Source organism: Clostridium sp. CTA-17, from assembly GCF_054767895.1.
Genome location: NZ_BAAABF010000013.1, coordinates 1 through 47989 on the forward strand (window position 1 = coordinate 1; position 47989 = coordinate 47989).

The 47989-nt window shown below is 29.1% G+C and carries 50 protein-coding genes and 1 rRNA gene; 34 read left to right on the forward strand and 17 right to left on the reverse strand.

Annotated elements, in window-relative coordinates; all coding sequences use genetic code 11:
* The 8 genes from ACYUCG_RS14240 to dnaA all read right to left on the reverse strand — a co-directional run.
* Positions 1-59 (reverse strand): 16S ribosomal RNA (locus ACYUCG_RS14240); the annotation flags it as partial.
* Positions 60-606: 547 nt separating this feature from the next.
* The gene (gyrA, locus tag ACYUCG_RS14245; RefSeq protein ID WP_283703740.1) at positions 607-3126 is read right to left on the reverse strand and encodes a DNA gyrase subunit A; all 2520 of its coding nucleotides are present in this window, start codon (positions 3124-3126) and stop codon (positions 607-609) included.
* Positions 3127-3147: 21 nt separating this feature from the next.
* Positions 3148-5064 (reverse strand): DNA topoisomerase (ATP-hydrolyzing) subunit B, encoded by a 1917-nt coding sequence (gene gyrB / locus ACYUCG_RS14250; RefSeq protein ID WP_081092182.1) that lies wholly within the window; start codon positions 5062-5064, stop codon positions 3148-3150.
* A gap of 235 nt (positions 5065-5299) precedes the next feature.
* Positions 5300-5560, reverse strand: a complete 261-nt coding sequence (gene remB, locus ACYUCG_RS14255) for an extracellular matrix regulator RemB (protein ID WP_003451015.1) — start codon at positions 5558-5560, stop codon at positions 5300-5302.
* A gap of 13 nt (positions 5561-5573) precedes the next feature.
* On the reverse strand, positions 5574-6668 hold the full coding sequence (recF, locus tag ACYUCG_RS14260; RefSeq protein ID WP_460268786.1) for a DNA replication/repair protein RecF: 1095 nt from the start codon (positions 6666-6668) through the stop codon (positions 5574-5576).
* A gap of 55 nt (positions 6669-6723) precedes the next feature.
* On the reverse strand, positions 6724-6930 hold the full coding sequence (gene yaaA / locus ACYUCG_RS14265) for a S4 domain-containing protein YaaA (RefSeq protein ID WP_003470354.1): 207 nt from the start codon (positions 6928-6930) through the stop codon (positions 6724-6726).
* A gap of 126 nt (positions 6931-7056) precedes the next feature.
* Complete coding sequence (dnaN, locus tag ACYUCG_RS14270) at positions 7057-8157, reverse strand: DNA polymerase III subunit beta (RefSeq protein ID WP_460268787.1); 1101 nt, start codon at positions 8155-8157, stop codon at positions 7057-7059.
* A 294-nt stretch (positions 8158-8451) separates the two neighbouring features.
* Positions 8452-9825, reverse strand: coding sequence for a chromosomal replication initiator protein DnaA (dnaA, locus tag ACYUCG_RS14275; protein ID WP_060796116.1), 1374 nt, complete (start codon positions 9823-9825; stop codon positions 8452-8454).
* Between the two features lie 1023 nt (positions 9826-10848).
* Here dnaA and rpmH point away from each other — a divergent pair.
* The 11 genes from rpmH to ACYUCG_RS14330 all read left to right on the forward strand — a co-directional run bounded on the left by rpmH (position 10849) and on the right by ACYUCG_RS14330 (position 19971).
* Positions 10849-10983 (forward strand): 50S ribosomal protein L34, encoded by a 135-nt coding sequence (gene rpmH / locus ACYUCG_RS14280; RefSeq protein WP_003451019.1) that lies wholly within the window; start codon positions 10849-10851, stop codon positions 10981-10983.
* 60 nt (positions 10984-11043) lie between these two features.
* Positions 11044-11421 (forward strand): ribonuclease P protein component, encoded by a 378-nt coding sequence (gene rnpA / locus ACYUCG_RS14285; protein WP_003450986.1) that lies wholly within the window; start codon positions 11044-11046, stop codon positions 11419-11421.
* On the forward strand, positions 11393-11602 hold the full coding sequence (gene yidD, locus ACYUCG_RS14290; protein ID WP_003451050.1) for a membrane protein insertion efficiency factor YidD: 210 nt from the start codon (positions 11393-11395) through the stop codon (positions 11600-11602). The genes rnpA and yidD overlap by 29 nt, the downstream gene beginning before the upstream one ends.
* A 33-nt stretch (positions 11603-11635) precedes the next feature.
* On the forward strand, positions 11636-12352 hold the full coding sequence (locus tag ACYUCG_RS14295) for a membrane protein insertase YidC (protein ID WP_003460013.1): 717 nt from the start codon (positions 11636-11638) through the stop codon (positions 12350-12352).
* Positions 12353-12393: 41 nt separating this feature from the next.
* The gene (jag, locus tag ACYUCG_RS14300) at positions 12394-13017 is read left to right on the forward strand and encodes an RNA-binding cell elongation regulator Jag/EloR (protein ID WP_003459972.1); all 624 of its coding nucleotides are present in this window, start codon (positions 12394-12396) and stop codon (positions 13015-13017) included.
* Between the two features lie 341 nt (positions 13018-13358).
* Positions 13359-14735, forward strand: coding sequence for a tRNA uridine-5-carboxymethylaminomethyl(34) synthesis GTPase MnmE (mnmE, locus tag ACYUCG_RS14305; protein ID WP_060796119.1), 1377 nt, complete (start codon positions 13359-13361; stop codon positions 14733-14735).
* A gap of 14 nt (positions 14736-14749) precedes the next feature.
* Positions 14750-16642 carry a tRNA uridine-5-carboxymethylaminomethyl(34) synthesis enzyme MnmG gene (mnmG, locus tag ACYUCG_RS14310; RefSeq protein WP_164806835.1) on the forward strand — a complete coding sequence of 631 codons (1893 nt, stop codon included), beginning with the start codon at positions 14750-14752 and terminating at the stop codon, positions 16640-16642.
* Between the two features lie 176 nt (positions 16643-16818).
* On the forward strand, positions 16819-17538 hold the full coding sequence (gene rsmG, locus ACYUCG_RS14315) for a 16S rRNA (guanine(527)-N(7))-methyltransferase RsmG (protein WP_164806836.1): 720 nt from the start codon (positions 16819-16821) through the stop codon (positions 17536-17538).
* Between the two features lie 249 nt (positions 17539-17787).
* Entirely contained in the window at positions 17788-18561 is a 774-nt protein-coding gene (locus ACYUCG_RS14320) for a ParA family protein (RefSeq protein ID WP_060796121.1), read from the forward strand.
* Entirely contained in the window at positions 18562-19425 is an 864-nt protein-coding gene (locus ACYUCG_RS14325) for a ParB/RepB/Spo0J family partition protein (RefSeq protein ID WP_060796122.1), read from the forward strand.
* A gap of 48 nt (positions 19426-19473) precedes the next feature.
* Complete coding sequence (locus ACYUCG_RS14330) at positions 19474-19971, forward strand: DUF4446 family protein (RefSeq protein ID WP_060796123.1); 498 nt, start codon at positions 19474-19476, stop codon at positions 19969-19971.
* Positions 19972-20123: 152 nt separating this feature from the next.
* On the opposite strand, the gene yyaC is transcribed toward ACYUCG_RS14330, so the two are convergent.
* From yyaC to ACYUCG_RS14350, 4 genes are read right to left on the reverse strand one after another with little or no spacing between them, the layout of a single operon-like run.
* Complete coding sequence (gene yyaC, locus ACYUCG_RS14335; RefSeq protein ID WP_139934250.1) at positions 20124-20714, reverse strand: spore protease YyaC; 591 nt, start codon at positions 20712-20714, stop codon at positions 20124-20126.
* A 49-nt stretch (positions 20715-20763) separates the two neighbouring features.
* Positions 20764-21828 (reverse strand): sporulation integral membrane protein YtvI, encoded by a 1065-nt coding sequence (gene ytvI, locus ACYUCG_RS14340; RefSeq protein ID WP_139934249.1) that lies wholly within the window; start codon positions 21826-21828, stop codon positions 20764-20766.
* Positions 21829-21839: 11 nt separating this feature from the next.
* Complete coding sequence (locus ACYUCG_RS14345; protein WP_060796126.1) at positions 21840-23000, reverse strand: aminotransferase class V-fold PLP-dependent enzyme; 1161 nt, start codon at positions 22998-23000, stop codon at positions 21840-21842.
* A gap of 11 nt (positions 23001-23011) precedes the next feature.
* Complete coding sequence (locus ACYUCG_RS14350) at positions 23012-23659, reverse strand: LysE family translocator (RefSeq protein WP_060796127.1); 648 nt, start codon at positions 23657-23659, stop codon at positions 23012-23014.
* A 157-nt stretch (positions 23660-23816) separates the two neighbouring features.
* Between ACYUCG_RS14350 and ACYUCG_RS14355 the strand changes: the two genes are divergently transcribed.
* The 19 genes from ACYUCG_RS14355 (at position 23817) to ACYUCG_RS14445 (ending at position 39311) form a co-directional block, all read left to right on the forward strand.
* Entirely contained in the window at positions 23817-24050 is a 234-nt protein-coding gene (locus ACYUCG_RS14355) for a DUF3343 domain-containing protein (protein WP_003460020.1), read from the forward strand.
* Between the two features lie 32 nt (positions 24051-24082).
* Positions 24083-24943, forward strand: coding sequence for a mechanosensitive ion channel family protein (locus ACYUCG_RS14360; protein ID WP_060796128.1), 861 nt, complete (start codon positions 24083-24085; stop codon positions 24941-24943).
* A gap of 36 nt (positions 24944-24979) precedes the next feature.
* On the forward strand, positions 24980-25192 hold the full coding sequence (locus ACYUCG_RS14365; protein ID WP_060796129.1) for a DUF951 domain-containing protein: 213 nt from the start codon (positions 24980-24982) through the stop codon (positions 25190-25192).
* Positions 25193-25335: 143 nt separating this feature from the next.
* Complete coding sequence (gene rpsF / locus ACYUCG_RS14370) at positions 25336-25623, forward strand: 30S ribosomal protein S6 (RefSeq protein WP_003479405.1); 288 nt, start codon at positions 25336-25338, stop codon at positions 25621-25623.
* A 13-nt stretch (positions 25624-25636) separates the two neighbouring features.
* Positions 25637-26089 (forward strand): single-stranded DNA-binding protein, encoded by a 453-nt coding sequence (locus ACYUCG_RS14375; protein WP_003451037.1) that lies wholly within the window; start codon positions 25637-25639, stop codon positions 26087-26089.
* A 30-nt stretch (positions 26090-26119) separates the two neighbouring features.
* Positions 26120-26362 (forward strand): 30S ribosomal protein S18, encoded by a 243-nt coding sequence (gene rpsR / locus ACYUCG_RS14380; RefSeq protein ID WP_003451020.1) that lies wholly within the window; start codon positions 26120-26122, stop codon positions 26360-26362.
* Positions 26363-26643: 281 nt separating this feature from the next.
* Entirely contained in the window at positions 26644-26961 is a 318-nt protein-coding gene (locus tag ACYUCG_RS14385; RefSeq protein WP_003450993.1) for a MazG-like family protein, read from the forward strand.
* Positions 26962-26978: 17 nt separating this feature from the next.
* Positions 26979-27974 carry a YybS family protein gene (locus ACYUCG_RS14390; RefSeq protein WP_460268788.1) on the forward strand — a complete coding sequence of 332 codons (996 nt, stop codon included), beginning with the start codon at positions 26979-26981 and terminating at the stop codon, positions 27972-27974.
* A gap of 32 nt (positions 27975-28006) precedes the next feature.
* Positions 28007-29965 carry a DHH family phosphoesterase gene (locus ACYUCG_RS14395; RefSeq protein WP_415319659.1) on the forward strand — a complete coding sequence of 653 codons (1959 nt, stop codon included), beginning with the start codon at positions 28007-28009 and terminating at the stop codon, positions 29963-29965.
* Between the two features lies 1 nt (position 29966).
* Positions 29967-30413, forward strand: a complete 447-nt coding sequence (gene rplI / locus ACYUCG_RS14400; protein WP_003451030.1) for a 50S ribosomal protein L9 — start codon at positions 29967-29969, stop codon at positions 30411-30413.
* 15 nt (positions 30414-30428) lie between these two features.
* A complete protein-coding gene (gene lonC, locus ACYUCG_RS14405) occupies positions 30429-32327 on the forward strand; it encodes a Lon family ATP-dependent protease (RefSeq protein ID WP_003459992.1) in 1899 nt (632 codons plus the stop codon).
* 408 nt (positions 32328-32735) lie between these two features.
* Entirely contained in the window at positions 32736-34070 is a 1335-nt protein-coding gene (locus ACYUCG_RS14410) for a replicative DNA helicase (protein WP_003451036.1), read from the forward strand.
* A 177-nt stretch (positions 34071-34247) separates the two neighbouring features.
* Positions 34248-35048 carry a pyrroline-5-carboxylate reductase gene (gene proC, locus ACYUCG_RS14415; protein WP_460268789.1) on the forward strand — a complete coding sequence of 267 codons (801 nt, stop codon included), beginning with the start codon at positions 34248-34250 and terminating at the stop codon, positions 35046-35048.
* 409 nt (positions 35049-35457) lie between these two features.
* Entirely contained in the window at positions 35458-35946 is a 489-nt protein-coding gene (locus tag ACYUCG_RS14420) for a PTS sugar transporter subunit IIB (RefSeq protein ID WP_060794603.1), read from the forward strand.
* 46 nt (positions 35947-35992) lie between these two features.
* Positions 35993-36784 carry a PTS mannose/fructose/sorbose/N-acetylgalactosamine transporter subunit IIC gene (locus ACYUCG_RS14425; protein ID WP_139934244.1) on the forward strand — a complete coding sequence of 264 codons (792 nt, stop codon included), beginning with the start codon at positions 35993-35995 and terminating at the stop codon, positions 36782-36784.
* A complete protein-coding gene (locus ACYUCG_RS14430; RefSeq protein ID WP_060794601.1) occupies positions 36784-37590 on the forward strand; it encodes a PTS system mannose/fructose/sorbose family transporter subunit IID in 807 nt (268 codons plus the stop codon). Before ACYUCG_RS14425 ends, ACYUCG_RS14430 begins: the two co-directional genes overlap by 1 nt.
* A 173-nt stretch (positions 37591-37763) precedes the next feature.
* On the forward strand, positions 37764-38168 hold the full coding sequence (locus tag ACYUCG_RS14435) for a PTS sugar transporter subunit IIA (RefSeq protein WP_460268790.1): 405 nt from the start codon (positions 37764-37766) through the stop codon (positions 38166-38168).
* Between the two features lie 16 nt (positions 38169-38184).
* A complete protein-coding gene (locus tag ACYUCG_RS14440) occupies positions 38185-38448 on the forward strand; it encodes a preprotein translocase subunit YajC (protein ID WP_060794599.1) in 264 nt (87 codons plus the stop codon).
* A gap of 137 nt (positions 38449-38585) precedes the next feature.
* On the forward strand, positions 38586-39311 hold the full coding sequence (locus tag ACYUCG_RS14445) for a GntR family transcriptional regulator (protein ID WP_060794598.1): 726 nt from the start codon (positions 38586-38588) through the stop codon (positions 39309-39311).
* A gap of 53 nt (positions 39312-39364) precedes the next feature.
* Here ACYUCG_RS14445 and ACYUCG_RS14450 read toward each other — a convergent pair whose 3' ends face one another.
* The 5 genes from ACYUCG_RS14450 to sdaAB form a co-directional block, all read right to left on the reverse strand.
* Positions 39365-40705 carry a class II D-tagatose-bisphosphate aldolase non-catalytic subunit gene (locus ACYUCG_RS14450; protein ID WP_460268791.1) on the reverse strand — a complete coding sequence of 447 codons (1341 nt, stop codon included), beginning with the start codon at positions 40703-40705 and terminating at the stop codon, positions 39365-39367.
* Positions 40706-40731: 26 nt separating this feature from the next.
* Positions 40732-41589, reverse strand: coding sequence for a tagatose bisphosphate family class II aldolase (locus tag ACYUCG_RS14455; protein WP_460268792.1), 858 nt, complete (start codon positions 41587-41589; stop codon positions 40732-40734).
* A 165-nt stretch (positions 41590-41754) separates the two neighbouring features.
* Positions 41755-42927 carry an SIS domain-containing protein gene (locus tag ACYUCG_RS14460; protein WP_139934239.1) on the reverse strand — a complete coding sequence of 391 codons (1173 nt, stop codon included), beginning with the start codon at positions 42925-42927 and terminating at the stop codon, positions 41755-41757.
* Between the two features lie 233 nt (positions 42928-43160).
* Positions 43161-44042, reverse strand: a complete 882-nt coding sequence (gene sdaAA / locus ACYUCG_RS14465; protein ID WP_060794594.1) for an L-serine ammonia-lyase, iron-sulfur-dependent, subunit alpha — start codon at positions 44040-44042, stop codon at positions 43161-43163.
* The gene (gene sdaAB, locus ACYUCG_RS14470) at positions 44043-44723 is read right to left on the reverse strand and encodes an L-serine ammonia-lyase, iron-sulfur-dependent subunit beta (RefSeq protein WP_060794593.1); all 681 of its coding nucleotides are present in this window, start codon (positions 44721-44723) and stop codon (positions 44043-44045) included. It abuts the gene before it with no gap.
* Between the two features lie 484 nt (positions 44724-45207).
* Between sdaAB and ACYUCG_RS14475 the strand changes: the two genes are divergently transcribed.
* The 4 genes from ACYUCG_RS14475 to ACYUCG_RS14490 form a co-directional block, all read left to right on the forward strand.
* Complete coding sequence (locus tag ACYUCG_RS14475) at positions 45208-46494, forward strand: adenylosuccinate synthase (protein WP_003450991.1); 1287 nt, start codon at positions 45208-45210, stop codon at positions 46492-46494.
* A 127-nt stretch (positions 46495-46621) separates the two neighbouring features.
* On the forward strand, positions 46622-47101 hold the full coding sequence (locus tag ACYUCG_RS14480; RefSeq protein WP_139934237.1) for an NUDIX hydrolase: 480 nt from the start codon (positions 46622-46624) through the stop codon (positions 47099-47101).
* 109 nt (positions 47102-47210) lie between these two features.
* Positions 47211-47402 (forward strand): DUF1858 domain-containing protein, encoded by a 192-nt coding sequence (locus ACYUCG_RS14485; RefSeq protein ID WP_003451010.1) that lies wholly within the window; start codon positions 47211-47213, stop codon positions 47400-47402.
* A 312-nt stretch (positions 47403-47714) separates the two neighbouring features.
* Positions 47715-47989 (forward strand): rubredoxin-like domain-containing protein (locus ACYUCG_RS14490; RefSeq protein ID WP_460268793.1); only part of this gene is annotated, 275 nt, incomplete at its 3' end.

Genomic DNA, 47989 nt, shown 5'->3' on the forward strand with positions numbered 1-47989 from the left:
TGCATGTGTTAAGCACGCCGCCAGCGTTCATCCTGAGCCAGGATCAAACTCTCAATTTAAAAGTTTAATCTATACTCATATTACTTATAAAAGAATTGCTGGTTTATGTTAATATCTTCTGTTTAATTTTCAAAGACCATTTCTTCGTCACCCTTAAGCGACCTCTTTAGTTTAACACCACTTTCGAACTTTGTCAACATTTTTCTTCAAAAAACTTTTTTAACTTATTTGCTAAGTTTTGTTTTTTGTTTTGTTGCTGTTCGTCAGCGACAAGTAATATCTTATCACATAAGGTTATATAATCATTTATTTTACACTCCATATTATAAAATTATATTATATTTTCTCTTAATTTCTTTATTTTTCTCTAAAATTTAATTATTGATACACTTGGTAAAGTTTATATTGTATTTATACTATTTCTTCTATATCCATAAGCGTTTTTAGGTATTTTAATATAATAATTTGCCTAATAAAACTCTTTTTAATCTAATTCAGTTTTATTTGTATTTTATTATTTAACTAAAAAAATATGAATTTTAATAGAAAAATTTAAGAAATAAAAAAACTCTGATGCTAAAAGCACCAGAGTTTCATTAAAAATTATTAGTTTTCTTCATCCTTAACTTCAGTAGCTACTTCTTCTACAATTATATTTGTATCTTCTGATTCATCTAATAAAGTTATTTCTTCTTCCTCTTCATTAGTATCTCCAGAGATTTTAGCAATAGTTACAACAGCTTCATCTTCTAGAGTCCTCATAAGTTTAACTCCCATTGCAGATCTACTTGTAACTGAAATATCACTTACATTTATTCTTATAGCTACCCCTTGGTTATTTATAAGCATAAGCTCATCATCTTCTTTACATACAGTAGCACCAACTACTTTACCAGTCTTATCAGATACTTTATATGTTATAAGACCTATTCCACCTCTATTTTGAACTTTATATTCATCTAGGTTAGTTCTCTTACCATAACCATTTTCACTGACAACTAGTAATTTTTCGTCTTCTACAGCTATATCCATACAAACAGCAACGTCGCCTTCTCTTAAGCTTATAGCTTTAACTCCAGATGCAGTTCTACCCATAGGTCTAACATCTGTTTCATTAAATCTTATAGCATTACCGTCTTGAGTTACAAATATAATATCTGCGTCTCCGTATGTTATTTTAGCTCTTAGAAGCTCGTCACCTTCTCTAAGGTTTAATGCTATTAATCCATTCTTTCTTATATTCTTGAAGTCTTTTAATGGTGTTTTCTTAACTATTCCTAGTTTAGTTCCCATAAATAAGTATCCATCTTCTTGAACATCCTTAAATGAAAGAACAGTTTGTATTTTTTCATCTGCTTCTAATGGTAATATATTTACAAGATTTGTTCCCTTAGCAGTTCTTCCTGCGTCTGGTACTTCATAAGCTTTTATCTTATAAACCTTACCCTTAGTTGTAAAGAATAATAAGTTTGAGTGTGTTGATGTTACAAGTACATTTTCAACAAAGTCATCTTCTTTTGTTGTCATTGCTTGTATTCCCTTACCACCTCTCTTTTGAGCTGAGTAAACATCTGAAGATATTCTCTTAATATATCCAGTGTGAGTAAGAGTTATTACAACATCCTCTTCTTGTATTAAGTCTTCTATATCTATTTCATTTTCTTGTTTTTCTATTTGTGTTCTTCTTTCATCTGAGTACTTAGCTTTTATTTCTAGAAGCTCTTCTTTTATAACCTCTAATAATCTTTCCTCACTAGCTAAGATTGCATTTAAGTAATCTATTAACTTCATAAGCTCATTATACTCATTTTCAATCTTATCTCTTTCAAGACCAGTAAGTCTTCTAAGTCTCATTTCTAAGATTGCAGCAGCTTGCTTTTCACTTAAACTAAATCTTTCAATAAGTGTATTTTTAGCTATTTCTGAAGTCTTAGAACTTCTTATGATATTTATAACCTCATCAATATTATCAAGGGCTATTATTAATCCTTCTAATATGTGAGCTCTCTCTTTAGCTTTATTAAGCTCAAATTGAGTTCTTCTAGTTATAACATCCTTTTGGAAGTTTATATAGTGAACTAAAACTTGTTTTAAGTTTAATATTTGTGGTTGATTATCAACTAAAGCAAGCATTATAACTCCAAATGTGTCTTGCATTTTTGTATGTTTATATAAAAGATTTAATGTAACATTTGGATTTGCATCTCTCTTAAGTTCTATAACTATTCTCATACCTTCTCTATCAGATTCATCTCTTAAATCTGATATTCCAGTAATCTTTTTGTCCTTAACAAGATCTGCAATATATTCTATAAGCTTAGCTTTATTAACTTGGTATGGAAGTTCAGTTACTATTATTTTATGTCTTCCATTTTCCTCTTCAATTTCAGCTTTAGCTCTTACTACTATTCTACCTTTTCCAGTTTCATAAGCAGCTCTTATTCCTGATTTACCCATTATTATTCCTGCTGTAGGGAAATCTGGTCCTTTAATGTATGTCATTAACTCTAAGCTTGTTAATTCTGGATTGTCTATAAGAGCTATTGTTCCATCAATTACCTCACCTAAGTTATGTGGCGGTATATTAGTAGCCATACCAACAGCTATACCTGATGAACCATTAACTAAAAGGTTAGGATATCTTGAAGGTAATACAACTGGTTCTTTTTCCTCACCATCAAAGTTTGGAGTAAAATCAACTGTATTTTTATTAATATCTCTAAGCATTTCAGAAGCTATTTTATTCATTTTAGCTTCTGTATATCTCATTGCCGCTGCTGAGTCTCCATCAACAGACCCAAAGTTACCATGTCCGTCAACAAGCATATATCTTAAAGAGAAATCCTGTGCCATTCTAACTAATGCATCATAAACTGATGAATCACCATGTGGGTGGTATTTACCTAAAACTTCCCCAACTATTCTGGCACATTTTCTATATCCTCTTTCAGGATATAGTCCTAATTCTTGCATTGAATATAAAATTCTTCTGTGAACTGGTTTTAAACCATCTCTAACATCTGGTAATGCTCTACCAACAATAACGCTCATAGCATAATCTATGTAGCACTTTTTCATTTCTTTATTTATATCTATGGGTATTACTTTTCCCTCATTTAAGCTCATGTACTTCACCTCATATTAGTACTATATATCTAAATTGCTAACATTTTTAGCATTCTTCTGAATAAATTCTCTTCTTGGCTCTACCTTATCGCCCATAAGAATTGTAAATATCTCATCAGCTACCATAGCATCCTCAATGTCTGCTCTTAATAATATTCTTGATTCTGGATCCATAGTAGTTTCCCAAAGTTGTCCTGCGTTCATTTCTCCAAGACCTTTGTATCTTTGAACATTTACACTACTATCCTTTCCACCAAACTCTTCTATTATTTCATCTGCAGCAGCATCTGAGTATGCATATCTCTCTTGTTTTCCTTTAGAAATTTTATATAGTGGTGGTTGCGCTATATAAACGTGTCCTTGCTCAACTAAGTCTCTCATATATCTATAGAAGAATGTTAATAATAGAGTTCTTATGTGAGCACCATCAACGTCAGCATCAGTCATGATTATTATTCTATTATATCTTATTTTTTCTATATCAAATTCAGGTCCTATACCAGCTCCAATTGCAGTTACCATTGATCTTATAGTATCTGAACCTAAGATTTTATCTAATCTTTGCTTTTCTACGTTCATTATTTTACCTCTTAAAGGTAATATAGCTTGGAATTTTCTATCTCTTCCTTGCTTTGCAGATCCACCAGCTGAGTCTCCCTCAACTATGTAAATTTCACATTCCTTTGGATCTTTTGATGAACAATCAGCAAGCTTACCTGGCAATGAACTTCTTTCAAGCACTGATTTTCTTGTAAGTTCTCTAGCTCTTCTTGCAGCTTCTCTAGCTCTTGATGCTAATAAAGCTTTTTCTATTATAATTTTACCAACTTCAGGATTTTCTTCTAAGAAAGTAGAAATTCCTTCTCCTGAAATTGAATCAACAGCACTTCTAGCTTCACTATTTCCTAATTTAGTTTTAGTTTGACCTTCAAATTGAGGTTCAGATATTTTAACAGAAACAACAGCAGTTAAACCTTCTCTTATGTCATCTCCTGATAAATTCTTATCTGATTCCTTTAAGTGACCAAATCTTCTACCATAATCATTCATTACTCTTGTTAAAGCAGTTTTAAATCCTGCTAGATGAGTACCACCTTCAACAGTGTCTATATTGTTAGCAAAAGTAAATATATTTTCATTGAAACCATCATGGTATTGTAAAGAAACTTCTACAGAAATTCCATCTTTAAGACCTTCTACATAAATTGGTTCCTCATGTAAAACTTCTTTATTTCTGTTTAAATAGCTTACAAAAGATTTTATACCACCTTCATAGTGATATACTTCTTCTTTAACTTCATCTTCTCTTTCATCAATAAGAGTTATGTTTATTCCCTTATTTAAGAAAGCTAACTCTCTAAGTCTTTGTGATAAAATTTCAAAATCATATTCAGTTTCTTCGAATATTTCATGGTCAGGCTTAAAGTGAACTTTAGTTCCACTACCTTCAGCTTCTCCTACTTTTTCTAAACCTGTAAGCACAGCTCCTCTTTTATAAGACTGTTTCCAAACATATCCATCTCTTGTTACAATTACTTCACATAATTCTGAAAGAGCATTAACTACAGATGCACCAACACCATGTAATCCACCAGATACTTTGTATCCGCCTCCTCCGAATTTACCTCCAGCATGTAGAACTGTCATTATAACTTCTACAGTTGGTTTTCCCATCTTTGGATGGATTCCTACTGGCATACCTCTTCCATCATCAACTACAGTAATTGAATTATCCTTGTGTATGTATACTTTTATATTTTTACAGTATCCTGCTAACGCTTCATCAATACTGTTATCAACAATTTCGTAAACTAAATGATGAAGACCTCTCGAACTAGTACTACCAATGTACATTCCTGGTCTTTTTCTTACAGCTTCTAGTCCTTCTAAGACCTGAATCTGACTTGCATCATAATTTTGATTGTTTTGCTCCAACATATAACTCCTCCTATATAGCAGCAATTTACCTTTTATAGGGTCTTCCGTGAATAATCTCAAACAACTTAGTCGAAATTCCTTCAATCCTAACACTTAATGTAAACATTATTTAAGGCTATTAATTTAAAGGCTATGGGTTAACCCTTCCCAAAATAAATGTGGCAATCCTATTTTTATAAAATCTTTTAAAAATAAATCTTTAGTAATAACCTCAAATTTATCTTAATTCAAAAATTTAAGGATTATAATTAATATCTGTACGCTTTGTTAATGTAGATGATGAAATAGGCGAAAGATATACCTTACTCATTTTATCTATCTCAGCTATAACAAAAGATTTTGGCTTTTCATCTGTAATTCTTTCAACAAAGCCATCCTCTTCAGCCATTCTTAAGAATTGTATAGTATCTGAACTATACATAGCAGTTTGTATATCGAATATTCCTATAACATCTTTAACTGGAACTACTACATTCTCTCCTAAGTGTAAAAACACAAATACTCCTCCTTTAACATTGAATACGTCCATTTATAACTCTAAATACTTTTGAGTTTTCATCTAAATAACTGGTTAGATCTTCTATTCCCGTACATGTTATTACTGTTTGTATATTTTTTATTGATGTTAAAACATATCTTTTTCTATTAAAGTCTAATTCTGACAATACATCATCTAATAATAACACAGGATATTCACCTGTTATTTCTTTTATTATTTTTAAAGATGCAAATTTTATTGTTAATACACTAGTTCTTTGCTGACCTTGTGAACCATAAATCTTTGCATCTATATTATTTAAATATATATTAAAATCATCTCTATGTGGACCTATAGACGTAGCTCTTTTATCTATATCCTTTTTTCTATTTTGTTCTAATAGTTTTATCATAGAATCTTTAATATTATCTAAATCTTTTACAGTGGAAATATATTTAAATTCAATTTCTTCTTTTCCTGAAGTTATCTCTTTATGAATTTCTTTAGAATATTTGTTTAACTGTTCTATATATTTTAATCTAGTCTTTATAATATTCTCTCCATATTGAGCCAATTGTATATCATATATGTCTAATATGTCTAACATTTCCTCATTTATATTTTTATTCTTTAGAACTAAATTTCTTTCATGTAAGACTTTATTATATTGAACTAAATTATGATAATACCTTTTATTTAATTGGCTAAGTTCCATATCAATAAATCTTCTTCTTATTCCAGGAGATTCTTTTACTATTTTTAAATCTTCTGGAGAGAACATAACTACGTTAAATGTTCCAATTAATTCTCCAATTTTGCTTATCTTTATTGAATTTATGCTAATAGCTTTTTTTCCGTCTTTTAAAATATTCACATCTATGATTTTGTCTAATCTATCCTTATGAACATCTAACCTTATAAAAGCTCTGTCCTTATTCCACTCTATTAGCTCCTTGTCTCTATTAGTTCTGTGTGACTTAGCAAATCCACAATAATATATAGCTTCTATTACATTGGTTTTACCTTGCGCATTATCACCTATAAAGACATTTACATTAGGACAAAGCTTAATTGATAAATTTTCATAATTTCTATAATTAATTAATTGCAAACTTTTTATATACATAAAAACACCTATATTTAATTATACCATATTCTTATGTTCTTTAGGCTATGTATCTTTAAATTAACTTATAAATTTCCCCATTGAACTCTACAGTATCATCAACTCTTAATTTTTTTCCTCTTTGAGTACATACTTCACCATTTACTAAAACTTCTCCGTCCATTATGAACATTTTAGCTTCTGATCCTAAGCTAACTGCTCCACACCATTTTAAAAATGAATCTAACTTTATAAACTCTGTATTAATTTTTACTTCTTGCATAATTATACACACAATGTATATTTAAAAATTACATTGTTTCTCCTTTCAAAAAAATAAAATAAAAAAATAGTCTATGGTGAGTTTAGTAATACTAAACTCACCATAGTTATAGAAATCTAATTTAAATTATCTTGCTATTCTAACAGGTAGAACTAAATACTCACATAAATCATTGTTCTTATTTCTTATAATACATGGAGATATGCTACTTGTCATTCTTAATTCTATTTTGTCCTCTTCCATATTTTTTAAAACATCTAATAAATATTTTGAGTTAAATGCAATTTGAATTTCATCCCCTTGCAATTTAATAGTAACCTCTTCTCTAACTTTTCCTAATTGAGAATTAGATGTAATTACTATATTTTCATCAGTTATATCAAACTTAACTAAGTTACTATTTCCTTCCTTAGCCATAAGAGATGCTCTTTCAATACCGTTTTGAAGAGTTTGTTTATCAACTTCAATTTGTAATTTATGTTCTTTTGGTAATAAAGCATCATATTTTATGAATTCACCTTCTAGTAATCTAGAAATAACTTTTGTATCTCCCATATTAAATAATATGTGATTTGGAGTAAATGTTATGTTGACTATTTCCTCTGAATCTTCTAATATCTTAGCTACTTCATTAAGTGTCTTTCCTGGTATAACAGCATTAATTGTATTGTTAGTATCTATATTCTCTGTTCTTATCGCTAATCTATATCCATCTAAAGCTACTAAATTTAATTTAGAGTCCTTAATCTCAAATAATATACCTTGAAGAATAGGTCTAGTTTCATCTTGAGCTATGGCAAAAGAAGTTCCTTTTATCATGTTTTTAAGAATTCCTTGGTTTATTGAGAATATCATGTTCTCATTTATTTTAGGTAAGCTTGGGAAATCTTCTGCATTCATATGTAATAAATCAAATACAGACTTTTGACAAGTTATTCTTATAGCTTCTTCTGATACTGTTTCTATTTTAATTTTATCGTTAGGTAACTTTCTTATTATCTCTCCAAATATTTTAGCATCAACAACTAACTTTCCTGGTTCAGTAACATCAACTTCAAATTTAGTTTCTATACTAACATCCTTATCTGATCCTATTATAGTTACTATGTTCTCAGAAGCTTCTATGTATAAACCTTCTAAGATAGGCATTGTTGATTTTCCTGTTATAGCTTTTTGAGCTATAGCTATAGATTCTTGTAATTTATTTTTGTCGCATGTAAATATCAAAATAAAAACCCTCCTTTTAGGACTTATTCACATAAGTTATACACAGTGTGAATTTTTGCATAATAGATATAATAATAGATAATAAATATAATAATAATAGTAATAGTACCTGTGGATTTGTGGATAAACCTTGGATACCTTTGTATTCCAAGACTTACAGAGATTTTTTGCTTGTGGATAACCTGTAGATTACTGTGAACAATTATCCACAATAAAATAACAGGTAAAAAATAATAAACATAATAATTCACAGGTTATCCACAGATAATATACAGTTATTATGTACTTTGTTAATTACTTTTGAGTAAGTTTTTTAGTGATGTCATTAATCATGCTTTGTAGACCTTCATCAGTCTTTAAATTTTCAGAAATTTTTTCATAAGCATGAATTACTGTAGTATGGTCTCTTCCACCAAATTCTTCGCCTATTTTAGGTAAAGACATATCTGTAAGTTTTCTACTTAAATACATAGCAATTTGACGAGGATAAGCTATATTTCTAGTTCTTCTTTGAGATTTTAAATCCTCTATTCTTAAATTATAATAATTTGCTACGGATTCTTGAATAGTTTTTACTGTAACTGGAGCACTTTCTTTGTTAGATATTATATCTTTAAGTGCTTCTGAAGCTAAATCAACACTTACATCTCTATTAGTTAAGGAAGAATAAGCTATTATTCTTATAAGTGCGCCTTCTAATTCTCTTATATTTGATTTGATTTTAGTAGCTATATATACCATAACTTCATTTGGTACATTTAAGCCTTCAACATCAGCTTTTTTCTTTAGTATTGCCATTCTAGTTTCGAAATCAGGTGGTTGAATATCTGCTATTAAACCCCATTCAAATCTAGATCTTAACCTATCTTCTAATGTAGGAATTTCTTTAGGTGGTCTATCTGATGATAGTATAATTTGTTTATTCTCTTCATGTAGAGCATTAAAGGTATGGAAGAACTCTTCTTGAGTACGTTCTTTACCTGCTATGAATTGAATATCATCTATTAATAAAACATCGACTTTTCTATATTTATTTCTAAACTCTTCATTCTTATCATCTTTAATAGCATTAATAAGTTCATTAGTGAATTTTTCAGATGATACATAAACTACTTTTGCTTTAGGATTTTCTTGAAGAATATAATGTCCTATTGCATGCATTAAGTGCGTTTTCCCAAGTCCCACTCCTCCATATATAAATAATGGATTATAAGCTTTAGCAGGTGATTCAGCAACTGCTAAAGATGCTGCATGAGCAAAGCGGTTACTATTGCCTATGACAAAGGATTGGAATGTATATTTAGGATTTAATGTAGCTGACATTTCATCACTTACAACTATAGATCCATCGACATCATTTGTATTCTCTTTTTTTTCTTCTTTCTGCTTTTCCTCATTTTCTTTTTCTTCTTCTAAATCAGCCTCAAGATAGAATTCTATTTTAAACTTTCTAGATGTAACTATCTTTAGAGCCTGAATTAATAAGTCTTTATATCTTGTATCTAGAATCCCTTTAGTGAATTCATTAGGAACAGAAAGTTTTAAGATATTATCTGAAATTGATATAGGAGTACAGCTTTTAATCCAAGTGTTAAAGCTGATTTCAGATATTTCTCCTTTTATTATGTTCAATGCTTGTTCCCAGAGATTATTTAGTTGGGCATCCATCTTCTATCCTCCAATCATAAAATGATTTTAACTTTTAGTTATGCACATATAATTAACATATTAGATTATTACTTTAAATTGTGTGAATAAATTTATTAACAGGCTGTTGATAATGTGGATAAATTTTATTATAAAAAAATTATCAACAAGAAATATAAACAGTTCTTGTTGAAAGTTTAGAATATATAAAACCGTTGAAATAAAAGGATTATAAAGACTATAAATAAAAAATAATAAGAATAATATACAAGTTATCAACAGGATTATTCACAAGTGTGGATAAGTTGTTATATTGAATAAAGTTATTCACAATGCATTAATATGATAACATAAAGATATAGTTGTATTCAATAAGTTATCCACAAAAATAACAGCTGTTGATAACTTATTTTGTGTAAAACTTATTTAGATTTAGAATTAATCGAAAAGATTAAAATTTAAGGGGAAATATTAAGGAAAATATATTTTGAAATTTGAATTTTTAATACAATAAAACTTAAGATAATCAATACTTAAATATAATAAGGATAAATTAGGCTATAAAAACAGGGAGATATAATATAAATGTAAAAAGTTAATAACATATTGTTATTTATATGTGGATAACTTTATAACTATAGTTATAAAGTTAAGTTTAGTTATGATAAATAAATTAATCAAAAGAGTTATTTATATAGTTTTAAAATTTAAATAAGCTTTCTTAAGTTTAATGTATTGCTATTAATAAGTAGATGAGTAATTTAATAAATTGTGGATAAAATAATAGATAGTTTTAGTGGAATATAGTTTATATATTTTTTAGAGTTATTAATGTAGGACTTAATTTAATGTGTAAACAATTATTATTTATATATTTAAAAAAGGAAAATAAGGTAGATGTAACAAATCTTTAAGTGAGTTATTTTCTTGACAGAGGGCGACTTGAAAGATATAATTAAACAGTAAAACCTAAATTAGCGAATAAGTAAAAAAGCTTTTAGCTTTTTACTAGAATAAAATATTGGTTGAAGGGGGTGTATTTAAATGTTCATGACATATCAACCTAAAAAAAGACAAAGAAGCAAAGAGCATGGTTTCAGAAAGAGAATGAAAACTAAATCTGGAAGAAATGTTTTAAAGAGAAGAAGACAAAAAGGTAGAAAAAGATTAACAGCATAAGGGCCGCATTTTGTGGCCTTTTTCTGCACTAAAAAGCAGAAAAAAGGAGAGCAAATTTAAATGTTACTAAGTTTAAGAAAGAACAATGAGTTTAGAACAGTTTATAGAAGAGGAAAATCTTATGCTAATGACCTACTGGTTCTTTATGTTTATCCTAACAGAAAAAATGTTACAAAGGATGGAGAACGTTTCAACAAGGTAGGGGTTTCAGTTAGCAAGAAGGTTGGAAAAAGCGTAGTTAGAAGTAGAGTTAAAAGACTTATACTTGAAAATTACAGACTTAATTCTAGTGAACTTAAAGAAGGCTATGACTTTGTGTTTATTGCTAGAGTTGCTATAAACGGTAAGGATTTTAAGCAAGTAGGGAAAGCCATGAATAATTTAATAAAAAAGGCAGGTCTACGTGATAATGAAAAAATTGTTCATAGTAATGATTAAATTCTATAGAAAATATATTTCACCTTTAAAGAGACCTTGTTGCAGATTTTATCCAACCTGTTCTCAATATGCACTAGAAGCAATACAAAAGTATGGTGCTTTTAAAGGGGGATTTATGAGTATAGGAAGAATATTAAGGTGTAATCCATTCTGTAAGGGTGGATATGATCCTGTAAAATAAATATATACGGTTTAAATATAGGAGGGTAATGTATTGCAGTCAATTTTAAAGCCGATAACTAATTTATTCACAATGATATTTCAAGCTATCCACGGCTTTGTTGCCTCACTAGATATTTTTGGTGTAGGTGCTGGATACGTAATAACTATTTTCTTATTAACTTTATTAGTAAGATTAATATTATTACCGCTAAATATAAAGCAAACTAGATCTCAACAAAAGATGCAAGAAATACAGCCAGAAATAGCTAAACTTCAGAAGAAATATAAAAATAATCCTGAAAAAGCTCAACAAGAAATGATGAAGCTTTATAAGGAGAATAATGTAAACCCAATGAGTGGTTGTTTACCTTTATTAATCCAAATGCCAATATTATTTGCATTATACTATGTATTCACTGGATTAACTGAGTTACAAGGTGTATCATTCTTATGGTTAGGAGATTTATGGGCTCCAGATAGAACATTCATATTACCAATTTTATCAGCTGCAACAACATATTTATCATCTTTATTAATGACAAAGTTTACTCAGTCACAAGCTGGGGGAGCACCTGGTGGAATGAATATGAATACTATGAATATAGTAATGGCTGGTATGATGGGTGTAATGTCAATACAATTCCCATCAATGCTTGTATTATACTGGGTAATAGGTAACCTAATTCAAATGGTTCAAACATACTTCATAGTTGTTTTACCTAGCAGAAAGAGAGCTAAGGAAAAAGAACAATATAAAGATATTAAGTAATAAGAATTTATTTTGCTTTTCTAAGGTGGTGAAACAAGGGTATGAATACAATTGAGATTACTGGAAAGACTGTTGAAGAAGCTTTAAAAAGCGCATTGGAACAGTTGAACACTACAGAAGATAAAGTAGAGGTTACTGTTATAGAAGAAGGAAGTAAAGGCTTCTTTAATTTAATTGGTGCAAAGCCTGCTAAAATTTCAGTTAAGGTGAAAAGAGATAGAATCTTAGAGGCTAAAAAGTTTTTAAGGGATATTCTTGATAACATGAATATAGAAGCTGAAATTAATATTGAAGAAAGTAAAGACCTAGTAAATATAAATCTTACTGGACCTAAGATGGGAGCCATCATAGGATACAGGGGGGAAACTTTAGACTCACTTCAATATTTAACTAGTTTAGTTATTAATAAGGCTAAAGAAGACAAGTACAAAAGAGTGGTTTTAGACACTGAGAATTATAGACAGAAAAGAGAAGAAACTCTTAAAAGATTAGCTAATAAAATAGCTTATAAGGTGAGAAAGTCAGGTAAGATATTAAAACTTGAACCTATGAATCCTTATGAAAGAAGAGTTATTCATTCAGAGTTACAGAATAATGATTTTGTTAGAACTTTTAGTGAAGGTGAAGAACCTTACAGAAGAGTTGTAGTAGAATTAAAGAAATAAAAAGGAAAGCTTAAAGCTTTCCTTTTTTTATCCACAATAAACTGTAGATAAATTGTGGATAACTTGTTAGTAACTATAGAAAAGTAGTCATACCAAAGGCTACAATTGTTGATAAATTTAAAAAATAAGGTGAAAATATTATATTTTCACCTTATTTTTTTATCAAGTATATGATTTAATTAATTGGATAGTATTTTTAAGTAAGTAATCTATTAAACAATTTAGTAAAATCATATTTTTTTGCCATAAATAATATGATTTAAAATTTTGACTTATTCTATTTTGTTGGGTAAAATCAATATTAGTTCAAATTTGAGAATATCATTATAAAGGAGGAGCTTATGAAAGAATTCGATACTATTGCTGCTATAGCTACAGCATTAGGAGAAGGTGGAATAGCTATAATTAGAGTATCAGGAAATAAAGCTCTTGAGATTGTAAATAAAATATTCAGAGGAATAAACGGAAAAGATTTATTAGATATAAAACCATATACTATGAGATATGGTCATATGATAGATGAAAATAATGAGATTATAGATGAAGTTATAGTTAGTTTTATGAAAGGTCCTAGAAGCTTTACAGCTGAGGATACCGTAGAAATAAACTGTCATGGTGGTATTGTAGCTACTAATAAAGTTCTACAAAATGTAATAAAAGCTGGTGCAAGACTTGCTGAGCCAGGTGAATTTACAAAAAGAGCTTTTTTAAATGGAAGAATAGATTTAAGCCAAGCAGAAGCGGTTATGGACATAATAACTGCTAAGACTGAACTTTCAATGAAATCAGCTATGACTCAAAGTCAAGGAAGACTTTCTACTGAGATAAACAATCTTAGAAAAGAGGCTTTAGATATATTAGCTCTAATTGAATATGCTGTTGACTTTACAGAGGATGACGAAGAACCAGATGAAACTATACCAGTTAAGGTAAAAGAGGATGTTATAACTCTTAGAGGTAAAGTAAATAATTTAATTGATACTGCTGATGAAGGTAAACTTATTAGAGATGGTTTAAGCATGGTTATAGTAGGAAAACCTAACGTAGGAAAATCATCACTTTTAAATGCTCTATTAAATGAAAAGAGAGCTATTGTAACTGACATAGCAGGAACAACAAGGGACGTAATAGAAGAATATATAAATTTAGATGGAATACCTGTTAGACTAGTAGATACAGCAGGAATCAGAGAAACTGAAGATGTTGTAGAGAAAATAGGTGTAGAAAAATCTAAAGAAAAAATCAATGAAGCTGATTTAGTTATACTAATGTTAGATACAAGTAGAGAACTAGATGAGGAAGACAAGGAAATCATTGATTACATTAAAGATAGAAAATACATAGTACTTTTAAATAAAGTTGATTTAGATAGAAAGTTATCCTCAGAAATTGTGGATAACTTAGAAAATAAAATAGAACTATCTGCAAAAACTGGTTTTGGTATAGATGCTTTAAAATCAAAGATAAAAGATTTATTCTTTAATGGATCAATTGATGCTGAGAGCGTAATGGTAACTAATACTAGACATAAAGAGGCTTTATACAGAGCTTCTGAAAACTTAGATGGTGCATTAAATGGACTTAATAACAATGAGTTTTTAGATTTAGTATCAATTTATGTTACATCTGCTTTAAGAGCCTTAGGGGAAATCACTGGAGCAGAGTTAGAGGAAGATTTAGTAAACAAAATATTTGCAGAATTTTGTTGTGGAAAATAGGAGAATGATGAAATATGAGATATAATGCAGGAAGTTATGATATAGTTGTTATAGGTGCTGGTCATGCAGGGTGTGAGGCAGGATTAGCGGCAGCTAGAATGGGATGTAAAACTTTAGTTTGTACATTAACATTAGATTCCGTTGCTATGATGCCATGTAACCCTAATATAGGTGGAACTGCTAAGGGACATCTAGTTAGAGAAATAGATGCTTTAGGTGGAGAAATGGGAGTAAATATAGACCATACATTTATCCAATCTAAAATGTTAAATACATCAAAAGGACCTGCTGTACACTCTCTAAGAGCACAAGCTGATAAAAAGAAATACCAAGAAAGAATGAAAAAGGTTTTAGAAACACAAGAAAATCTTCATTTAAGACAATTAGAAGTAGTTTCTGTAGAAGTTGAAGATGGAAAAGTTAAAGGTGTTTTAACTAAAAATGGTGCATTTTTTGAGTGTAAAGCTGTTATAATGACAAGTGGAACATACTTACAAAGTAGAATAATAATCGGAGATGTTAGTTATAGCCAAGGTCCAAATGGACTTAGCAATGCTAATGAACTTTCAAAATCATTAATAGATTTAGGAATTGACCTTAGAAGATTTAAAACTGGTACTCCAGCTAGAATCAATAAGAGAAGTGTTGATTTCTCAAAAATGATAGAACAACCAGGGGATGAGGAAATAATACCATTCTCATTTATAAGTGAAAATATAGATAGAGACCAAGTTTCATGTTGGTTAACATATACTAACGAGGAAACTCATAAGGTAATTCAAGAAAATATACATAGATCACCAATGTATAATGGAAGCATAAAAGGGGTTGGGCCAAGATATTGTCCATCTATAGAAGACAAGGTAATGAGATTCCAAGATAAAGATAGACATCAAATCTTCATAGAACCAGAAGGCGATGATACAGAAGAAATGTATGTTGGAGGAATGTCATCATCTCTTCCAGAAGATGTTCAAGTTCAAATGATAAAAACAGTTCCAGGTCTTGAAAATGCTGAGATTATGAGAACTGCATATGCAATAGAATATGATTGTATAGATCCAACACAATTAAAGGCTTCACTAGAATTTAAAAATATTGATGGATTCTTTAGTGCTGGACAAATTAATGGTAGCTCAGGATATGAAGAAGCTGGGGCTCAAGGAATAGTAGCTGGTATAAATGCGGCATTAAAAGTTCAAGGAAAAGATCCTATGATACTTACAAGATCAGATGGATATGTAGGAGTTTTAATTGATGATTTAATTACTAAAGGTACTAATGAGCCATATAGAATGATGACATCAAGAGCTGAATATAGATTGTTATTAAGACAAGATAATGCTGATTTTAGATTAACTGAAATTGGACATAATGTTGGATTAGTTACAGAAGAAAGATGGAATAAGTTTCAGGAAAGAAAGAAAAACTTAGAGCGTGAGCTTGAGAGACTTAAGGAACTTCAAATAACTAATAAAACAGAAAATAATGAGAAAATAGTTGAATTAGGATCAACAGAGCTTAAAAAGCCAATAAGAATGTATGAACTTATAAAAAGACCAGAGTTAGACTACTTCTCATTAGCATGTTTAGATCCTGAAAGACCTGATTTACCAAAGGATATTGGAGATCAAATAAACATAATTGCTAGATATGAAGGATATATTCAAACTCAATTAGAACAAGTAGCTCAATTTAAAAAGTTTGAGAAAAAAGTTCTTCCAGAGGATTTAGATTATAATGACGTAAATAGTTTAAGAATAGAAGCTATCCAAAAGCTAAATAAAATTAGACCTTTAAATATAGGTCAAGCTTCAAGAATATCAGGGGTATCCCCAGCAGATATATCAGTTCTGCTAATATTCTTAGAACATTACAGAAAAACTGGAAAAAATACTGATAACTAAAAGTTATTCAGAAGTTTTCAACAGCACCTGTGGATAAGTCTTGTGTAAAACTTAAAAAAGGTGCTGTTTTACCACTTTCAAAAAGTTATCCACATGTGGATAACTTTAGTTTTTTAGTAGAAAATAAAATTATTAAAATAAATTATTTATACTCTTAAAGTTTTGGAGGATTAAGAATGCAATATTTTGATTTAATGAAAAAAGCTTGTGATAGTGTCGGTATGGAATTTAATGAAGACAAATATCAAAAATTTATGCTTTACAAAGATTTATTAAAGGAATGGAATGAAAAAATAAATTTAACTGCAATAACAGAGGATGAAGAGATAGTAAAGAAACATTTTATAGATTGTATAAAAGCTTTTAAAGCAGATGAGTTTAAAAAGGCTAAGACAGTAATAGACGTTGGAACAGGTGCAGGGTTCCCAGGATTACCTATAGCTATTATGAAAGAAGATGTAGAAGTTACCCTATTAGATTCATTAAATAAGAGAATAAATTTTTTAAATGAAGTTGTAAATAAACTAGGATTAAAAAATGTTGAGACTATACATTCTAGAGCAGAAGATGGTGCAAGAAAAAAAGAGTTAAGAGAGAGTTTTGATATTGCTACGTCAAGAGCTGTTGCTAATATGTGTGTGCTAAGTGAATTTTGTATTCCATATGTAAAGGTAAATGGGAATTTTATAGCTTTAAAAGGACCAAATATAACTGAAGAGTTAAATGATTCAAAGAATGCTATTGGTACTTTAGGTGGTAAGCTTAAAGGAATAACTGAGGTTGAAATTGAGGGAACAGACTTAAATCATAACTTAGTAATAGTAGATAAAATAAAAAGTACGCCAAAAACTTTCCCAAGAAAAGCAGGTAATGTAACTAAGAAACCATTAAAATAAATATAATTTAAAAATATTTTTAGTTTAAGAAAGATTATAATTGAAAGTTATAAAAACTTTTAAAAAAGAATAAATATATTAGATCATAAAAAAATAGGAATGTTTCACGTGAAACATTCCTATTTTTTCATTTTTTAATCAGAAATAACCAATAGTATCTTTTATTATGTAATGTAAAAATATATAATAAAATAGATGTGTTAGAAGGGAGGTGGATGTTCAAGAATAAGATATTCTTGGATAAGTTTAATGAAAACAATTTGTGTTTTTAATCAAAAAGGTGGCGTTGGAAAAACAACAACAAATATAAATATATGTTCGTACCTAGCAATGCAGGGGTTTAAGGTTTTAGCTATAGATATAGATCCTCAAGGAAATACTACAAGTGGATTAGGTATAGATAAAAGAAAATTAGACAAGTCTATATATGATTTATTAACTGCTGGTGAAGATATAGAAACAATAATGATGAAGAGTGAATTAGTTGAAAATCTTTATGTAGTGCCAGCAACAATGGAATTAGCAGGTGCTGAGGTAGAAATAATAGATAGAAAAGATAGAGAACATATACTTATAAATGAAATAAGTAAAATTAAAGATAAATTTGATTACATATTTATTGACTGTCCTCCATCTTTAGGAGTTCTAACTATTAATGCTTTAGTTGCAGCTCATAGTGTTTTAATACCTATACAAGCAGAATATTATGCTTTAGAAGGGGTAGGACAATTAATAAATACAATAAATTTAGTTAAAAAATCTTTAAATAAGGATCTTGATATTGAAGGTGTAGTAATGACTATGTATGATTCAAGAACTAATTTAAGTACAGAGGTTTATAAAGAAGTAAAAGAGTACTTTAAAGATAGATTATATGAAACTACTATTCCTAGAAATGTTAGACTAGCTGAAGCTCCAAGTTTTGGATTACCAATATGTTTATATGATGAAAAATGTAGGGGAGCTAAATCTTATGAAAAATTAACTGAGGAATTCCTAAAAAGACAGGGAGTGAATATATAGATGGCTAAAAAATTTGGGTTAGGAAAAGGGTTAGGAGCCTTAATACCAGAAGATAATAATATTAAGGAAGAAAAAGACGAAAAAGGTGGAATAATAAACATTGAGCTTAAAGAAATAAAAGCTAATAAAAAACAACCTAGAAAGTTTTTTGATAATAATAAATTAAATGAACTAGCTGAATCTGTAAAAGAACATGGTATAATTCAACCTTTAATATTGAAGAAAGAAGAAAAAGGATATTCAATAATTGCAGGGGAAAGAAGATATAGAGCTGCTAAAATAGCAGAATTAACAGAAGTACCTGCTTTAATAATGGATATTTCAGATGAAAAACTTCTACAAGTATCTTTAATAGAAAACATTCAAAGAGAAGACTTAAATCCTATAGAAGAAGGATTAGCATATGAAAGATTGTTAAAAGAATTTGCTTTAACTCAAGAAGAGCTTTCAAAGACAATGGGAAAATCAAGAACTGCAATAACAAATACAATGAGATTATTAAAGTTAGATGATAGAGTTAAAGAGTATGTAATAGAAGGAGTTATTTCAGAAGGTCATGGAAGAGCTATTCTACCTTTAGAAAATGATGCACAATATGAAATAGCTCAAAAAATAATTGATAATTCTCTTTCAGTTAGAGAAACTGAAAAATTAGTTAAAAAGATATTAAATGATGTTGTTGAAGAAAAAACATCAGAAAGAAGAAAACCACTTAATCCATATTATAAAGATGTTAGAGATAGACTTCAGGACCACTTTGGAACTAAAGTTAATTTAAATGCTAATAAGAATAAAGGTAAGATAGAAATAGAATACTATTCAGAAGAAGATTTACAGAGAATACTAGACATTATAAATATTTAAAATGTTTCACGTGAAACATTTTAAAAATACGAAGGGATGATAAATTACATGGAGAATGTACTAAATATACTTACACAATATTCAACTTATATAACAATAGGATTAATAGTATTAGTTTTAATACAATTTATACTATTAATAGTAGCTTTCAGAAGTTTAAGCAAGGTAGAAAATAAATTTAGAAAAATTATGAGAGGAGTTAATAATAAAAATTTAGAAGAACTTATTAACTCTTACTTAGATAAAGTTGAAGAGGTAAAAAAAGATTCTGAAGAAACGCTAGAAACAAATAAAATGTTAAAAGCTCAAGTTGAAAAATGTACTCAAAAAGTATCTGTTATAAGATATAAAGCTTTCGAAGACGTTGGAAGTGATTTAAGTTTTTCAGTTGCTTTATTAGACGGAGAAAATAATGGAGTTATTTTAACTGGAATATATGGTAGAGATTATAGTACAACATATGCAAAGCCAATAGATAAAGGAATATCTAGATATGATTTATCAGAAGAAGAACTACATGTTCTAAATGCTGCAATGAATAAATAGGTTTAAGAGTAAATATAGGTTATATTAAAATCAACAAGAATTACGTTGTTTTAATATAACCTATTTTTGTGTTAAACAAAATGTTTCACGTGAAACATTTTAATAAATAGGGAGAGTATATAAAAAAACTATATGAGTATTTATGGCGGATTTTATAAAATATTTTCTAAGGTTGAATCTAATATATTCTTTTTAAAGCCTACGGATTTTAATATACAATGATGAATTCCATTAGATATAGCATTTGCAAGTAACATTACAGTGTATAATCTAGTATTTTGTAAAACCATAAACTCTAAGGATCCAGAAATATTTACTATTCCAAGTATACTTAAGTCTCCTACCTCAGGTAAATTCTTATTTAATGCTATTCCAGGTTTAAGAGGTCTCTTTTCAATAAGTACATGTCCTACATTATCAACAGCTCCTAAACAAGCATCAATGGCTATAATAAACGGTTTTTTATGTTTTGATTTTATTATTTTTACTGTCTCTTTTAAATTTCTAGCATGGACAGTTTCTTCTAATGTTCCATATACAAAAATATTATTTTTGCTTAAAAATTTAATTTTTTCCCCTATTAATGGTCCAAGAGCATCTCCTGTAGAACGATCAGATCCAATACATATAAAAACAATTGGTCTATTTTCTTTTATAACTGGAGAAAGTTCCTTACAGAGATAATCCCTAATTTTAAAAGAAGCTTTAGGATCTAAAGAATCTATATAAAAACTTGTACACATGATAACAACCTCCTTGCTTGAAATTATTACCAAAAAGAAGGAGTCTATACTATAAAACATTAACTTTTTTTAATATATTGAAAAAAATAATTAGAAAGATACAAAATACTATTCCTAAAAGTCCATTTAATTCTAATCCTATAAAGATACAAATTAATATTAATAAAGGGTGTATTCCTAAGGTGGATGACATTAATTTAGGTTCTAAAAATTGTCGCAATAAAAAAATAAATATATACAATATAAATAATGAAATAGCTGAAAAAATATTTCCTGAGTTATATGAAATAAAAATAAGAGGAAAATAAATTAATGGCATACCTAATACAGGGAGTAAATCTAATAAGGCAGCAAGTACACTAAGTAATAGAGCATATTTAATATTTAAAAAGGAAAATCCTAAAAAGGTTAATACAAAAGAAATAAAAATTAAAAATAAATAAGAGAAACAGTATGTCAGAAACATTTTTTTTATTTCATATAAAATAGTTAAAATTCTATTGCTGTAATTAGAGTTAAGATAATTAGACAATATTTTACTGAAATTAATAGTATTTAATTCCTTTGATAAAAAATAAGTTGATAGTACAGTAAAAATAAGAAGCATAAAGGTATAAGGTAAATAACTTATTAATAAAAAAATTTTTTGAATTAATTCAGTTCCAAAAGAGAGAATAAGTACAGTTATTTCTTTAAATGAAGATATTAAAGTATTTTTTATTAAGTTTAAAACTTCATTATCAATAAAATTTACTTCAATCCAATTTTGTAGTGAGATAAAATAATTTTGAAATTCTTTAGAATTAGTATTTATTATTTCTTGAATATAATTTGTTAAGGATGAAGATTCATAAGCTAAAGATGTAATAAATAATGTAAATAAAATTATTATTATTAAGAAAAAAATAAAGGTACTTATAAAGGAAGCAAGTCCAACATTTAATTTGAATTTTTTTATTAAAAATTGAGTGGGTGTCTTTAGTAGTAATGAAAATATGAATGCTAGTAGAAAGGGTAAAGTATATTTCAATGTATTAAAAAACGTAAAAAATATAAGTGTGTATAAAATAAAAAACACACTTATTTTTTCACTTTTGATTATTAAATTTTTCATAGGTTAGAAGTCTACCTCCTTGAAATTAATTCTTTTATAACCTCAACAAATCTATAGACTTCTTCTATTGTATTAAAGTACCCTAAACTTATTCTTATGCTTCCAGCTGGATATGAACCAACTGTTTTATGAGCAAGCGGAGTACAATGAATTCCAGTCCTACATGTTATGTTAAATTCACTATCTAACAAGAATCCTGTGAATTCAGGATCCATACCCTCTATATTGAAAGATATTGTTGAAGTTTTCTTTTTTGCATCCATAGGACCATAAATCTTAACTTCTGGAATTTCAGATAATAAATCCATAGCTTTTTGGCATAATACTTCTTCTTTTGCTTTTATATTTTCAATGCCTTCTTTTTCTATGAATTTTATTCCCTCTAGAAGCCCTATTATTCCTGGAGTGTTTAAAGTTCCATATTCAAATTTATCAGGCAATTCTTGAGGATGCTCTATTAGTGAGGAATTACTCCCTGTTCCTCCTGAAAAGATATTTTTACATATAGAATTTAATTTATCATCTATAATAAAACCACCTATTCCCTGAGGGCCTAAAAGAGACTTATGACCTGTAAAAGCTAATGCATTTAAATTAAGTTCAGTCATATCAATTGAAATAACCCCTGCTGTTTGAGCAGAATCTAAAATAAAGAAGATATCATTTTCTTTGCAAAGCTTCCCTATTTCTTTAATTGGTTGAATTGTTCCAACTAGATTAGATGCATGTGATAAAATTATAAGCTTTGTATTACTCTTTATTTTTTCTTTTATCTTTTCAATTGATACTAGACCTTCATTATTACATTGAACTATATCTAGCTCTACATTAGGAAGTTCTTCACTAATTTTTACTAAAGGTCTTAAGACAGAATTATGTTCCATAGATGTAGTAATTATATGCCAATCAGATTTAATTATTCCTAAAAGTAACATATTTAATGATGTTGTAATATTATTAGTGAAAATAACATTTTCACTTTTAGGAAAATTAAAAAATTTAGCTATTTCATATCTACATTCATAGACAGCTCTACTACTTTGTAGAGCTGTAGATGAGGAGCCTCTATTAGCACTTCCACCTTCAAAACTCATGTAATCAAACATTGCTTTTATTACAGAGTCAGGTTTAGGGAAAGTAGTTGCTGCATTATCAAAATATATTTTATTCATAAGCAAAAACCTCACATGAAAATTTTAAATATTCCGTATATAGTAAATCCTAATCCAAGTAAAACCATAAAATATTTTACACTTTTATCAGCCTTACCAGTAAGTTCTTTTTTTACTAGACTTCCACCTTTGGCAGCCATAAAATTCAATAATATAAACCAAGCTAAAGTTGTTATAAACATAGCACTTATGGCTACTAAAAAGAAATGTCTACCTGAAAGCTTCCAGATGCTCATTATTCCAGCACTTACAGCCATCCATACTGATAAGGTCATAGGGTTTACAAAGGTTATTAAAAAACCATTTATAAAACCATTACCAGTTTTATGACTATCTATAGTTTCAACACATTTTTCGTCTAAACTTTTTTGAGAAGATTTAAATATTAAATTAACTATTATAAGAACTAATCCTGAAATAATCCAAAAGGCACATTCTACATACCTATTTAAATTTAATAATTGGGCTACTCCGAAGTTTATTAACAATATGTACAAATAGTCAGCAGCTATTGCGCCTAATGAAACTTCAAAGCCTTTTTTAAATCCTTTATCTAGAGATTGTGTTGCAGCTTCTATTGCAGCTGGACCTAATGGGATAGAAACTAATAGGCCAGTTACAATTCCAGATAAAATAGCCTTTAAATAGAAAAAAGACATACTCAAACTCCTTTTACAGTTGTTTTTATAAATTTACATAATTATATTATAGTTCAAAATAGAAAAGCTTTCACCATTATTTTGAAAGTGTTAACTTTTATGATATATACTTATAATATATATTAACAAAACTATATACTTTTAGGAGGAAAATAGCATGAAAGACTTTATCATGGTTTTTAATAATACACATGAGGCTATGGAAGGAGAAAGAATACTTAAAGAAAATGGAATATCATTTATAATAATGCCAACTCCAACTTACATAACAAAAAGTTGTGGAATAAGCTCAGCTTTTAATAAGGATCAATTAGAAAAGATAGAAACTTTAGAAATTAAATTTAAAAATATATATTCAATAACCAATAAAGGATTTGAAATATATAAATAATTATTTATTTCAAAATTATAAGGGGTGGTTTAATGTTATTAGATAGTTTGCTAGGAATTAATTTTGAATTTGATCACATTAAGCTTGGGAAAATAAGTATTTCTTTATCTACTATTGATTTTCTATTAAAAAAATTTATAACAATATGTGTCATAGTTATTTTTATGATTTTGGTAATTAAAATAGGAAGTAAATTAATAGATAAAGCTGTACAAAAACAGATAGATACAAACTTTAAGTTCTCCTTAGACACAAGAAAGGCAAATACATTGGGAACTTTATTAAAAAGTATTTTGATGTATTCTGTTTATTTTATAGGTATAACAACTATATTGTCTATTATATTTGGAAATATATCTTGGGCATTTGCTTCTGTAGGAGGCGTAGCCGTAGGTTTAGGAGCACAAAGTTTTGTTAAAGATGTAATAAATGGGATATTTATACTTTTTGATAATCAATACAATGTTGGTGATTATGTAACCATAGAGGGCGTAAGTGGAATTGTGGAAGTAATAGGTCTTAGGACAACTGAACTTAGAGACTACGATGGATCTCTTCATATTATTCCAAATGGAATGATAAGGATAGTAACAAATAATTGTAGAGGTGATATGAGAGTTCAGATTGATATTGGAATTTCATATAGCGAGGATATAAATAAAGTAATAAACACTATAAATTCAGTTTGTTATACATATAATAAAGAAAATAATAATATAACAGAACCTTTAAAAGTTTGGGGAGTTACAGACTTAACAAGTTCTAGTGTTAATCTTAGAATTTGTGGAAAAGTAAAATCAATGAAGCTTTGGGAAACAGAAGTAGAGTTAAGAAAGAGGATAAAAATGACTCTTGATAAAAAGAAATATATGAAAGAAATAATTACAGGTTAATTTATATAAATTTTATTTTAGAGGAGGTTATTTAATTTGATAAATAAATTTTATCTTGGTGATATAGTTAAAATGAGGAAAGTTCATCCTTGTGGAAGTGATGAGTGGGAAGTTATAAGAGTTGGTGCTGATATTAAAATAAAATGCTTAGGCTGCTCAAGGATTGTAATGATTCCTAGGTCTAAATTCCAAAAAGGAGTAAAAAAGATTATAAAATCAAATGCTCCAGAGGAAGAAATTAATGAATAAAAATTTTAAAAAATAAATTCATAAAAGTTATGTTTACATTAATAAAGAGGGTTGCAATAACCCTCTTTTAATGTTAGAATATTTAATTGTAATCCCTGCTATGCTAGAGCATAGCCGTAGTCCAGAGGGAGGAGGTGTAAATGATGAGAAAATATGAAACTATATTCGTAGCTCACCCATCATTAGACGAGGAAGCTGTTAAAGCTTTAATCGAAAAATTCAAGGGTGTTATAGAAAACGGAAATGGTACAGTTGACAACGTTGATTTCTGGGGTAAGAGAAAATTAGCTTACGAAATCGCTAAAGTTAACGAAGGTTACTATACTTTAATCAACTTCACTGCTAACCCAGAATTACCAAAAGAGTTAGACAGAGTATTCGGAATAACTGACGGAATAATCAGACACATCATCGTTAAAGAAGAGCAATAAGAGGTGGTCGTAAATGAATAAAGTAGTTTTAATTGGTAGACTTACTAAAGATCCAGAGCTTAGATTTGCAGCAGGAAGCGGTACAGCAGTTGCAAGATTTACACTAGCTGTAAATAGACAATTCAAAAAAGATGAAGCTGATTTTATCAGTTGCATAGCTTTTGGAAAAACTGGTGAGACCATAGCTCAATATATTACTAAAGGCAGACAATTGGCTGTTTCAGGAAATATAAGAACTGGAAGTTATGAAGCTCAAGATGGAACTAGAAGATATACTACTGATGTAGTTGTTGAAAGTTTTGACTTTATCGATTCAGGAAATGGTGGAGCAAGAGGAAACTCAGGCTTTGGTTCAGGAAATGATTTCGGTGGTTCTTTTGGTATGCCAGACAATTCATTTAGTGATTCATCATTCAATAGTAATGATGATATGACACCAATTGATGATGGAGACATTCCATTCTAATTCAGATTTTAGGTAAGGAGGGAAATAGTGATGAGTAACGTAAAAAGAGGCGGAAAATTCAGAAGAGCAAGAAAAAAAGTTTGCATATTCTGCGTTGATAAAGCTGAATCAATAGATTACAAAGATGTAGCTAAATTAAAGAAATACATCACAGAAAGAGGTAAAATATTACCAAGAAGAATTTCTGGAACTTGTGCTAAGCATCAAAGACAATTAACAGATGCTATCAAGAGATCAAGAAATATCGCATTATTACCATTCACAACTGAGTAATGGTTGCAAACCCCTGATATTTTCAGGGGTTTTTTTATTATATATTAAATTATTATAATCATTAAAGTTTTAAATAGTTTTATTAAATGGCTTAAGAAAATTTTATTTGTATGGTAAGTATATTAAAGTGTATACTTATTAAAACATGTACACTTTAATATAAATGCTACTATAATTCAGAGTTTTCAAAGCTTCTCTGAATTAAGTCTCATTTATTGCACAAGACTAAAAAAATAAATAAAATAAAGGTATATAATAAAGGGTATAATTGGGAGGGAAATATGAAAAAAGATAACTTTAATATCATGGGAGATATAAAGATTATTGAAGAAATAAAGGCTCAAATTATCTGCATATTAGGAGAACTATTTACACTTTTAACAAAGGGAAGTAATGTAGCAAAGGATGCCATAGTAAACTGCATAGCATCTTTAATTATTTTATTATACATTTTAGCAGATAAGCTAGGTCATTCTGCAATAGAAGTAGATGAGACAATTAAAAAAAGTTTAAAAATTGGTATAGTTGAAGAAGATAATTTAGAAAAACAAGGAGGTAATTTAACTAAATTATTTAATCATTTAAAAGAAAGAAGATAATTTATTTGGAGGAACATATGGAAGAAAAAAATAAGAGTAAATCTATAGTTGAAGCTGGAATAATGTCAGCAATAACATTTGTGCTTATGATGCTTACTAGCTTACCAGGAATAGGCACAATAATAAGCTTTGCTATTCCAATTCCTATAGCTTTATTATATTTAAAGTATAATCTTAAAACCTCTATTTGTTCTATTGTTATCAGTGGAATTTTGATTGGATTTTTCATGGGTTCTATATATGGAATTCAATTAGCTATAACAAATGGAATTATAGGTTTGGTTTTAGGAACCTGTGTTAGAAAGAAATTTTCAGGAATAAAATCATTTATATATCTAATTGTAGCAAATACAATTGGAGTATTAATAGGAATATCATTATTATTTTCAGCTTTTACAGGAATTACATTTAATCAATATATAAATGAATTAGCAAATGTTTTTAATGAAGCTGCTAAAATCAGTGAACAAATAATGGGAAGTTCACAGGCTAACACGCAAATGATAGAACTTATGAAGTCTATTGACGCAAGTTTTATAATGAATATGATACCTATGGTATTAGTTATGCTTATAATAATGAGAGCATTTTTAAGCTATACTGTTGGGAAGTATATTATTAATAAATTAGGATTTAAATTAAATAGCTTACCACCTTTTTCAAATTGGTTTTTTAACCCAATATTAATTGCGGCAGTTGTATTAATAAATCTTTTTGTTATGTTTTTAGTAAGCAAGGGAGTAATAAGTAATAAGGGTATGTATATGCTTACATTAAATTTATTATTTGCTATGCTTATAATTCAAGGATTGGCTGTAGTCTCAAATTTATTAAAGTATAGATATAGATTTAGCAATTTTTTAATAGTGTTTATGAGTATATTAATGGTTACTTCAATACCACAATTATTTGGATTATTAGGAATGGTTGATGTATTAATAGATATAAGAGGTGTAGATCCAAATAGTTTAGGAAGTTACATTAAGGAGAAACTAAAAAAGAAAGTGCAATAACTAATATTTATATTTAGTAAGGGGCTGTTAAAATGAAATCAATATTGGAAGATTATAATAAATTTTTAGCTTACTTTGCATTTGTAGTTTTAGCATGCTTAGTATTTTGGAAATTAAACTTTAAAATAATATCTTTAATAATAGCTTTTATATACATAATATATTTAATCTATAGAATATCTGACTTTTTAAGAGAAGAAAAGGATGAGGAAGAAAAGATAGATAAATTATATAAAAATGTAGATGAGAAAGTTAAAGACAATATTTTTAATTTGATTTTTCCGTTAACTATATTAAATTCTACTGGTGAAATAATATGGTATAACCATAAGTTTAGTAAACTTATAAATAGTGAAGATTTGCTAGAAACAAATTTAGTATCTGTAATAAAAGGTGTTGCTTTAGATAAGATCATTAGAACAGGAAAAGAAAATTCTCAAAATATAAAGATAAAAAGTAATATCTATGAAGTTTACAGTGAGTGTTTAAAATTAGATGAATCAGATAAAAAGTATTTCTTGGTATTTTTCAATGATGTTACTTATTTAAAGAAGGCCACAAAAGAAAGTATAATGCTTTTAGAGGTTGATAATTTTAGTGAAGTTTTAAAGACAATAGATGATGACAAAAAACCATTACTTATAGCAGAAATAGAAAGAACAATAAATAACTATGGAAATTCACTAAATGCCATGATAAAAAAATATGATAATAGTAAATATATTTTATCAGTAGATGATGCTATTATTGGCAAGGAAATTTCTAAAAAGTTTGATATACTAGATACTATAAGAGAAATTAACTTAGGAAATGAAATAGAAGTAACCTTAAGTATAGGTGTTGGTAGAGGTGGAGAAACTCCTGCACAAAACCAAGATGATGCCACAAAGGCTAAGGAATTAGCTTTAGGCAGAGGTGGAGACCAAGCAGTTATTAAATCAGGTAAAAATATTGAGTTCTTTGGAGGAAATGCTAAGGAACTTGAAAAGAGAACAAGAGTTAGAGCGAGGGTTGTAGCACATGTATTAAAAGAACTTGTTTATGAAAGTAGTACCGTTTATATAATGGGACATAAAAATCCTGATATGGATTGTTTTGGTGCTTCATTTGGTTTAGCTTCAGTAGTGAAGAAGTTAGGAAAAAATGTTAATATAGTATTAGAAAAAGATACTAATGCTATAGAATTTTTCTTAGATAGAGTTAAAGAAAAAGAAGAATATAGTAAACTATTTATATCTACTGAAGAAGCTAAAAAGAATATAGATGACAATACTTTATTAATAGTAGTAGATGTTAATAGTGCAAACTATGTATTAGATAGAGAGTTAACAGAACTTATTGAAAGGGTGGTTGTAATAGATCATCATAGAAGAAGTCCTGAGGATATAAAAGGAGCACTATTAAATTATATTGAGGTATATGCTTCATCTACATCAGAACTTGTTACTGAAATGGTTCAGTATATGTTAGATAAGCCTAAATTAAATAGAATTGAAGCAGAAGGTCTTTTAGCTGGAATCTATATCGACACTAAGAATTTCTCTTTTAAAACCGGTGTGAGAACCTTTGAAGCAGCTTCATTTTTAAGAAGATTAGGTGCAGACACAGTAGAGATTAAAAAAATATTTAGTAATAACTTAGAAAATTATATAGCAAAAGCAGAAATAATAAAATCTGCAAAAGTAGAAAATAAAATAGCAATAGCAGTGTGTCCAGAAAATATTACTGATACTGTTGTGGCGGCTCAAGCTGCTGATGAACTTTTAAATATTACTGGAATACAAGCTTCATTTGTATTAATAAAATTAGGTGAGGATGTTGCTATAAGTGCAAGATCTTTAGGTGATATTAATGTTCAAGTAATTCTTGAAGAACTTGGTGGCGGAGGTCATATGACTATGGCTGGTGCTAAGATTAAGGATACCACTATTGACGAGGCTATAGAAAAAATAAAAGAAGCTATTGCAAAAAACTCAAGGGAAGGTGAATAAAATGAAAGTAATATTACTTCAAGACGTTAAAAAATTAGGTAAAAAAGGCGATGTTATAAATGCATCAGATGGATATGCTAGAAACTTTTTATTTCCAAAGAAATTAGCTCAAGAAGCTACTGATAATAATCTTCATATATTAAATAATAAAAAAGAGAACGAAAGAAGACAAAAGTTAGCTGAATTAGAAGCTGCTCAAGCTTTAGCTGCTGATTTAAAAGATAAAGTAATAAAAATAGATGGCAAGGCTGGAGATAATGGAAAATTATTTGGAGCTATAACTAGTAAAGATGTAGCAGGACTTATCAAAAAACAATTTAATGTAGAAGTTGATAAAAAGAAAATTGTTATGGATACAATAAAAATTGCAGGAACTTATAACATAGAAGTTAAACTATATCCAGAAGTTTCAACAAAGATGAAGGTTATGGTTGTTCCTGTTCAATAAGAGGAGGATTCTATTTTGAAATCAATTAAAGAATTAGAGGTTCTACAAGATGTTATGAATAGTGAACTTGGAGTAGAATCTCAAGTTGAAGCACTAAAAGATATAATAAATAATATATTAGATGAAGGTGCATTTAGAGCGAGAGTTATAAGATTTAAAGTACAAAATTATATAAATTCAACTGATCCTTATGAAAGACTTTATGGATTAAGCAAAATTGTTTCTGAAGGAAAGGGATTAAGTGAAGTTCCAACTGAAGAAACTATCAATGAAGCTTTAGAAGATGTTTGTGCTATGATATCAGATGCTATTGCTAGAAGATATGTTCAAAATAAAATAGAAAAAGAAGTTGAACAATTCTTAATGGAAAAGCAAGAAAAGTATGTTGATGAACTTAGAGTAAATATAATGAAAAAGAAAAAAGGTCCAGAGAATGCTAAGACAGAGAAAAAGCTTGAGGAACTTGAAGAACTAGATGAAAGAGTTCCAAATAAGAATATAATGTCTTTATTAAGACCTGATTCATTTGATGAGGTAGTTGGTCAAGAGAGAGCTGTTAAGTCACTTCTTTCAAAACTAGCTTCACCATACCCTCAACATATAATACTTTATGGACCTCCAGGGGTTGGTAAAACAACAGCTGCTAGAATTGCTTTAGAAACAGCTAAGAAATTAAAATCAACTCCATTTGACGATAGATCAAAATTCATAGAGGTTAATGGTACAACTTTAAGATGGGATCCAAGAGAAATCACAAACCCACTTTTAGGTTCAGTACATGATCCAATATATCAAGGTAGCAAAAGAGACTTAGCTGAAATAGGGGTTCCAGAACCAAAACCAGGTTTAGTTACTGAAGCTCATGGTGGTATATTATTCATAGATGAAATTGGAGAATTAGATGAAATACTTCAAAATAAACTTTTAAAAGTTTTAGAAGATAAGAGAGTTGAATTCTCATCATCTTACTATGATCCAGACGATGAAAATACACCTAAATATATAAAATATCTTTTTGATAAAGGAGCTCCAGCAGATTTTGTTTTAATAGGAGCAACTACTAGAGAGCCAGGAGAAATAAATCCTGCTTTACGTTCAAGATGTACAGAGGTTTATTTTGAACCACTATCATCAAGAGATATTGAAAAGATAGTATTAAATGCAGCTAAGAAGCTTAATGTTAAGCTTGAAGAAGGTTTAGAAAAGAAAATAGCTTCTTACACTATAGAAGGTAGAAGAGCTGTAAATATATTAGCAGATGCTTATGGTCATGCTATTTATGGCTTAGAGGGAGAAGTTCCAGAAGACCTAGAAATAACTTCAAAGGATTTAAATGAAGTTGTAAGCATAGGAAGATTTACTCCATATGAAATACTAGAAAATTTAGAAGAAAAAGAAGTAGGTCATGTTTATGGACTTGGAGTTTCAGGATTCTTAGGCTCAACAATAGAGATTGAAGCCACTGCTTTTAAAGCTAAGAAAAAGGGTGCTGGAAAAATAAGATTCAATGATACTGCTGGTTCAATGGCTAAAGATTCTGTATTTAATGCTGCATCTGTAATAAAAAGGCTAACTGATAAAGATATAAATGACTATGATATACATGTCAACGTAATTGGTGGAGGAAAGATAGATGGACCATCTGCTGGGGCCGCTATTACAATATGTATAATGAGTGCTTTATTAGAAAAGCCAATAAGACAAGACTTAGCTATAACTGGAGAGATTTCTTTAAGAGGAAAGATTAAACCAGTTGGAGGTATATTTGAAAAAATATACGGAGCTAGAAGAAAGGGAATTAAGTTAGTAACTGTTCCTAAAGATAATGAAAATGAAATCCCTAAAGGATTAGAAGATATAGAAGTTAAAGCTATAAGTTCTATAGAAGAGCTTATGGAAATAGCTTTTAATTAAAAACAAAAAACCTAGATTGATTTCTAGGTTTTTTGTTTTATCTTTTAAATTTATTCAGCATAAATAAAAAGTATAGGTTTTTCATGAGATTTCATGTATTATATATATTGTGATGAAGCAATTATATTTATTATTACAAATATAGATTGATAAATTTAACTTACTATATATAGTGGGCTAATATTTTATTAATTAATTTTTTATATAAGTAGAAATTTAATTAGATATTATATGGCGAAATTAATTTTTTTTGTATAAAGTATATTGTTTAGGTTATATTGGATAATAACGTATAAAATTATAATAAAATATTTAAATGTAAGAAAAGTTTATAAGATTTAGAGGTTCTTATAAACTTTTAATGATATTAGAAATTTATTTTGGGGGAAAGGAGGAGAACTAGGAATAATGGAAGCACCAGTAATGAAGAGTTTGCCACAAAGTATAGAAGCAGAGCAATCTGTTTTAGGGGCAATGATAATAGATAGAACAACCATAGCTCAAGCCGCTGAGGTTTTAAATAAGGATTCATTTTATAGAGATGCTCATAAGGTGATATTTCAAAGTATAATAGAAATGTACCAAAGAGATCAGGCTGTAGACCAATTAACTCTTTTAGAGTATTTAAAATCTACTGATAGACTTGAAAAAGCCGGTGGTATAAGTTATGTAACAGAGATAAGTGCATCTGTACTTAGTACAGTTAACATAAAATCATACATAAAAATAGTTGATGAAAAGGCTATGCTGAGAAGACTTATAAAATCTTCTACAGAAATTATAGAGAATTGTTATAATAATCAAGAAGATGTTGAAAAAGTTATAGATTCAGCAGAGAAGAAAATATTTGATTTATCTGAAAAGAGATCTTCAAATGATTTTGAACCTTTAAGCGTTGTTCTTGAAAGAGGTTTTGAACAGATAGAGGCCATATTTAATAATGAAGGAGAACTTACAGGTGTTGGTTCTGGATTTAAAGATTTAGACGAGATGACCTCTGGATTCCAAAAAGGTGATATGGTGCTTATAGCAGCAAGACCATCTATGGGTAAAACAACCTTTGCTCTTAACATAGCAGAACATGCTGCCTTAAGAGAGGGAAAGAGTGTTGTTATATTCTCTTTGGAAATGTCAAAGGAACAGCTTGCATATAAGTTATTATGTTCAGAGGCTAATGTAGATATGTTAAGTCTTAGAACTGGTAAATTAACTCCAGAGGATTGGGATAATATAGCTAGAGCATCAGGTCCACTAGCATCAGCTAAGATATACATAGATGATACTGCTGGGGTTTCTGTAATGGAAATGAGATCTAAGTGTAGGAGATTAAAAATGGAATATGGAATAGATCTTATACTTATAGACTACTTGCAACTTATGAGTGGAAGTGGTGAAAGTAGACAACAAGAGGTTGCGGAGATTTCAAGAAATATAAAGGCTATAGCTAAGGAAATGGAATGTCCTGTTATAGCATTATCTCAGCTTTCTCGTGCTCCAGAGCAAAGAGCAGACCATAGACCTATGTTATCTGACCTTAGAGAATCTGGATCAATAGAGCAGGATGCTGACCTTGTTATGTTCTTATATAGAGATGAGTACTATAACAAGGAAACAGAAGATAAAAATGTTGGAGAATGTATAATAGCTAAGCAGAGAAACGGTCCAGTTGGAACAGTTAAGCTTGCATGGCTTGGTCAATACAGTAAATTTGCAGATTATGAAGCTATTCATAAGGATGTTTAATAAATTTAGGGTGTATCAGAATACTGATATGCCCTTTAATCTTATTATTGGTAGCTATATATTAAAAGGTATATAATAATTAAAGTATTTATAATTGGATACTAAATAGTTAAAATGACTATTAAGAAATTAAGTTAATAAAATAATTAACATCTGTATTAAAAAGGAGAGGATAATATGAATAAAAAAATTGGGTTCATAGGCTGTGGTAACATGGGAAGCGCCATGGTTGGTGGAATATTAAAATCAGGTATTGTATGTAAAGAAAATATTATTGCATCATGTTCAAGAGAATCAAGTGCAGAAAGAATAAAAAATGAATTAGAAATAAATACAACTCTTGATAACAAAGAAGTTTGTAATAACAGTGAAATAATATTTCTTGCAGTAAAGCCATACATGTATGAAAAAGTTATAAAAGAAATAAGAGATTATGTAGACTTAAAGAAGGTTATTGTTACTATAGCAGCAGGAATTAATTTAAGTGATGTTGAAAAATGGTTTAAGAAAGAAACAAAAATAGTTAAGACTATGCCAAATACTCCAGCTTTAGTAGGCGAAGCAATGAGTGCTATTTGTCCTAATGAATTAGTAAATGAAGAGGAATTAAAGGAAGTTATGGATATATTTAATGCTTTTGGAAAATCAGAAGTGTTAAGTGAGAAAGATTTCCATGGATTTATAGCACTTTGTGGTTCATCACCAGCTTATGTTTATATGTTTATAGAAGCTATGGCAGATGCTGCTGTTAGAGAGGGAATAAGCAGAGATAAGGCTTATAAATTAGCAGCTCAATCCGTATTAGGATCAGCTAAGATGGTTTTAGAAACTGGAGAGCATCCAGCCAAGTTAAAAGATAATGTTTGCTCACCAGGAGGAACAACTATTGAAGCCGTTTTAGAGTTAGAAGAGACTGGATTTAGAAGTTCTGTAATGAGTGCCATGAAAAAATGTGCGAAAAAATCTAAAAAAATGTAATGTTTTTTATTGACAAAAAATAAAAAAACATATATACTTTAATCATGATAATCATTATCAATTAGAGATTGATTATTATTCATGAACTGGATAAAGACAAACACAAACAAACATAACAAACACAAACAAACATAATAAAACTCCTACAAGAACTCCTAGAAATTCTAGGAGTTTTTTTATTAAAATTTATTTTAATTCTTAAAGTATTCCTATTTTTATAAAACTTATAAATAAGATAACAAAAACTTAAAAGAAAATCTTATTGAAAACTATTGCAATGATATATATATAGGACTAAAATGTAAATATAAGGTAAAAATGGAAATTAAATCATAAAATTGTTGCGAAGATGAATTACTAGATTTCTAGTAGCATATAATAATATAAACAATGTTAAGGGGGATTTAAAATGCCAATAGTACATTTCAGAGTTGACGGAAGACTTATTCATGGACAAGTAGCTTTGGCTTGGTCTAAGATGACAAATCCAAATCATATCATAGTTGCCAATGATATGGTTGCTAGCGATCCAAATCAACAGGCAATATTAAAATTAGCTGCTCCAAAGCAAGTAAGAATATCAATGCAGCCAGTTGATAAGGTTATTGCATACTTAAATAGAGGGCTAGCTCCAAATGAGAGAGTTTTTCTATTAGTTAAGGATGTAGTAGATGCTAATAGGATCTATGAAGGTGGATTCAAACATATGGATTTAAATGTAGGAAATATGACTCATAAGCCAAATGCAAAAAAATTAAGTGAAAAACTTTTTGTTACAGATCAAGAATTTGAAGCATTAAAAAGTTTATTAGCTAAGAATGTTAATTGCTACTTCCAAATGATTCCGACAGATTCAAAACAAGATATTAGACCGTTAGTAGAGGCTTTTAAAGGTTAATTATTTTAATGGAATTATACAATTTAATAATTAGGGGGATATGTTTATGCAAGAAATAGGAATTATACAAATCTTACTACTCTCTGTATGGGCTTTCCTAAGCATTAATGAGATGTTAGGTCCTTACCTAGGTTTATGGCACAGACCATTAATCGCTGGTTTTGGAGCTGGTCTTATCTTAGGAGATATTAATACTGGTCTTTTTGTAGGTGCTACTTTAGAGATGATGTCTCTAGGAGTTCACTCATATGGTGGGGCTGTTGTTCCAGACTATACTACTGGAGCTATTTTAGGGGTTACTTTTGGTCACTTAACTGGAAGTTATGAAAGTGGTATTGCACTAGGAGTTCCAATAGCTTTATTAGGATCATATCTAGATGTATTAGGAAGATTATCTACTGGAATTTGTGCACATAGAGCTGATGCCCATGCTGCAAATGGAAATCTAAAAGGTATGTGGAGATGGCATTTATTTGGATCAGTTCCATGGGGATTATCAAGAGCAATTCCTGTTTTCGTAGGTGCATTCTTTGGTTCAGAGGTTGCAACTGCATTTATAGAGAAGGTTCCTGTATGGTTAACTAATGGATTCGCTGCTGCAGGACGTGCAATGCCAGCATTAGGAGTTGCAATATTATTAAACTATTTACCAATAACTAAGCAATGGTATTTTGCTATCATGGGATTTATATTAGTATGTTTCTTAAACTTACCAATGATTGCAGTTGGTTTAATAGGTCTTATAACTGCTGTTATTTACGTTGAGTTATATCATAAAAATGATGGAGCTAAAGTAAATGATGAGGCAGATTTTGAGCAGATAGGAGGCGAATTCTAATGGAATCTAAAATAACAAAAAAAGATTTATGGCAAGTCTTTTTGAACCATTTATTATTACAAATTTCTTGGTCATATGAAAGAATGCAAGCCTTAGGATTTGCAATTTCTATATCACCAATTTTAAAGAAAGTTTATAAAGATGACCCAGAGGGTATGAAAAAGGCTTTAACTAGACACATGGAATTCTTTAATACTTGTCCTAACTATGGTGCAACCGTTATCTTAGGTATAGTTGCTGCTTTAGAAGAACAAAAGGCTGATCCAGATCTTATAAGAGGTATTAAAACTGGTATGATGGGACCTTTAGCAGGTATCGGAGATAGTATGATGTTTGCAATTTTAGGACCATTATTAATATCTATACCAGCATCTATGGCTTTAACTGAAGATTTTACTGGTGCCTTAGTAGCTCTTATAATTACACAAATCATATTCATAAGCTGGAACTTATTTGTTAAGTGGAAACTTATAACTTTAGGTTACCAAAAGGGTGCAGATTTAGCTACAAGTTCAGCTGGTATGATGGAAAAGGTTACTTTTGGAGCTGGAATCGTAGGATTGATAGTTGTTGGAGGTATGATTGGTTCAATAATCAATATTACAACTCCAATACAAGCTAACTTTGGAGGATATGAATTTGTTCTTCAAACAACTTTAGATAGCTTATTCCCTAAATTACTTCCAGTTTTAGCTGTTTTAGGAGTATTCCACTTATTAAGAAATAAAAAGTGGAGTCCAGTTAAAATTGTTATATGCATGTTTGTAATATTTACTACTTTAGGTGCTTTGGGAATAGTTGCATAATTTAAATAAGTATATTTAATTTTGATTTAAGATGGGCTGTATCAAAAGTTAGCAATAAAGCTTAAAAGCATATTATAAGAATTGCTTATTAATATTGTTTATGAGTTTTATTAAAGAGTTATTTTGATACAGTCCATCTATCAATAAATAGTTTTTTTAGGAGGAAAAGAAGAATGATAGGTGTATTAGTAGCAACTCACGGAGAAATGGCAAATGGAATATTTGATGCAATAGATATGATTTGTGGAACTCAAGAGAATTTTAACATAGTATCTTTAAAAAGAGGACAAGATGCAGAGAGTTTTGGTGAAGAATTAGGAGAAAGAATAAATGAATTAAATAGTGGTGATGGAGTAATAGTTCTTGTAGATTTATTAGGAGCAACTCCAATGAATCAATCAACATTAAATTTATATAAATCAGATAAGGTTGAAGTAATAACAGGTGTAAATTTACCTATGGTTGTTACTGCAACAATGGAAAGAGATTGTGTTAGTGATATAAAAGAATTAGTTGAAAAAATAAAAAATGATGGAAAAGATAGTGTTTGTTGTGTAAGAGAATTATTAAACGTATAAGAAAGTGGGGAGACCAATGAAAACTTTTATGATTATTTTATTAATACTAATAGCAATATTTTTAGTTTGGTATATTGTTAGCTTTAAAGGAGTTAATAAAGATAAAGCTAGAATAATAGAGCAACAGATTAATTTAAAAGTAGGATCAAATGTTGTTTTAAGTAGTGGGATACATGGAAAGGTTTCAAAGGTTAATAAAGAAACTGTAGAGATCATAATAGACAAAACAAAAAATATTACTATGACTGTAGAAAGATATTGTGTCTCTAAGGTTTTATAAAATTGAAAATAATTATTTTTAAAAACTCACAGTTCTTTATATACTGTGAGTTTATGCTTTATGGAGAAAAACATTGAAAAAAAATAATAAATATGATAACACTATAAATAGTATTATTAGAATTTAGGGGTGGAAGAATGTTTAAGAGAAGCAGGGGCATAGCTCTGTATCATCAATTAGAAACTGAACTAATTGATCTTATAAATAGCGGAGAACTTAAAGAGAATGATAAGTTACCATCTGAAAGAGAATTATGTGATCAATATAATGTTAGTAGAACCACAGCTAGGCAAGCTATTGGAGAATTAGAAAGAAAAGAATATGTCTATAAGGTACATGGAAAAGGGACTTTTATATCTCCTAAAGTTTATAAGCAACAATTATTAAAATTTTATAGTTTTACTGAAGAGATGAAGAAGCTTGGGAAAAATCCATCTTCAAAAATATTATCATTTGATTTAATAAGAGCTGACAAGAAAATTTCAGAGAAATTAAGAGTGGAAGAAAATTCACTGGTATATAAGATATTAAGGCTAAGAATAGCAGATGAAATTCCAATGATGGTAGAGTTTACTTATTTGCCTGAATATAGATTTATTGATTTAAAAGAGAAGATGCTTAAAGAAAAGCCTATGTATGATATATTTAGAGAAACATATAATGTTAGCTTAACTAAGGCTAAGGAAAGTTTTAAACCAATACTAATTTCAAAGAATGATTCAAAATTATTAAATGTGGAAGATGGAACAGCGGCAATGAGAATTGAGAGGGTAACCTTTGAAAATGAAAGGGTTATAGAGTATACAGTAAGTGTTTCAAGAGGAGATAAATTTGAATATACTGTAGTTTTAGAAGAAGATTAGTATAGTGAAAATCAAAAGACATCACTTAAAGTGATGTCTCTTTTATATAAAATTTATACATTAACTAAATCTTCTTCAAGTGAGTATTGTGTTGCAAAAGTATAATCATTGATACATTCTTTAACCTTATCCTTCAATAAAGATTCAGCATCATTTTTTAATTTGTTTAATCTTATTTTCTTATATTGAATAGGCATATATTGACTTATAAGAGCTAATGGAATCTCAGTTGAATTAAGATTAGATAACATTTTGTGTAATGAATAATCTACATTTGAATTTGGAAGATAGTATCTACACCTATCAGATAAGCTATACTTTCTTTCAAATTTAACTTTATTTCCACTACCTTTATAATGATTTTTCCAATTATCAGGTTCCTTAACCATTGTATAATCTAATATTGTTTTAAAATTAGAAAGTTCTATATTTTCATCTCTTGAGAGTAAATCCTCTTCTATACAGCTAAGAGAAAAAAGTCCTTCTCTTAAAGCAAATGTTAGAGCAGGACCAACTTTTAAAATAGCAAATCCATCCTCAACTAATTCTTTTAGAGCATATTGAGTTTGATAATCTGTAGAATGAGCTTCAAAAATAAGAGTTGGATATTTCTTTAAAGTCTCAGATAATGCAGAAGCCTTTTGTCTATTATATTCCCAAATTGTATCTCCATTAAATTCAACACCAGGTTGAACAACCACAGCAATTACATCTTCATTAAATACTTTTTCAAGTTCATAATTAGTAAAGGCATCTTTAAATGTTTTTATTGTAGTCTCAAGATTACTTGGCTTAGTAGCTTGAAGTTCTTCTTCCTCTTCATCTTGTCCACCACCTGGTATAGGAACTTCACTACCTATTACATAAACAGGATGCATAGCATCTTTGTTAGATTTCAGTAAAAGATTAAAAGAATCTTCTGCCACTTCGCAAAGGATAGCAGCTCTTTCAGCTATGACTTCATCACCAAACTTGCCAGATTTAATGTCGTTCCCAATGTGCATGCTAGTATCTATGTGTATTTTTGTAAAACCTGCTAGAACATACTCTCTTATTAAAAATTTTGAATAATTCATAGCAGTATCTTCATCGAGTGATTTCCAAACTAGAGGACCTAAGTGATCTCCTCCTAATATTATTTTATCTTTAGGAAAACCTACTTTATCAGCTATTTCAAAGACAAATTCTTTAAAGTCTATTGGTTTCATACCAGTATATCCACCAAATTGATTAACTTGATTAGCTGTTGCTTCTATAAGTAGATACTCATTATTTTCTGAAGCATTTTCCATAGCTGCTTCAATAACATAATTATTAGAAGAACAAACAGAATATATACCTGCTGGTATTCCATTCTTTTGCTTTCTTATTATATCTTTCATTGGGTGTAACATTTTAAAAACCTCCTTAAATTAAAGAACTAGGCTTTACCATTGCTACCACAAAGAAGAATCTTGTGTTTAACTATCTTTTTCATAGCCTCTTTACCTGGAGTCATATATTTTCTTGGGTCATTAGCCTTTGGATTAGCGATGAAATAATCTTTTACTGCATCTGAAAATGGAATCTTTAGGTCTGTAGCAACGTTAACTTTACATATTCCAAGTTCTATAGCTTTTTTAACTAATTCATCTGGAACGTCAGATGCACCATGTAAAACTAAAGGTACAGAGACCTTTTCTTTAATTTTAACTAATCTATCAAAGTCTAATTTAGGAGTTCCTTTATATAATCCATGAGCAGTTCCAATTGCTATAGCCAGTGAATCTACACCTGTTCTTTCAACAAATTCTAAAGCCGCATCAGGATCTGTATAAGCTCCTTCGTTTTCATCTACTACTAAGTCATCTTCAACCCCAACAAGTTTACCAAGTTCAGCTTCAACGGTAGCGTCATATCTATGAGCAAAGTCTACAACTTCCTTTACTATATTTACATTGTCTTCAAATGAATGATGAGAAGCATCTATCATGCAAGATTTAAATCCAGTTAGTATATGGCTTTTTATAAGTTCGGGATCTTCAAAGTGATCAAGATGGATTGCTATTGGAATATCGTATTTTTGAGATGCTACCTCAGCCATAGCTACTATATAATCTGGACCAGCATAATCAATAGTTCCAGGAGTCCCTGCAATTATAACAGGAGAATTAAGCTCAGCGGCAGTCTCAACAACTACTTGAAAAGTTTCTAGGTTGTGTATATTAAAAGCAGGAATAGCATATCCTCCTTTTTGCGCTCTTATAAGCATATCCTTAGTAGATTTAATTTTATTCATAAAAAAACACCTCTCATAAATTAATTTATTTTAATTGTTAACCACTTTAATTAAATTGTTTTTAATCTATAATCTAAATAAGTATTTAATCACAGATTAATGCACTTTTAAATCATAATGATCTTTTAAATAAGTTTTTATTAAAAGCTAGTAAGTTTAATTAAGTTAATTATTATATTCGTGAATTACAACACCTTGAACAACCCTATTAACTGTTCCATCAGGTCTTGGATTATCAGGAGAAATTCCAAGTCTTAAAGAGTTAAATAAAGAAATCATTTGTCCAAAGATTATATAATTAAATGCTATAAATGTATCATCTAGTTTAGATCCATTAGCTGTTATATATTTATGAGAAATTTCCTTAAGATTTTCTCTATTAAAATAACTTAAAACAGCAACTTTTTGAGTTCCTTCATCACTATAAACTTCTTTTACTAAGTCATAATCATAAAGAGCTGTATAATCATTTGTAGAGCATAAGAATATAACTAAAGTGTTATTATTTATTATTGATTTAGGACCATGTCTAAAGCCTAAGATTGATTCACAAACAGTAACTTGTTTACCAGAAGTTAATTCTAAATTTTTAAGAGCCATTTCATGACAAAGACCCTTTAAAGCACCAGATCCAACATAAACAATTCTTTCTGCTCCTAAATCTGAAATTGCTTTTGCATCTTCCCATTGATTATCAAGAGAAGCTTGTCCTTTATTAGCTAATTCTTCAACGATTTTTTTATTTTCTTCTAGATTAGCTATATCAAATAAAAGTAGAGTAGCTAATGTCATACAAGTAAAGGAACTTGTCATAGCAAAACTCTTATCATTTGATTTTTCTGGCATTAATAAAACTAAGTTTCCTTCTTTTTCTTGAGACTTTTTAGCAAGCTCACCATCTTTATTACAAGTAACAACTATATGTGCTAGATTTTTAACTTTCTTTTCAAATAAATCATAAGTTCCAACACTCTCTGGGCTATTACCAGAACGAGCATAAGAAACTAAAATAGTGTTTGCATTTTCATCTATATATTCATCTGGATTTGAAACAAAGTCAGTAGTAGCGATAGCTTCAACTCTTTTACCTAACTTTTTAGCTAAATAAAGGTAAATAGTATCTCCAACATAGGCAGATGTTCCTGCTCCAGTTAAGATTATTCTTAAATTTTCTTTGTTTAAATTTTTTTCTAAGAATTTATTTATAGCTTCTTTATTATTTTCTACTATGTTCAAAGTTTCTTTCCACAATTCTGGCTGTTGATATATTTCATTGGCTGTATAAGTGGCTTTTAAATTTGCTAACTCTTCTTGTGTAAAACCAAAAATTTTATTCATAATTCTCACCTCTATTATCATGTTATCATTACCAGTTGGTATAAATAAAAAAGCACCAAAGATAATGATGTTATTACAAGTTAATATTACAATATTATTATAATAAATGCAATAATTTACTATTAGCTTTGAAGAAATACCAATATAAAATTAAAAACTTATATTAGTATTGCACACTAATTATTTAAAAATAAAATGAGCATATGTAATTATATATGCTCATTAAAATAGAATTATTTATCTTTACCAAAAACTTTTTCTTTTAATTTAAGTCCTGTTTTAGTAATTGCTAAACCACCTAAGGCAGTTTCTCTTAGAGAAGCAGGTAAAGATTTTCCTACTCTATACATAGCTTCAACTGTATCATCAAAAGGTATTTTGCTATGTATGCCTGCCATAACTAAGTCAGCAGTTGTTAAAGCACTAACTGCTCCTGCAAAATTTCTTTTAGCGCAAGGTACTTCTACTAAGCCAGCTATTGGATCACAAACTAGACCAAGTATATTTTTAAATACTATTGCACCAGCATCTAAAGCCATTTCAGGAGTTCCACCCATCATCTCTACGGTGGCAGCAGCTCCCATAGCAGCAGCAGATCCACATTCAGCTTGGCATCCACCTTCAGCGCCTGCTAATGTTGCATTTTGCGCAATTATCATTCCAACAGCAGAGGATGCTAATAAACCTTGAATAAGTTCTTCATCACTTAGATTTAATCTTTCTCCTACAGTTAATATTACAGCAGGTAATATTCCACAAGAACCAGCTGTTGGGCATGCCACTATTCTTCCCATAGAAGCATTTACTTCTGAACAAGATAAAGCTCTTGCCATAGCACCAACCATAACATCACCAGTTAAAGTATTCCCTTTTTCTAAGTATTTTTTTAGCTTATAAGCATCTCCACCAATTAATCCGCTTACAGAATAAACTTTCTTTTCTTGCCCTTCATTAGCTGCCTCTTTCATAACTTGAAGAACTTTTTCCATACCTTTGATTACATCTTCTCTAGTACAGTTTTTACTTTCCATTTCATATTGAATTGCGTATTCAGCTAAGGAGAAATTATTCTCTTTACATATTTTTAATAATTCAGCACCATTTCTTGCAATCATTTAAATATCCTCCTTTACTGGATTTATAACAACTAGTTTTTCAACAGCTTCAACTTTTTTGATTTCATCAATAATGTCCTTTGTAATAGGGCTATCCATTTCAAAGACCATTCTTGCAGCCTTTCCTCTTTCTGTTCTAAACACTTTCATGAAAGCTATATTAATATTATGCTCATAAACTATTGCTGTTACTTTAGATACAGCTCCAGGAATATCTTTATGTGAAATTATTAGTGTTGGGTATTCACCAGTAAATTCAACAACGCTACCATTTACTTCAGTGATTTTAATACTTCCGCCACCTATTGATGAACCTACTATTTCATGAAAAACACCATCAATATCTTCGATTATAAATTTAACTGTATTAGGATGTACATCTCCTAAGTCCACTTCTTTAAATTCTATTTCAATATCTTTATCTTTTGCTATTTCCAAAGAATTTCTAAGGCGTGTATCAGAAGGTTCCATTCCAAGTATACCTGCTACTAAAGCCTTATCTGTACCATGACCTTTATAGGTTTTACCAAAAGAACCGTGTAAAAGAAAAGTAACTTTTTTCATTGGCTTACCACAGATTGCTCTAGCTACTTTTCCAAGTCTAGCAGCTCCTGCTGTATGAGAGCTAGATGGTCCAATCATAATTGGTCCAAGGATATCGAAAACACCATATGTATTCATTTTTTATCCTCCTTTGTTATATGTAATAAAATAAGATGTTTTAGTGTCTAATTAAGTAATTCCTTCGTTAAATATAGTATAACATTTTTAAAAATCAAAATTAAAATTTTACCTAAAATTTAATGTTAATAATTTAATTAGTTTTAGAGGTGAAAAATATTTAGTAAAAAATCAATTTATTGATAAGAATAAGTATTAGTAAAAAGAGTAATATTAATGAGAATTTTGACGAAGAAATATTATTAAATTAAATATTATTTAATTGAATTAAATAATATGAATTTTAATGGTAAAAATATGTTAAAATATTCGTTTTTATTACCTTGACCTAAGAGTTTTACTCTGTTAATATGGTATAGGACAATGAAATTTATAGCAAAAATACCTATAAATACGAACGTTGTCTACTCGGGAAAAGTTAATCAACCGTTATGGTTTATAAAAAAAGAATGTTAATGTTCTTTTTATAAGGAGGAAATAAAAAATGTCAGCATTTGTTGTATTAGGAGCTCAATGGGGAGACGAAGGAAAAGGAAAAATGACAGATTACTTAGCAGAAGAGGCAGAAGTAGTTGTTAGATTCCAAGGAGGAAATAACGCTGGACATACAGTTGAAGTTGAAGACAAACAATACAAGTTACACTTAATACCTTCAGGAATATTACATGACGAGAAATTAAACGTAATAGGAAATGGTGTTGTAGTAGATCCTAAAGCACTATTTACAGAAATAGATTATTTAGAAGGCTTAGGAGTAAAAGTAACTCCAGAGAAATTAATAGTTAGTGATAGAGCACATCTTATAATGCCATACCACATAACTTTAGATAAGTTAAAAGAAAAAGCTAGAGGAAAAAATGATATAGGAACTACTTGCAAAGGAATAGGTCCTTGTTATACAGATAAATATGAAAGATCAGGAATAAGAGTTTGTGACCTTATGCACAAAGATTCTTTTGCTGAAAAATTAAGAATAAACATAGAAATGAAAAATGGATACATCAAATTATTAGGTGGAGAAGAGTTAAACTTCGATGAAATATACAATGAATATATGGCATTTGCTGAAAGATTAAGACCATATGTTAAAGATACTTCAGTTGAAATATACAATGCTATCCAAGCTGATAAAAATGTATTATTTGAAGGAGCTCAAGGAATGCTTCTTGATATAGACTATGGAACTTATCCATATGTTACATCATCAAACACAACTTCATGTGGAGTTGCTAGTGGAGCAGGTATAGGACCAAACATGGTAACTAATGCTGTTGGTATAGCTAAAGCTTATACTACAAGAGTTGGTAAAGGACCATTCCCAACAGAGCTTGAAAATGAAACTGGTGATTGGATAAGAGAAAAAGGTCATGAGTACGGAGTAACTACAGGAAGATCAAGAAGATGTGGTTGGTTAGACCTTGTTATCTTAAAAACTACTACAAGAGTTTGTGGATTAACTTCATTAGTAGTAACTAAAATAGATACATTAGCTGGATTAGATAAAATACAAATGTGTGTTGGATATGAATTAGATGGAAAAGTTATAGATTATTTCCCAGCTAGTTTAGAAGATTTAGCTAGATGTAAACCAGTATATGAAGAGTTCGAAGGATGGGGCGAAGAAGTTGCTGATGCAAGAAGCTACGAAGAGTTACCAGAGAACGCTAAAACTTACTTAAGAAGAATAGAAGAGTTCACAGGAACTAAAGTTTCTATAGTTGGTGTTGGACCAAAGAGAAACCAAACTATAAGAGTAAGAGAAGAACTTTAATAAATAATAAAGAATAATTAGTTTAAAATAGCTTAAGATTAAATAATCTTAAGCTATTTTTTATTTTAGGGTATAATATTTTTAAATTAATTTAGAATAAAAGTATGTAAGTTAAGAGGAGAATTGTATGGGATATATAATGGATTTAAGAAAAGAACTTCCTAATCCACATAGACCACTTATAATGTGTTCAGCTGGAATTATAATAATTGATAAAAAAGGAAGAGTATTATTACAAAAAAGAACTGACAATAATAAATGGGGACTTCCTGGAGGTAGTTTAGAGCTTGGAGAAAGTTTTGAGGAAGCTGCTATTAGAGAAGCGTATGAAGAAGTAGGGCTTAAGGTTAAGAGTTTAAGCTTGTTTAATGTTTACTCTGGTAAAGAGTGTTACAATAAATATCCTAATGGAGATGAAATTTATAATGCATCTTCTATATTTATTTCCAATGATTATGAAGGAGAAGTAGTCTTAGATGGAGAAGAAAGTGCAGATGCTATATTTTTTAATAAGATAGATATTCCTTCATTAGAAGAGGTTAATCCACCAGATAGGATTGTGATAAAAGATATAGTAGAAAAATTAAATATAGAAGATTATATATAAGTTTTATTTTAAAGATTATAATCCAGAGTGAAATACTTGTATTTGAAATTTATAGGGAGTATAATTAAGGATATAACTTTTAATTTAATTAAGAGAGGTGTAGTTTATTATGATAACTAAAGACATGACAATCGGAGAAGTAATAAGAAAAATGCCAACAGCTGCTGAGGTATTAATGAGCTTTGGTATGGGATGTGTTGGATGTCCATCAGCTCAAGCAGAAACTTTAGAAGAGGCTGCAATAGTTCATGGAATAAACTTAGATGATTTAATAGAAGCTATAAATAACATAGAATATTAATTTTAAGCTCTGTTTAAAATAAGAAGTGCTTTTTTATAAGTGCTTCTTATTTTTTATAATATTTATTTTAAAAGTTAATTATTAGGTTTAAATATAAGATTAATTTAAATACATTATTTATAAATTATATATTTAAAAAATTTTTTTGAAAAAAATAATAATAACTATTGCTAAATAATAATTATTATTATATAATAATGACATAAGGTTGATGAAGAAATAAATCAACAAGAAACGACTTAAATAAAGACTTTTAAATTATGATATAAATTGAAATTAGATAAATGTTTGTTTTGTAGGAGGAATAATATTATGAAAAAATTTGTTTGTACAGTATGTGGATATGTTTATGAAGGAGAAAAAGCACCAGAAAAATGCCCAGTATGTGGAGTTGGAGCTGATAAGTTCATAGAGCAAGGAGAAGACTTAGCATTTGCAGATGAGCACAGAATTGGAGTTGCTAAAGGTGTAGATGAAAGAATAATCGAAGGATTACAAGCTAACTTTGTAGGAGAATGTACAGAAGTAGGAATGTMCTTAGCTATGTCAAGACAAGCTGACAGAGAAGGATTCCCAGAAGTTGCAGA

Coding starts and splice junctions, on each gene's coding strand:
- ACYUCG_RS14450 (WP_460268791.1), bottom strand. CDS start 40,705: ATGTTACACCCAATGAAAGATATAATAAGAAAGCAAAAGAATGGAATA.
- rpsF (WP_003479405.1), top strand. CDS start 25,336: ATGAGAAAATATGAAACTATATTCGTAGCTCACCCATCATTAGACGAG.
- ACYUCG_RS14460 (WP_139934239.1), bottom strand. CDS start 42,927: ATGAATAAAATTTTTGGTTTTACACAAGAAGAGTTAGCAAATTTAAAA.
- ACYUCG_RS14430 (WP_060794601.1), top strand. CDS start 36,784: ATGGAATCTAAAATAACAAAAAAAGATTTATGGCAAGTCTTTTTGAAC.
- rplI (WP_003451030.1), top strand. CDS start 29,967: ATGAAAGTAATATTACTTCAAGACGTTAAAAAATTAGGTAAAAAAGGC.
- ACYUCG_RS14480 (WP_139934237.1), top strand. CDS start 46,622: ATGGGATATATAATGGATTTAAGAAAAGAACTTCCTAATCCACATAGA.
- ACYUCG_RS14350 (WP_060796127.1), bottom strand. CDS start 23,659: ATGTCTTTTTTCTATTTAAAGGCTATTTTATCTGGAATTGTAACTGGC.
- ACYUCG_RS14420 (WP_060794603.1), top strand. CDS start 35,458: ATGCCAATAGTACATTTCAGAGTTGACGGAAGACTTATTCATGGACAA.
- dnaA (WP_060796116.1), bottom strand. CDS start 9,825: ATGGATGCCCAACTAAATAATCTCTGGGAACAAGCATTGAACATAATA.
- ACYUCG_RS14320 (WP_060796121.1), top strand. CDS start 17,788: ATGAAAACAATTTGTGTTTTTAATCAAAAAGGTGGCGTTGGAAAAACA.
- recF (WP_460268786.1), bottom strand. CDS start 6,668: ATGTATATAAAAAGTTTGCAATTAATTAATTATAGAAATTATGAAAAT.
- rpsR (WP_003451020.1), top strand. CDS start 26,120: ATGAGTAACGTAAAAAGAGGCGGAAAATTCAGAAGAGCAAGAAAAAAA.
- mnmG (WP_164806835.1), top strand. CDS start 14,750: ATGAGATATAATGCAGGAAGTTATGATATAGTTGTTATAGGTGCTGGT.
- ACYUCG_RS14375 (WP_003451037.1), top strand. CDS start 25,637: ATGAATAAAGTAGTTTTAATTGGTAGACTTACTAAAGATCCAGAGCTT.
- mnmE (WP_060796119.1), top strand. CDS start 13,359: ATGAAAGAATTCGATACTATTGCTGCTATAGCTACAGCATTAGGAGAA.
- yaaA (WP_003470354.1), bottom strand. CDS start 6,930: ATGCAAGAAGTAAAAATTAATACAGAGTTTATAAAGTTAGATTCATTT.
- ACYUCG_RS14440 (WP_060794599.1), top strand. CDS start 38,185: ATGAAAACTTTTATGATTATTTTATTAATACTAATAGCAATATTTTTA.
- ACYUCG_RS14385 (WP_003450993.1), top strand. CDS start 26,644: ATGAAAAAAGATAACTTTAATATCATGGGAGATATAAAGATTATTGAA.
- yidD (WP_003451050.1), top strand. CDS start 11,393: ATGAAAAAATTGTTCATAGTAATGATTAAATTCTATAGAAAATATATT.
- ACYUCG_RS14435 (WP_460268790.1), top strand. CDS start 37,764: ATGATAGGTGTATTAGTAGCAACTCACGGAGAAATGGCAAATGGAATA.
- proC (WP_460268789.1), top strand. CDS start 34,248: ATGAATAAAAAAATTGGGTTCATAGGCTGTGGTAACATGGGAAGCGCC.
- ACYUCG_RS14455 (WP_460268792.1), bottom strand. CDS start 41,589: ATGAATAAAATTAAATCTACTAAGGATATGCTTATAAGAGCGCAAAAA.
- ACYUCG_RS14325 (WP_060796122.1), top strand. CDS start 18,562: ATGGCTAAAAAATTTGGGTTAGGAAAAGGGTTAGGAGCCTTAATACCA.
- ACYUCG_RS14475 (WP_003450991.1), top strand. CDS start 45,208: ATGTCAGCATTTGTTGTATTAGGAGCTCAATGGGGAGACGAAGGAAAA.
- ytvI (WP_139934249.1), bottom strand. CDS start 21,828: ATGAAAAATTTAATAATCAAAAGTGAAAAAATAAGTGTGTTTTTTATT.
- sdaAB (WP_060794593.1), bottom strand. CDS start 44,723: ATGAATACATATGGTGTTTTCGATATCCTTGGACCAATTATGATTGGA.
- ACYUCG_RS14485 (WP_003451010.1), top strand. CDS start 47,211: ATGATAACTAAAGACATGACAATCGGAGAAGTAATAAGAAAAATGCCA.
- jag (WP_003459972.1), top strand. CDS start 12,394: ATGAATACAATTGAGATTACTGGAAAGACTGTTGAAGAAGCTTTAAAA.
- ACYUCG_RS14330 (WP_060796123.1), top strand. CDS start 19,474: ATGGAGAATGTACTAAATATACTTACACAATATTCAACTTATATAACA.
- gyrA (WP_283703740.1), bottom strand. CDS start 3,126: ATGAGCTTAAATGAGGGAAAAGTAATACCCATAGATATAAATAAAGAA.
- ACYUCG_RS14425 (WP_139934244.1), top strand. CDS start 35,993: ATGCAAGAAATAGGAATTATACAAATCTTACTACTCTCTGTATGGGCT.
- ACYUCG_RS14355 (WP_003460020.1), top strand. CDS start 23,817: ATGAAAGACTTTATCATGGTTTTTAATAATACACATGAGGCTATGGAA.
- sdaAA (WP_060794594.1), bottom strand. CDS start 44,042: ATGATTGCAAGAAATGGTGCTGAATTATTAAAAATATGTAAAGAGAAT.
- rnpA (WP_003450986.1), top strand. CDS start 11,044: ATGTTACTAAGTTTAAGAAAGAACAATGAGTTTAGAACAGTTTATAGA.
- gyrB (WP_081092182.1), bottom strand. CDS start 5,064: ATGTTGGAGCAAAACAATCAAAATTATGATGCAAGTCAGATTCAGGTC.
- ACYUCG_RS14445 (WP_060794598.1), top strand. CDS start 38,586: ATGTTTAAGAGAAGCAGGGGCATAGCTCTGTATCATCAATTAGAAACT.
- ACYUCG_RS14360 (WP_060796128.1), top strand. CDS start 24,083: ATGTTATTAGATAGTTTGCTAGGAATTAATTTTGAATTTGATCACATT.
- rpmH (WP_003451019.1), top strand. CDS start 10,849: ATGTTCATGACATATCAACCTAAAAAAAGACAAAGAAGCAAAGAGCAT.
- ACYUCG_RS14345 (WP_060796126.1), bottom strand. CDS start 23,000: ATGAATAAAATATATTTTGATAATGCAGCAACTACTTTCCCTAAACCT.
- rsmG (WP_164806836.1), top strand. CDS start 16,819: ATGCAATATTTTGATTTAATGAAAAAAGCTTGTGATAGTGTCGGTATG.
- ACYUCG_RS14390 (WP_460268788.1), top strand. CDS start 26,979: ATGGAAGAAAAAAATAAGAGTAAATCTATAGTTGAAGCTGGAATAATG.
- yyaC (WP_139934250.1), bottom strand. CDS start 20,714: ATGTGTACAAGTTTTTATATAGATTCTTTAGATCCTAAAGCTTCTTTT.
- ACYUCG_RS14410 (WP_003451036.1), top strand. CDS start 32,736: ATGGAAGCACCAGTAATGAAGAGTTTGCCACAAAGTATAGAAGCAGAG.
- ACYUCG_RS14395 (WP_415319659.1), top strand. CDS start 28,007: ATGAAATCAATATTGGAAGATTATAATAAATTTTTAGCTTACTTTGCA.